This window comes from Bradyrhizobium sp. USDA 4341, assembly GCF_054063755.1.
This window is the reverse complement of the sequence record NZ_JBSSGO010000002.1, coordinates 4,946,824-5,002,801: the sequence shown is the minus strand read 5'-3', so window position 1 is coordinate 5,002,801 and position 55,978 is coordinate 4,946,824. Positions and strand designations below refer to the sequence as shown.

Sequence of the window (55,978 nt, the reverse complement as noted above, 5' to 3'; positions counted from 1 at the left end):
CCGTGGCCGGCGGACTCGTTCTGGCCGTGGCTCGTGGTCGGCGCGCTCAGCCAGATCGTCGGCACCGGCTTCATGCTGCTGGCGATGAACGACCGCTCCTTCGTAGTGACCACGGCCTATATGAAGACCGAGGCGATCCAGACCGCAATCTTCGGCTTCATCTTCCTCGGCGACCATCTCACGACCATCAAGGTGATCGCGATCGTGATCGCCACCATCGGCGTCGTCGTCACCGCGCTCAGGCGGGGCGGGCAGAAGAGTTTTGCCGATCTGCGTCCGACCGTGCTCGGCCTCGGCGCCGCTGCGGTGTTCGCGATCTCGGCGGTGAGCTTTCGCGGCGCGATCATTGCCGTGCCCGGCGTCTCGTTTGTGACGGCAGCCTCCTACACGCTGATGTGGAGCCTGTTCGTCCAGACGCTGATCCTGTCGGTCTATCTCTTGCTGCGCGCGCCCGACGTGCTGCGAAAAATCCTCGGCCTGTGGCGGCCGTCGATGTTCGCGGGCTTCATGGGCGCATTCTCCTCGCAGTTCTGGTTCCTGGCGTTCGCGCTCACCGCCGCCGCCAACGTGCGTACGCTGGCGCTGATCGAGGTCCTGTTCGCGCAGGGCGTGGCGTATTTCTCACTCAAGCAGCCGTTCTCGCTGCGTGAGCTTTTCGGCATCGTCCTGATCGTGGTTGGCGTCGCCCTATTGATCGTCGCGTAGATCAGCCCTTCACCGCGATCAGCACCGCGCCGGCAGAGATCAGCGCGATCCCGATCCAGCCATAGGCCGACGGGCGTTCGCCGAGGAACACGGCGCCGAACAGCGCCACCAGCACCACGCTGAGCTTGTCGATCGGCGCGACCAGTGTGGCGGGCCCGAGCTTGAGCGCGCGGAAATAGCAGATCCACGACGCGCCGGTGCCGAGCCCGGACAGCAGCAGGAACAGCCAGCTCTTCCCCGAGATCGGCCCGGCCTGGGTGAATTGTCCGGTCGCGAACAGGATGGCCGACAGCGTGATCAGCACGACCACGGTGCGGATCAGGGTGGCGAGATCGGAGTTGATGCCCTCGACGCCGACCTTGGCGAAGATCGCGGTCAGCGCCGCGAAAACCGCGGAGAGAAACGCCCAGGCCTGCCAGGAAGAGATTGTCTCGGGGGGCATCAGGGGCGCTCGGCCGGTTTGGCCCCACCCGTCATTGCGAGCGAAGCGAAGCAATCCATGGTGCAACGAGTCCGAAGCTGGATTGCTTCGTCGCTTCGCTCCTCGCAATGACGAGGATGGAAGCGGTTCGCTCTAGTTCCGGTCTTCCGGCAGCGTCGGCAGTGGCGAGACCTCGACGCCTTCGTCGATCAGCGCGCGCGCTTCTTCGGGCGAGGCCTCGCCATAGATCGGCCGATGCTCGATATCGCCGTAATGCATCTTGCGCGCCTCGTTCGGGAAGCGCTCGCCGACATTGTCGGCGTTCTTCACGATGTGGTCGCGCAGTTCCTTCAGCTTGCTGCGCAGCTCGCGCTCCTGCGCCATCATCAGCGACGTCGATTCGGAAGGCGTCGCCGCCTCGACGGGGGCGGCCGGCGCCGGCCGGGCCGGTTCGCGGCCCTTCTTGCTGACGATTTGCGGCGCCATGATCGCGCGCTCGATCTTGCTTGAGCCGCAGGACGGGCAATCGATCAGGTGACGCCGCTCCTGCGATTCATAGGCCGATGAGCTCTGGAACCAGCTCTCGAACTGATGGCCGCGCTCGCAGCGCAGCGTGTAGCGGATCATGCCGAACCCCGGACGAGGTGCAGATGCTCCGGGCCGGCCTTGGGGTCGGCGATGCCGAAACGCCTGCCGTGCTGAAGTGAAGGGATGGTCTTGCGCGCGGTTTCGACCTTGGAGGGATCGATCTCGGCCAGGAACACGCCGGGCTCGACGCCGCCCTCGGCGAGGATCTCGCCCCAGGGGTCGATGATCAGTGAATGCCCGAAGGTCTCGCGCTTGTTCTCATGCAGGCCGGCCTGGGCCGCTGCGAACACGAAGCAGCCGGTCTCGATGGCGCGGGCGCGCAGCAGCGTGTGCCAATGCGCTTCGCCGGTCTTGCGGGTGAAGGCGGAGGGCACCGTGAGGAACGACGCGCCGGCCTCGGCAAGCGCGCGATAGAGCGCCGGGAAACGCACGTCGTAGCAGATCGTCAGTCCGATCCGGCCCCAGGGCAGGTCGGAGATCACGGCGGTCTCGCCGGGCTGGTAGTTGGCCGATTCGCGATAGCTCTCGCCGCCCGGCAGGTCGATGTCGAACATATGGATCTTGTCGTAGCTCGCGAGCACATTGCCCTCGGGCCCGATCAGGAACGAGCGGTTGACCGCCTTCTCCGGCGAGTAGCGCAGTGCCAGCGAGCCGATATGCAGATGGATCTTCAGTTCGGCGGCCAGCGCGCGATAGGCCTGCAGCGACTTGTCGTCCTCTTCGCTGGCCAGATGCTCGAACAGCGCCTTGCGGTTCAGCTGCATCATGTTGCTGACCTCGGGGGTCAGCACGTATTTGGCGCCCTGCGCCGCCGCTTCGCGGATCAGCCGCGTGCCCTGCTCGAGGCTCGGCTCGGGCAGCAATCCGGTGCGCATCTGCACCATGGCGGCAGTGAAAATGTTGTCCGTACTCATCAGGCGCCGCCTCCGTTGCTGAGCAGGCCGTCGAGCTTGCCCTCGCGGTCGAGCGCGTAGAGCTCGTCGCAGCCGCCGACATGGGTCTTGCCGATGAAGATCTGCGGGAAGGTCGCCCCGGTGCCGGCGCGGTCGTACATCTCGTCGCGGAAGGCTGGGTTGCTGGCGACGCTCAATTCGGTGAACGCGGCGTTCTTGCGCGTCAAGAGCGATTTGGCCGCGGTGCAATAACCGCAGCCCGGGCGGGTATAGATTTCGATGGGAGCGGTCATGGTGTGCTCGGTTGAACCTGAATGACAGATTATATGGGAGCGCGGTGGGCATCGACAACCCGGGCAAACACCAGCACATCGACCTGCGCGGCCTTGGCGCGCAACAGCGCCCGCGCGCAGGCATCCACCGTGGCGCCCGAGGTCAGGACGTCGTCGACCAGGATCACGCGGCGACCCTGGATGTCAGCCTTGCGTTCATCGGCGACCCTGAATGCGCCCTGCACATTGCTGGCGCGGTCCTTGCGCGACAGCCCGATCTGCTGCTCGGTGGCGCGGGTGCGCCGCAGCGCCTCGGAGACCATTTTGACGCCGCTCTGGCGTGCGATCATCTTGGCGAGCGCGCCGGACTGGTTGTAGCGCCGGCTCCAGCCGCGCCGCCAATGCAGGGGAACCGGCACCAGCATGTCGGCATCCTGTAGCAATTCCTTCCCCGCGCGTGCCATCCAGCGGCCCATTGTTGGCGCCAGGTCGGTGCGATCCTGGTATTTCAATGCGTGCACCAGGGTGCGTGCGACGTCGTCATAGCGCACCGCGGCGCGGGCGCGCTGGTAGGCCGGCGGATTGGCGATTGCCTCCATCGACAGCAGCTCCGGCCCGGGATCGTAGACAAAGGGAATACCGAGCCGCGGGCAGAACGGCGGCGCGATGAACGACAATTTGGCCCAGCAGGCCGCGCAGACGCCCTCGCCATCGACCGGCTCGCGGCAGGACACGCACAGCGTCGGCAGCGCGATATCGAGCGCCAGCCGTGCGGTGCGCAGCCACGCGCCCCCGACCGTGCCGAGCGCACGCTGGATGTGACCGGAAATGGAGCGTGTCGGTGATGCCTCGGCGTCCATGGCTGATGAGGCTAGCGTTTGAGCCGCACGGGCTCAAGGCGCATTGCCTGCGACCGCCGTCCGGCGTAACCAGCGCGGATGGTAACGACCCCGGCCACGGCCCCGATCCTGTTCGATCGCGCATTGCTTGGCGCGCGACTTGCCCGCGCGGGGCGCGAAGGGGCGGCGACGTTCCTGCTTGAGCGGGCCACAGAAGACATAGCCGACCGCTTGCAGGCGGTGTCGCGCAGCTTTTCTTCCGCGGCCGACGTTTGGACGCCGGGGGATGGGCTCGCGGACGCCCTGCGTGGGCGAGTCGGATCGGTCGATACGATCGGTTTCGCTGAGACGGAAGCGCTCGGCTTGCCGCCCGAGTCGCTCGATCTCGTGGTCTCCGCGCTCGCCTTCCAGTTCGTCAACGATCTGCCGGGCGTGCTGGCGCAGCTTCGCCGCGCGCTGAAGCCGGAAGGGCTGCTACTCGCTTCAATGCTCGGCGGCGACACGCTGACCGAGCTCAGGCAAAGCTTTGCCGCGGCGGAGGCGGAGTGCGAGGGCGGCGTGTCGCCGCGCGTCGCGCCATTCGCCGATTTGCGCGACATCGGCGCGCTGTTGCAGCGGGCCGGCTTTGCGCTGCCGGTCACCGACGTCGACCGCGTCGTGGTGCGCTACGCCAGCGCGTTCGCATTGATGGCCGATCTCAGGCGCATGGGCGCCACCAATGTGCTGCGCGAGCGCCGCCACACCCCGACCCGCCGTGCCACCATGCTGCGCATGGCGCAGATCTACGGCGAGCGCTTCGCCGATGCCGACGGCCGCATCCGCGCCACCTTCGACATCGTCTGGCTGTCGGGCTGGGCGCCGCACGAAAGCCAGCCGAAGCCGCTGAAGCCCGGCTCGGCGAAGGCGAGTCTGGAAGCGGCGGTGAAGCAGGTGAAGCGTTAGGCGCGCACGGTGCCAGGGCTCCCTCTCCCCTTGCGGGAGAGGGTTGGGGAGAGGGGTGGCCCCGAGCGACATGCTAGTGTGATCATCGCTTTCGCAATTTGCACTCGTCTTCGAGATGCATGCTGAGAGAGCGCGCCGCGTGGCACCCCTCTCCCCACCCTCCCCCGCAAGGGGGGAGGGAGCCCGTCCATCGTGCGTCCCTTACGGTGGTTTGCTGATCGCGCGCCGGCGAAATCTTTGCTTCGGCGTCTCGTAGAGACTGCCGCCGAAGGCGGCCGACGCTTCCCCGCAAGCGGGGAGGAGGGTGCCTGCAAAATTTCGGAATATTGGAAAAATACCCCTGAGTTGCCCGACGTGTCAAGCAGCCCGGTCGAACGCCGGCCACCGCCGGCTCCTTTGCATGGGGTTGTTTTCGATATTTTGGGTAGCCGCGCATCCCTCGCAAGCGAGGGAGGCGAAGAAGATCACAGCAGCAGATCCATCAGATGCGGCAGCAGCGGAAGGTCCGCCGGCGGCATCGGGTAGTCGCGCAGCTTGCTGGCGCGGACCCAGGCGAGGTTCTGGCCCTCGCGCGCCAGCGCCATGCCCTCCCAGCGCCGGCAGATGTAGAGCGGCATCAGCAAATGGAAGGTCTCGTAGGCATGGCTGGCGAAAGTCAGCGGCGCGAGGCACGGCTCGCTCACGGTGATGCCGATCTCCTCGTGCAACTCGCGGATCAGGGTCTGTTCCGGCCGCTCGCCGGGCTCGATCTTGCCGCCGGGGAATTCCCACAGCCCCGCCAACGCCTTGCCTTCGGGACGCTGCGCCAGCAGCACGCGCTTGTCGGCATCGACCAGCGCGCAGGCGACGACGAGGGTCAGCTTGATGTCAGCCATGCTGCACGAATGTTCCTTCTGATGTTGCAAGCTTTCATTAACCAGCAACGCGCCGCCAGCCAAACGATTTGTGCCGGCGCGCTTTTTCCGCATTCGCGATAAGTCGGCCTTAATGCGCGGTCGGCAAGGTGAAGGCCCTGATTTATCAGCCCATCATTTTCTCTGCCGATATAACCCATGCGCACCTTGCTCCGGACCGTCAGCCGTTTCCGCCGCGATCGCTCCGGCAACATCGCGATGATCTTCGGCCTCGCCCTGCTGCCGCTCATGGTCGCGGTCGGATGTGCGGTCGACTATTCCCGCGCCAACCAGATCCGCAGCAAGCTGATTTCCGCTGCCGACGCGGCGAGCGTCGGATCGGTCGCCAAGGCATCGCCCGGCTTCATCGCGGCCGGCGCCATGACCTCGGACGGCGAGATTTCGGCCGGCGAGGCCGACGCGAGGAAGATCTTCAACGGCAACGTCTTCAACCAGAACGGCTTCACGCTGACCAGCGTGACGCCGACCATGACCAAGAGCGGCGGCACCATCACCTCGACGGTCCAATTCACCGCCGATGTCCCGACCATGTTCCTCGGCGTGTTGGGGCGGAGCAAGGTGTCGGTGTCGGGCACCTCGACCTCGACCGCGAACATGCCGCTCTATATCGATTTCTATCTGCTGCTCGACAATTCGCCGTCGATGGGGGTCGGCGCCACGCCGACGGACGTCGCCAAGCTGGTCACGGCCACCACCGGCAACAGCTTCAAACCGAACGACCAGTGCGCCTTCGCCTGCCACGACTACAACGACCCCAACAACTACTATAACCTGGCGAAATCGCTTGGCGTCACGACGCGGATCGACGTGCTTCGCAGCGCGACCCAGCAATTGATGGACACCGCGGCGGCGACCCAGACCTATTCGAGCCAGTTTCGCATGGCGATCTATGACTTCGGCGCGTCCTCGAAGACCTATGGCCTGCGAAGCCTGTTCTCGCTGTCGTCGAGCCTGTCGAGCGCGAAGTCGGCGGCCGGCAACATCGATCTGATGGGCGTCTACGGCAACAACGATGCCTACACCGCGGACAAGGACAGCCAGTTCACCGCGATTTTTCCCCAGATCAACAACACGATCGCAAACCCGGGCGCGGGCACGTCGTCGGCGCCGCTCAAATATCTGTTCTTCGTATCCGACGGGGTCGCCGACGAGCCGAATACAAGCTGCCTGAAGCCGATCACCGGCAGCAATCGCTGCCAGTCGCCGATCAATCCGGCGCTCTGCGATGCGATCAAGAAGCGCAACATCAAGATCGCGGTGCTCTACACCACCTATCTGCAACTGCCGACCAACAACTGGTACATGACCTGGATCGATCCGTTCAATCAGGGCCCGTTCGGCCCGTCGCCGAACAGCCAGATCGCGCAGAACATGCAGGCCTGTGCGTCGCCGGGCTTCTATTTCGAGGTCAGCCCGACCCAGGGCATCGCGGACGCGATGAACGCGCTGTTCAAGAAGGCAGTCGCCGACGCGCGGATATCGAGCTAGCGAAGGCTCACGCTCTCTCTCACCGTCACCCTGAGGAGGCCGCGAAGCGGCCGTCTCGAAGGGTCGACGGCCCGGCACTCTCCGTGCCTACGCATCGTGGCCGTGCATCCTTCGAGACGCGCTACGCGCTCCTCAGGATGACGGAAGAATGTCTCACGACCTGTAATCGCCATTGATCGCGACATATTCCTTGGTGAGGTCGCAGGTCAGCACGCGGTCTTTGGCCTTGCCGAGGCCGAGCGCGACCTTGATCTGGATCTTCGGCGCCTTCATCGCCTCCGACACCTCTTTCTCATCGTAGGACGGATCGCGCGCGCCGCTCTTGGCGACGCGGATGCCGTTGAAGGAGATCGAGAGCTTGTCGCGGTTGGCGGGTTCGCCGGCCTTGCCGACCGCCATCACCACGCGGCCCCAATTGGCGTCCTCGCCGGCGATCGCGGTCTTCACCAGCGGCGAATTGGCGATCGACATCGCGATTCTGCGCGCCGACGGTTTTGTCGTCGCGCCCTCGACCACGACCTCGACCAGTTTGCGCGCGCCTTCGCCGTCGCGCGCCACCTGCTCGGACAGATTGGCGAGGATCTGCTGGAACGCCTTGGTGAAGGCCTTCAGGCGCGGGTCGCTGGCGCGCGAAATCTTCGGCGCGCCATTGGCGGCCGCAGCCCCGGTCGCAAACGCGAGCAGGGTGTCCGAGGTCGAGGTGTCGCCGTCGATGGTCAGCGCATTGAAGGTGTCCTCGACGCCGGCCTTGAGCAGGGATTGCAGCACGGATGCCGACAGGGGCGCGTCGGTGAAGACGAAGGACAGCATGGTCGCCATGTCGGGCATGATCATGCCGGCGCCCTTGGCCATGCCGTTGATCGTCACCTTGGCCTTGCCGAGCTTCACGGTAGCGGTGGCGACCTTCGGGAAGGTGTCGGTGGTCATGATCGCCTTGGCGGCGTCCATCCACAGATCGGGGGCCGCGGTCTCCGCGAGCTGCGCCAGCACGCCGTCGAACTTGGTGGCGTCGAGCGGCTCGCCGATCACGCCGGTGGAGGCAAGGAAGACGTCCGACGTCGAACAGCCGACCGCCTTCGCCGCGATCTGCGCGGTCAGCGCGGTGGACGCCTTGCCGGTCTTGCCGGTGAAGGCGTTGGCGTTGCCGGAATTGACCACCAGCGCGCGCGCAGCCCCGCCCTTCAGCTTGGCGCGGCACCATTCGACCGGCGCCGACGGGCACTTCGACTTGGTGAAGACGCCGGCCACCGTGGTGCCCTTGTCCATCAGCGCGAGCAGCACGTCGGTGCGTCCCTTGTAGCGGATGCCGGCGGCAGCGGTCGCAAGCCGCACACCCGCGATCACGGGCATCTCGGGAACGTCGGGCGGGGCGAGGGGGGAGACGGCGGTGGACATGGGAGGCTTCCGGCTACGGGGAGGGAAGCGCTGCATAACATCTCGCCGACTGAAGCGGGAGAGGGCTGCGATGGTGTCATCAATTGTTCAAGGAAGCCGTAGCCCGGATGAAGCGCAGCGAAATCCGGGACCGCTGTCGCCGCGGATGGTCTGCCCGGGATTGCGCTTCGCTGCATCCGGGCTACGCAATCCAACCTCCCCTTGAAAAGGGGAGGTCGCTTTGCTCGTCAGAGCAAAGCGGGTGGGGATCCGATCTCTCCGCGAGCAGCGTCGCCTGTGGCTGACCCCCATCCCGACCTTCCCCCTTTCAGGGGGCAGGAGAAGACCCGTAGCCCGGATGAAGCGCAGCGTAATCCGGGACCGCTGTCGCCGCGGATCGCCCCGCCCCGGATTTCGCTGCGCTGCATCCGGGCTACGAGGGCACCTCGAAACGCAAATGGCCGGGACATGCCCGGCCATCGCAACTGCAACAACGTTCGCGAAGCTTACTTCTTCGCCGGCGCCATCTTGTTGTCGGCGGGCTTCGGCGCGTCCTTGGCGGCATCCGCCGGCGCCGTCGCGTCCTTGGCCGTCTCGGCCGGCTTGTCCAGGCGCTCGACCTTGGCGGCCTCGCGCAGCTTGGCGACATAGTCGGCCTGCGCCTTGCGGGTCACATAGGTCTCGATCTGGGCCTTCACCTGCTCGAAGTCGGGCGCCTTGCGGTTGCGCTTTTCCTCGACCTTGATGATGTGCCAGCCGAATTGCGACTTGACCGGATCGGAGATCTTGCCCGGCTCAAGCGTGAAGGCGACCGCGGAGAATTCCGGCACCATCTGCTCCTTGGTGAAGAAGCCGAGGTCGCCGCCGTCGGAGGCGCCAGGATCCTTGGACTTCTTCTTGGCGAGCTCGGCGAAGTCCGCGCCCTTGTCGAGCTCGGCCTTGATCGCCTTGGCCTCATCCTCGGTCTCGACCAGGATGTGGCGGGCGCGCACCTCCTGCTCGCCGGTGATCTGCTTGGAGGCCTCTTCATAGACCTTCTTCATGGCGTCGTCGGTGGTCGCGGCCTTGCCCTCGCTGGCAAGCAGGCTGTCCATCAACAGGCGGTTGCGGGTAAAGGCGAGCCGCTTCTTGAAGTCGTCATTGTTCTCGATCTTCTTGTCCTCGGCGGCCTTGGACACGATCTTCATGTCGATCAGGAAGGACAGCACGTTGTCCTTCTTGGTCGCGGGGTCCATCTGGGCCAGGCTCGGGCCGAGTTCCTCCTCGGCGAGCGCCACGTCGCTGGCGTGGATCTCGGAACCGTTCACCTTCGCCAACACCGGGTCGGATTCCGCGGCGCGGACCGGGAGGCCGGCAGCCAGCACTGCGACAAGACAGCCCGTGGCGGCCAGGGTGGCGAGGCCGAGGCGCAGGCCGGTTTTGGTTTCCGGAGGCGAGGTGGTCATGCAAAATCCTTGTCTCAAAGGGGGGAAGCTCGAGCGGGGCGGACACTCGCCCAATCGTGTTACATTGGCAACGCGAAAGTCTTGTCAAAATGATGAATTCCTTGACATCTTGGCAGCGTTGACAACCCCCCGACCGGGCCATATCTCTGGCCGACCGTGTCAGCGGTGAGAGCGCTTATTTTGCTGCGTTTTTCGCCGTTGAACCCAGGATGGCCTGTTTCCCACTCAATTGGCGGAGGAGCTCCGGGTCGGGGCTCGAACCGTAGCGCGTCACGGTGAGTTGATAGGCAATCCGGCGGACCATCTCAGGCTGTATTCCAAGACTGAAATTCAAGACTGAAATTCAAAACCGAACCAAGACCGAACTCGAGACCGAAGAACAGGAATTTCGCATGATCGGCGCGCTCGCCCGCAAGTTTTTCGGCTCCGCCAACGACCGTCGGGTCAAGGGGTATCAGTCCCGCGTCAGCGCCATCAACGCCCTGGAGGGCGAACTCGTCAAACTGACGGACGACGAGCTCAAGGCCCGCACCGCTGAGTTCAAGCAGCAGCTCGCCGGCGGCAAGACGCTCGACGACCTCCTGGTTCCGGCCTTCGCCACGGTGCGCGAGGCGGCCAAGCGGACGCTCGGCCAGCGCCATTTCGACGTCCAGCTGATCGGCGGCATGGTGCTGCACGAGGGCGACATCGCCGAGATGAAGACCGGCGAAGGCAAGACGCTGGTTGCGACGCTCGCGGTCTACCTCAACGCGCTCGCCGGCAAGGGCGTCCACGTCGTCACCGTCAACGACTACCTCGCCCGCCGCGACTCCGGCTGGATGGGCCAGATCTATTCGTTCCTGGGGCTGACCACCGGCGTGATCGTGCACGGCCTCGACGACGCCGAACGCAAGGCCGCCTATGCCTGCGACATCACCTACGGCACCAACAACGAATATGGCTTCGACTATCTGCGCGACAACATGAAGTACCGCCTGGAAGACATGGTCCAGCGCGAGCATTTCTACGCGATCGTCGACGAAGTGGACTCCATCCTGATCGACGAAGCGCGCACGCCGCTGATCATCTCCGGCCCGCTCGACGACCGTTCGGATTTCTACAACACCATCGACACCTTCATGCCGAAGCTCGCCAAGAAGGACGACTTCGAGGTCGACGAGAAGCAGCGCACGGTGACGCTGACCGAAGGCGGCATGGAGAAGCTCGAGAACCTGCTGCGCGACGCCGGCCAGCTCAAGGGTGAGTCGCTGTACGACGTCGAGAACGTCTCCGTCGTGCATCACGTCAACCAGGCGCTGCGCGCGCACACGCTGTTCACGCGCGACAAGGATTACATCGTCCGCGACGACGAGGTCATCATCATCGACGAGTTCACCGGACGCATGATGCAGGGCCGGCGCTATTCGGAAGGCCTGCACCAGGCGCTGGAGGCCAAGGAGCACGTCACGGTCCAGCCCGAGAACCAGACGCTGGCCTCGATCACCTTCCAGAACTATTTCCGGATGTACCAGAAGCTGTCCGGCATGACCGGTACGGCGCTGACCGAAGCCGACGAACTGTTCGACATCTACAAGCTCGAGGTCGTGGAAATCCCGACCAACCTGCCGGTGGCGCGCCTCGACGAGGACGACGAGGTCTATCGGACCCAGAACGAAAAATACGCCGCGATCCTTGCCGAGATCGAGCGCGCCAACAAGCGGCTGCAGCCGGTGCTGGTCGGCACGGCGTCGATCGAGAAATCGGAAGTGCTGGCCGAGTACCTCAAGAAGCACGGCTACAAGCAGATCGATTTCGGCGCCGAGTCCGGCATGGACAAGCTTTATGCGGCGGCCCGCGCGGGCAAGCCGGCAAAACTGTTCGCGGTGCTGAACGCGCGCTTCCACGAGCAGGAAGCCTATATCGTCGCGGAAGCCGGCGTGCCGGGCGCGATCACGATCGCGACCAACATGGCCGGCCGCGGTACCGACATCAAGCTCGGCGGATCGCTCGAGATGCGGATCCAGCAGGAGACCGCCGCGATCACCGACGAAGCCGAGAAGGCCAAGAAGATCGAGCTGATCAAGGCCGACATCGAGCGCTTCCGCGAACTGGTGCTGAAGGCGGAAGAGGATTTCGAGGTCGAGCCCGCCAAGGGCAACAAGCCCGCCAAGACCGTGAAGAAGCCGGGCGGCCTCTACATCATCGGCTCCGAGCGCCACGAATCCCGCCGTATCGACAACCAGCTGCGCGGCCGTTCCGGCCGTCAGGGCGACCCCGGACGCTCCAAATTCTTCCTGTCGCTGGAAGACGATCTGATGCGCATCTTCGGCTCCGACCGGCTCGACAGCATGCTGCAGCGGCTCGGCCTGCAGGAAGGCGAAGCCATCATCCATCCCTGGATCAACAAGGCGCTCGAGAAGGCGCAGCAGAAGGTCGAGGCGCGCAACTTCGACATCCGCAAGAACCTCTTGAAATTCGACAACGTCCAGAACGACCAGCGCAAGGTGATCTTCGACCAGCGCATCGACCTGATGAAGGACGACAGCGTCGTCGAGACCGTGACCGACATGCGCCACGCCTTCGTCGAGGACGTCGTCGCCAAGCACATCCCCGAGCACGCCTATGCCGAGCAGTGGGACACCGCGGGCCTCAAGGAAGAGCTGAAGCGCGTGCTCGACGTCGACCTGCCGGTCGACGAATGGGCCAAGGAAGAGGGCATCGCCGACGAGGAGCTGCTCAACCGCATCGAGAATCACGTCGACGAGCGCATGGCGGCGAAGGTCGCGCAGTGGGGCCCCGACGTGATGCGTTACGTCGAGAAGACCATCCTGTTGCAGACGCTTGACCATCTCTGGCGCGAGCACCTGATCATGCTGGACCATCTGCGCCAGGTGATCGGCCTGCGCGGCTACGGCCAGCGCGATCCGTTGCAGGAGTACAAGACCGAGGCCTTCAATCTCTTCCAGGAGATGAGCGCGCATCTGCGCGAGGCCGTCACCGCGCAGCTGATGCGGGTCGAGATCGTGCCGCCGGATGAGCCTGCGATGCCACTGCCGCCGATGGAAGCGCACAAGCTCGATCCCCACACCGGCGAGGACGAGTTCGCCCAGGCCCGCCTGACCGAGGCCACCTACGCCCAGGCCTCGCTGGCGCCGGGGATGCCCGCCGCCGACCGCAATCCGAACGACCCGGCAAGCTGGGGCAAGGTCGGCCGCAACGAGGACTGCCCCTGCGGGTCAGGCAAGAAGTACAAGCACTGCCACGGCCGCTACGCGTAAGCCGCCGCAAGCCCTGACGCGGCGGGCGCCTGGCCCGCCGTCGAAGCTGCATCGCCGTCAGCCGGCGAACGCCTTGTCGAGATCGGCGATGATGATCTTCTGCATCTTCAGCATCGCCTGCATCGCGCGATCGGCCGCCTTGCGGTCGGGATCGCCGAGATAGCGGCTCAGCGCCGTCGGAATCACCTGCCAGGACAGGCCGAAGCGGTCCTTGAGCCAGCCGCAGCGCGATTCCTGGCCGCCGTCGGTGAGCTTCTCCCAGAAGTAATCCACCTGCTCCTGGGTCTCGACGCTGAGGAAGAACGACACCGCCTCGTTGAACTTGTGCTGCGGCCCACCATTGAGTGCGTAGAACCGCTGCCCCTCGAGCTCGAAGCTCGCCATGAAGTCGCTGACGGTCTCGATCTCGGCGTTCGGAAACACCGATTTGTAGAAGGTGACGGCGTCGCGGACGTTGTTGTCGAGCCAGAGGAACGGCGTGATCGAAGTCATGACGGGGGAATCCTTGTGATCGATGAGGAGAATGAGCCGGAACCGCGCGCGCAGTGATAGCGCATCCGGAGGACGAGCCCGCGTTCGGCACTCCGACATGTTGACCGGACTTTTTGTTGGAGCCTCCCGGCATGGCTGTCTGTCGGTAAGGCGGTATTTTCGCGATTTTGGGTTCCCTGGTAACCCCGCGCTAAGCCCGCCGACGGTCCGGCCACTACCCAAAGTCGGAGTTGGCTCGTCCAATCAATCACTTGTTAGTGCTCTGTGCTTCAATATTGCTGGGCGCGTTGGGCGAGCCGCCAACCGCATCAAAGCGTCTCTTTGATCAAGGCTCGATCAGGAGGCCGCGCCTTGCAGACCGCGACGACGATGCCCGGCCGCTACTATCCGGCGATCTTCGTGCTGGCGTCGGCCACGCTGGCCTATCAGATCCTCATCACCCGCTTCTTCAGCGTGATGGTGCATTACCACTTCGCTTTCGGGGCCATCGCCCTTGCGATGTTCGGGCTGACGCGCGGTGCAATGAAGGTTTATGAGGATTCCACGCGTTATGCGCCGGAGCGTGTGGCGCCGGAATTTGCCCGTCACGCCGCGCGGTTCGCGATCAGCTGCGTCGCCGTCATGTGCGCCTTTCTATATGCGCCGCTGGTCGTGCCCGACGCATATGCCATGTCTGCGCTCGCCGTGGTGGCGCTGGCTTTCACCATTCCGTTTGCCGAGGGCGGCATCTGCATCACGCTTCTCCTGACCCGGCTGCCCTATGTCGGGGGCTGGCTTTACGCTGCCGATCTGGTCGGCGCCGCGGTCGGATGCCTCGGCATCATCTTCGTGCTGCTCGTGATCGATCCGGTCAGCGCGACGCTGTGGATCGGCGCCTGCTCCGCGGCCGTCGGCTGGTTCGTGGTCGGTCACGGCGAAGGCCGAAGCGATGTGCGCCTGAGCCGCAACACCGCGCTTGGTCTCGCCGCGCTCGCCGCGGTTCACACCGCGCTTGCCGCAACCGGCAGCAGCCATCTTGGCGTGATCTGGGCCAAGGGCACCCAGCAGACCGGAACGTTGTTCGAGCGCTGGAACACCTATTCGCGCATCCGCGTGACCGATCTCGGGCTCACGATTCCGTTCGGCTGGTCCTTCTCGCGCACCCCGGATACCAGGATCGAGCAGCTCTATCTCGACATCGATGCCGACGCGGCGACGCCGATCACCCGCTTCTCCGGCGATCTGACCAAGGTTTCCTATCTCAAGGACGACGTCATCAACGCGCCCTATCTGGTGCAGCAACGGCCGGGCGACGTGGCCGTGGTTGGCGTCGGCGGCGGCCGCGACATCCTCTCCGGCCTCTATTTCGGCGCGCAGCGAATTCACGGCATCGAAATCAATCCCGCGATCTTCGAAGTGCTGACCGACAAGTTCGCCGATTATTCGGGCCATCTCCATCGTCAGCCCGGCGTGTCGCTGGTCAATGCCGAAGCGCGCAGTTACATCAACCACTCGCCCGATCGCTACGACCTGATCCAGATCTCGCTGATCGACACATGGGCCGCTACCGCAGCCGGCGGGCTGACGCTGACCGAGAACAGGCTCTACACCGTGGAGGCGTGGGACGATTTCTTCCGCGCATTGAAGCCGGGCGGCATGCTCTCGGTGTCGCGCTGGTACGAACCGACGGTCTATCGCGGCGAGTTCTATCGCCTGATTGCGATCGCGGCCGAGGCGCTGCAGCATCAGGGCGTGCCGATGACCGAACTGTCGCAGCATGTGATTGCGGCGAATGTCGGCAGCATCGTCACGGTCATGACCCGGCCCGAGGCGTTCACGGCGGCGCAATGGCGGGGCGCGCGCGACCGGCTGGTAGCACAGGGATTCAAGCTGCTGCTCGGGCCGGATATCGCGTATGACAGTGTCACCTCGACCCTTCTATCGGGCAAGGCCGACCAGAGCTTCCTTGATTCATTACCGGAAAACATCGCGGCCTCGACCGACGACAAGCCATTCTTCTTCTATACCGCGCGACTTGCCGATCTGTTCCTCAAGAACGGCTTCGAGGCGCAGAACAACGCAGCGCTCGGCATCATCAAATGGGTGCTCGTCTTCCAGCTCGGCATCTGCATCTACTACATCGGCATTCCCTTCACGCGCCTGATGCGGCGGATGCCGGTGGCCACACTGGTGCCGCCGGTGGCCTATTTCGCCGCGATCGGCATGGGCTTCATGCTGATCGAGATTTCGCAGATGCAACGGCTGATGGTGTTCCTCGGCCACCCGGTCTACGGGCTCAGCGTCGTGCTGTTCACGATCCTGCTGTTCGGCGGCATCGGCAGCGCCACGGTGGGTGCCGCGCCTTCGCGGCCGGCCATGTTGATCGCTCGCCTCGTGGCGCTGGGCGCAACGCTGGTGGCCGCGGGCCTGCTGACGCCGGCCGTCACCGCCTGGGCGCGCTCCGCGCCGACCGACATCCGCATCCTGGTGTCGGTCGCGCTGCTGGCACCGCCGGCTTTCTGCATGGGCATGATGTTCCCGCTGGGCCTCGGCATCTGGCGCCGGCATGACGGGCTGCTACCTTTCTTCTGGAGCACCAACGGCATCACCTCGATGCTTGCTTCCGTGCTCGGCATGGCGCTGTCGATCCAGTTCGGCATCACCACGACATTTGCACTCGGCGTCTGCTGCTATGTGGTGTGCGCGATCATGATCGTCGGCAACCGGCTGGCCCATCCGGTCGCTGATACCGCCCTCAAGCCGGTGCGGGCGGCCGGCCTGGTGGCGCAGGACGAGGTGGCGTCGTAGCGGAGGCTGTTGCCTCAGTTCGCGCTGCCGATCAGGCTTTCCAGCAGCCGCTTGAGCTCGGTGGTCGACTTGTCGCCATAGCTCTCGACAATGTGCTCCTCCTGGCTCACCGCCAGCGAGTTCAGCCGGCGGCACAGCGCCTTGCCGCGGTCGGAGACGAACATCAGCACCTTGCGGCGATCCTTCGGATCCTGCACGCGATAGACCAGCGCGTCCGACACCATGCGGTCGATCATCTTGGTCAGCGTCGGATGGTTGAGCAGCACCGCGTCGGCAAGCTCGCCCATCGAGTGGCCGTTGCCGTCGGACAGCACTTTCAGGATGCGCCACTGCTCGACCGGCACGCCTTCCTTGGCCAGCCGCGTCTCCAACTGCCGGTTGATCTCCCGGTTGGCTTGCGCGAGCAGGTAGGTGAGGTGTTCGGTGATCGGGGAATTTTCTTTCGGCGGTTTAGCCACGGCGTGAGACCTGGTTCCTGACCCGGTGAATGAATGTCCGGCAACTGATGCCATTTCTATATGCACTTCAATTGTTGAATATTCAATATTTTCCCCTAGGATATTCCCCCAACCAAAGGGCGGATGCCGCGACCGCCCGCTGGCTGCGTTGCGTACTGCTTCCCAGACAGGAGTTGGCGTGCTCTCGACGGTCTCCTTCCAGGCGTATGGCGGCATGCCCGTCGCGCCGCCGCACCTGTTTCGAAATCCGTCGTCCTGCGCGGCCGATCTCGCTTTGACCGTCAAGCCGGGCTCCTCGCGCCGCGGCGGCACCGACGGCAAGCTTAGGATCGGCAATTTCATCACCTTCTCCGGCGCGCCCGGGATCTGGGGGCCGATCTCGGCCAACAGCGTCATGCTGGCGGTCGCCGAGATCAACCGGCGCGGCGGCATCCGCGGCCGCGAGGTCGAATTGTCGATGTACGACGCCGGCGGGCCGATCGAGGAAGTGGTGCGCCGCGCCGAGCGGGCGATCGCCTTCGACGAGATCGACGTGATCATGGGATCGCATATCTCGGCGGTCCGCCTCGCGCTGCGCAAGGTCACGGCCGGCCGCATCCCCTATGTCTACACGCCGGTCTATGAGGGCGGCGAGCGGACGCCCGGCGTGATGGCGATCGGCGAGACGCCGCGCGCCGAAAGCCGTCCGGCGATCCACTGGCTCACCGAGGTCAAGAAGGCGCAGCGCTGGTACCTGATCGGCAGCGACTATGTCTGGCCCTGGCAGTCGCATCGCGCGGTGAAGCGCTACATCAAGGAGGCCGGCGGCCAGGTGGTCGGCGAGGAATTTGTTCCGCTCGGCGAGGACGATCACGAGCCGCATCTGGCGCGGATTCGCGCAACCCAGCCCGATGTCGTGCTGATCACCCTGATCGGGACCGACAGCATCACCTTCAACCGCGCCTTCGCCGACGCAGGACTCGCCGCCACCACGCTGCGCTATGCCGGCGCGATGGACGAGACCGTGCTGCTCGGCATCGGGCCAGACGCGACCGAGAACCTGTTCTGCGCCTCCGGCTATTTCGGCTGCGTCGATTCGCGCGCCAATGACGAGTTCCAGATCAGCTACCGCGCGATGTTCGGGGCGCACGCGCCGCCGATCGGCTCGGTCGGACAGTCGAACTACGAGGGGATGCGCTTTCTCGAAGCGGCGGCCAACCGCGCCCGCTCGCTGTCGACGGGGCCGTTGTCCGCGGCGGCGCGCAACCTCGTCTACAGCGGCGCCCGCGGCACCGTGACCGTTCGCGACGGCCGCGCCGAAATGCCGATCTATCTTGCCGAGGCCGACGGTCTCGACTTCAATGTGATCAGGACGATCTAGCGTGGCACCGTCGCCCGCGAGGGCGATGCCGTGAGCGGCGTGTCGGTGCCGGACAGGAGTAGGTGTGCAGTCGACGCCCAACGTCATGGCAAGAAACCTCCCGTTCCCGCCATCCCTGCTGTTCAGGAACCTGGCGTCGGCGGCGTCGGATCGCCTGCTTGCGCCGGTGGATCGTGGCGGGTTCGGTCCGCGCGGGGCGCGCAACCGGCTGCGGATCGGCGGCTTCGTCTGTTGCTCCGGTTCGCCCGGGATGTGGGGGCCGGCCGCGACCTCGACCGCGCAGCTCGCCGTCGCCGAGATCAACCGGCGTGGCGGCATCCTCGGCCGCGAGATCGAGTTCTCGGTGTACGACGCCGGCGGCCCGCTCGACGAGGTGGTCGACCGCGCCGAGCAGGCGATCGCCTCCGACGAGGTCGATCTCATCATGGGCATGCACACCAGCGCGGTGCGTGTCGCACTGCGTCACCTCATCACCCGCAGCAAGATCCCCTACATCTACACGCCGGTCTATGAGGGCGGCGAGCGGACGCCGGGCGTCATTGCGATCGGCGAGACGCCGCGTTGGCAGAACCGGCCGTCGATCCACTGGCTGGCCGAGGCGAAGCGCGCCAGGCGCTGGTACCTGATCGGCAGCGATTATGTCTGGCCCTGGCAGTCGCACCGCGCGGTGAAGCGCTACATCAAGGAGACCGGGGGCCTCGTGGTCGGCGAGGAGTTCGTGCCGGTCGGCGAGGACGATCACGAGGCACATCTGGAGCGGATCCGTGCGGCGAAGCCCGATGTCGTGCTGATCTCGCTGATCGGCACCGACGGCGTGACCTTCAACCGCGCCTTCGCCGATGCCGGGCTCGCCGCTACCACGTTGCGCTTTGCCGGCTGTTTCGACGAAACGGCGCTGCTCGGCGTCGGCGCCGACAAGACCGAGAACCTGTTCTGCGCCTCCGGCTATTTCCCCTCTGTCGGCTCGCAGGCCGGCGACGATTTCAGGGACCGCTATCGCGCGATGTTCGGTCCGTTCGCGCCGCCGGTCGGATCGTGCGGCGAGTCCGCCTATGAAGGTTTCTGCCTGTTAGAGGCTGCCGCCAACCGTGCCGGCACGCTCGATCTGCGGCCGCTGCTCGCGGCAGCGGACAATCTCGTCTATCGCGGCCCGCGCGGTCCGGTCACGGTGCGCAGCGGCCACGCCAGGATGCCGATGTATCTGGCCGAGGCCGATGGCCTCGACTTCAGGGTGATCAAGGCGATCTGATTCTTCCTTCGCCTCTCCCGCTTGCGGGGGAGGACGCATTGCATTGAAGATGCAATGCGGGTGGGGGCTTTCTCCACCAAGCGACCTGCTGGAGATACCCCCACCCCGGCCCTCCCCCGCAAGCGGGAGAGGGAGTTTGCGAAATAATACTTGAAAAGGAAAATATTTCCGTTTTCAATACAACAACGGGGTGAGCGGTTCGCGCGGGGCAAACGCGCCGCCGCTGCTTCGTGCCCAAGGGATCCGATCCAGGAATCAAAGATCAAAAGCTTCAGGAGAGCGCCGTGACCGTCGTCCTTCCCACGCCAACGCAACTTCGTGCCGTCGCCGAGCAGTGCGGCCTGTCCCTGACCGATGAGGACGTGGCCTCGTTCCGCGGCCTGATGCAGGGCTCGGTCGATGCCTACAACCTCGTCGCCCAGATGCCGGACGAACTGCCCGAGGTGAAATATCCGCGCACGCCCGGCTATCGTCCGGCACCGGAAGACAACAAGCACAACGCCTGGTACCGCAAGTCGACGGTGAAGGGCGCGGCCTCCGGCAAGCTCAAGGGCAAGACGGTGGCGCTGAAGGACAACATCATGCTGGCCGGCGTGCCGATGACCAACGGCTCGTCGACGCTGGAAGGCTATATCCCCGATTTCGACGCCACCATCGTCACGCGCATGCTGGATGCCGGCGCCGAGATCGCCGGCAAGACGCACTGCGAGCATTTCTGCCTGTCCGGCGGCAGCCACACCGGCTCCTACGGGCCGGTGCACAATCCGCACAAGATGGGCTACTCGGCCGGCGGCTCGTCGTCGGGCTCCGGCGTCGTGGTCGCGCTCGGCGAGGTCGACATGGCGATCGGCGGCGACCAGGGCGGCTCGATCCGCATGCCGTCCTCGTTCTGCGGCGCCTACGGCATGAAGCCGACCTGGGGCCTCGTGCCCTACACCGGCATCATGCCGATCGAGATCTATGTCGACCACACCGGCCCAATGACCGCGACCGTGGAAGACAACGCGCTGTTGCTTGAGGTGCTGGCCGGCGACGACGGCTATGATCCCCGCATCAAGGCGCCGAAGGTCGACGACTACACCAAGGCGCTCGGCAAAGGCGTCAAGGGCATGAAGATCGGCATCGTCAAGGAAGGTTTTGAGCAGCCGACGGCGGAGACCGCGGTGAATGAAAGCGTGCACGAGGCGGCGAAGCGCTTCAAGGATCTCGGCGCCAGTGTCGAGACGGTGTCGATCCCGATGCACATGCTCGGCGGCGCGATCTGGACTCCGATCGGCACCGAAGGCCTGACCCAGACCATGATGTTCGGCGACGGCTACGGCCTCAGCCGCGGCGATCTCTATTCGACCTCGCTGATGGATTTCCATCGCGGCTGGCGCCGTCAGGCGGATTCGCTTTCCGAGACCACGAAGCTGTTCATGATGCTCGGCACCTACATCAACAACACCTTCGGTCCGCGCTTCTACGGCAAGGCGCTCAACATCTCCCGCCGGCTGGCCGCGGCCTACGACAAGGCCTTCAAGGACTACGATCTGCTGCTGATGCCGACCACGCCGATGAAGGCGACGAAGTTGCCCGAGGCCAATGCCAGCCGCGAGGAGTATGTCGCCCGCGCGCTTGAGATGATCTCCAACACCGCGCCGTTCGATATCACCCACCATCCGGCGATGTCGCTGCCCTGCGGCATGGTCGATGGCTTGCCGGTCGGCCTGATGCTGGTCGGCCGGATGTTCGAGGAATCCACCATCTACCGCGCGGCGCACGCTTTCGAGCAGGCCGGCGACTGGAAGAAGATGTGAGGCGCCGTTTGTCGCAGAAACAGGCCGAACGGATCGGGCACCATGGCTAGCACCTTCGCCGCGGTGTTCGAGATCGTGAGCTTCGGCGCGATCATCGTGCTGGTCGTGCTCGGGCTCGGCATCATCGCCAGCATGATGGGCATCTTCAACTTCGCGCAGGGCGAATTCGTCCTGCTCGGGGCCTATGTCACCTATCTGGCCTACGCCCACGGTGCGCCGGTCTGGGTCGGCATGGTCGCCGCGCCCTTTGTGGTCGGCGCGCTCGGCTTCGTGCTGGAGGCGCTGATCATCAGGCGGTTCTATGCCGCGCCGATCGTGGCGATGCTCGGCACCTATGCGCTCGGGCTGATCATCCGCGAAAGCGTCCGCGGCCTGATCGGCGGCTTCTATCTCACGGTGCCGGAGCCGATCGGCGGTTCGATCGACCTCGGCTCCGTCCACATCTCGGCCTGGCGCTTCACCATCATCGTGATCACGCTCTTGGTGATGGGCGGCTGCTATCTGCTGCTGGCGCGCACGAGCTTCGGGCTTCGGGTCCGCGCCACGCTGGAGAATCCGGCGCTGGCGCGCGCGTCGGGCATCTCGACGCCGCTGATCTACGGCGCGACCTTTGCGTTCGGCGCGGCCTTGGCCGGGCTTGCCGGCGCGCTGATCGTGCCGGTGTTCAGCCTGTTTGCCGATCTCGGCATCCGATTCCTGATCCAGGGCTTCGTCGCCGTGATGGTCGGCGGGGTCGGCTCCTTCATCGGTCCGGTCGCCGGCGCAGGCGTGATCGGCACGCTCAGCGCGGCGCTGCCATGGGTCATGTCTCCCGTCGTCGCCGACGTCCTCGTCTTCGTGCTCGCCATCGCCTTCATCAAATTCCGGCCGCAAGGCCTCATTGCTGGGAAAGGGGTCTAATCACCATGTCGATTGAACGCATGAATCTCACGCGCCGCCGCTTCATGAGCAATTTTGCCTTCGCGACCGGCGCGCTCGCGACCGGCGTCGGCAGCTGGGTGGTGAGGCCGGATTGGGCCAACGCCGCCGAGGGCCCGATCAAGGTCGGCATCGCGACCGACCTGACCGGCCCGATCGCCTATGCCGGCAATGCCGACGCCAACGTCGCCAAGATGGTGATCAAGGAGATCAACGCCGGCGGCGGCCTGCTCGGCCGGCCGCTCGAGCTCTATATCGAGGACACCGCCTCGAACGAATCGGTCGCGGTCGGCAATGTCCGCAAGCTGATCCAGCGCGACAAGGTCGACATGGTGCTGGGCGGCATCACCTCGTCGATGCGCAACGCGATCAAGGACCCGATCGTGGCGCGCGGCAAGACGCTCTACATCTATCCGCAGCTCTACGAGGGCAAGGAGTGCACGCCCTATCTGTTCTGCACCGGACCGACGCCGGCGCAGCAATGCGACGAGTTCATTCCGTGGCTGATCAAGAACGGCGGCAAGAAGTTCGCGCTGCCGAGCGCCAACTATGTCTGGCCGCATACGCTCAACGTCTACGCCCGCAAGGTGATCGAGGATAATGGCGGCGAGGTCGTGTTCGAGGAGTACTACCCGCTCGACCAGGTCGACTTCTCGTCGACCGTCAACCGCATCATCTCCAACAAGGTCGACGTGGTCTTCAACACCGTGATCCCGCCGGGCGTTGGGCCGTTCTTCAAGCAGCTTTATGAAGCCGGCTTCCTCAAGAACGGCGGGCGGCTCGCCTGCGTCTACTATGACGAGAACACGCTCAACATCAATCAGGCCAGCGAGATCGAGGGGCTGGCGAGCTGCCTCGACTATTTCAAGGTGCTGACCAAGGAGGATCCGTTCAACGCCAAGATCCAGGCGGCCTATGAGAAGGATTTTCCGGGCAACTTCCTGTTCGCGGCCGGCAGCGCCGCCACTGGAACCTATCGCGGCCTCAAGCTGTGGGAAGCCGCGGTCAAGGAAGCCGGCAAGGTCGACCGGGACTCGGTTGCGGCCGCGCTCGACCACGCCAAGATTGCCGAAGGGCCCGGCGGACCCGCCGAAATGGTTCCCGGCAAGCGTCACTGCAAGATGAAGATGTACACCGCTGTTGCCAAAGGCGGGAACTATGAGATCGTGGCGCGCAGCGCCGGTCTCGTCGATCCCAAGGAATGCTGAGCAATCAATGGGTGGAGCAAGAGAGGCTGTCGCACGCATCGGTGAGGGACCGGATGTCGTGACGGGTGAAAGTGCACCGACCGCGAGCGCGCCGGCGGGACGGGCATCGGCAGGATGGAAGGTCCTGCCGATCGTGGAAGGGCTGGTGCTCTTGATCGCACTGGTCCTGCCATGGGTGCTGCAGGATTATCTCACGGTGTTCGCCACCCGCGTGGTGATCCTCGCGCTGTTCGCGCTGTCGTTCGACCTGGTGTGGGGCTATGCCGGCATCATGAGCTTCGGCCAGGCGTTGTTCTTCGGCGCCGCCGGCTACGGCGTGGCGCTGATGGCGCGCGACCTCAACGTCACCTCGATCCTTCTGATCCTGCCTGCCGGTATGCTGATCGGCCTCACCGCGGCGCTGCTGCTCGGCGGCTTCCTGCTGCTCGGGCGCTATCCCTCGAGCGTGATCTTCGTCTCGCTCGGCACCCTGACCGGCTCCTATGCGGCGGATCGGTTGGCGCGCGGCTGGTATTATCTCGGCGGCCAGAACGGCATCCCGTCGATCCCGCCGCTCACGCTCGGCAGCTACGAGTTCGAGGAGGGGCCGGTCTACTACTACATGGTGCTGGGCATCCTCGTGGTCGTCTATCTGATCTGCCGCTTCCTGGTCCGCTCGCAATTTGGCCTGGCGCTCGCCGGCCTGCGCGAGAACGAGCAGCGCATCGCCTTCTTCGGCTACAAGGCGCAGCATCTGAAGGCGATCATCTTCGCGGTCGGCGGCACCATCGCCGGCCTCGCCGGCAGCCTCTATGCCTTCCACGAAGGATTTGTCTGGCCCAACATGCTGGGCGTCGTGTTCTCGACCCAGGTCGTGCTCTACGTCTTGTTCGGCGGCTCCGGCACGCTGATCGGCGCCGTCATCGGCACCGTGATCATCGAGGGCGTCAGCTTCTGGCTGTCGGACAATTACCGCGATGTCTGGCCGATCATCCTTGGCGTGCTGCTGCTGCTCGTGATCATGTTCCGCCCGCTCGGGCTGGTCTCCTTCGTGCTCGGCGAGCGCGAGCGGGTCGGCAGCTTCGGCAAGGGACCAAACAAGAAGGGACCAAACAAGGCGCCAAAGCCCAAGGAGACCGGCAATGCCGCTCCTTGAGGCGTCAGGAATCAGCAAGGTGTACGGCAAGCTCACCGCGCTCGATGGTGCGGCGCTGACCGTCGGCGAGAATGAGTTTCATGGCCTGATCGGCCCCAACGGCTCGGGCAAGAGCACGCTGATGAAATGCGTCGCCGGCGCCGAGGTGCCGACCACGGGCAAGGTCGCGTTCGTCAACACCGACATCACGGCATTCACGCCGACCGAGCGCGCCCGCGCCGGCATGAGCCTGAAATTCCAGATCACCTCGGTGCTGCCGACGCTGACGCTGTACGACAACATCCTGCTGGCGCTGCAGGCGCATTCGTCGCTGTTCGATCTCGTGCTCTCGCGCACCCGCAACAGGCTGCACGATCAGGTCATGACGATGCTGACCCAGTTCCGTCTCGCCGATCGCGCGTACGACGCCGCAGCGGCGTTGTCGCACGGCCAGCAGCAATGGCTCGAGATCGCGATGGCCCTCGCCGGCAAGCCGCGGCTGTTGCTGCTGGACGAGCCGACCGGCGGCATGAGCCTCGAGGAGCGCCGCGTCACCGGCGAGCTGCTGCAGCCGATCAAGCAGCATTGCTCGCTCGTCATCGTCGAACACGACCTCGATTTCATCCGCGACATCTGCGACCGCCTCACGGTGCTCGACCAGGGCAAGGTGCTGGCATCGGGTACGGTCGCGGAAATCCAGGCCAACAAGAGTGTCCAGGAGATTTATCTTCGCCGTGCCTGACCAGTCCTTCCTCGATATCCGGCATCTCGATGCCGGTTATGGCCGCAGCCAGGTCCTGTTCGATGTCAACATCGGCATTCCCTGGCGTGGCGGCGTCGCCGTGCTCGGCCGCAACGGCGCCGGCAAGACCACGCTGATGAAGACCATCGTCGGCGAGCTCGCGAGCTCGCAGGGCGAACTGTTCTTCGACGGCCGCGACATCACCCGTCGCCGCACCGAGGAGCGCGTGCGCTCCGGCATCGGCTATGTGCCGCAGGAGCATTCGGTGTTCGCCCGCCTGTCGGTGCGCGACAACCTCGCGGTCGGCTCGCTGACCAATTCCGATACGAGCGCGGTCGATCGCGTGCTCGAGATCTTCCCCAAGCTCGGCCAGCGCCTCGACCAGCCGGCCGGCACGCTGTCCGGCGGCGAGCGCAAGATGCTGGCGATCGGCCGCGCCATGCTCGGCAATCCCAAGCTGCTGCTGCTGGACGAGCCGACGGAAGGCGTCTGGATCGGCGTGATCGAGGAGATCACCGAGCGGCTGATCGAGCTCGCCAAGAGCATCTCGGTCGTGATCGTCGAGCAGCATCTCGACCTCGCGCTGCGCGTCGCGGACTATGCCTATGTGCTGGACCGCGGCCGCGTCGCGCTGCAGGGCGGCGCGAGCGAAGTGCGCAACGATCCGGAACTGCTGCGGTATCTCGCGCCGTAGCAGCCGCAGGCTCTGTATCGGAATGTCAATGCAGGATACGGTCGGTCCTGCGCCCAATGAGGCCCGTCTCCCGGCGTCCGCGTCGGACATGCCGCAGCCCCACCCAGCAAGAAGCGGATGACGCATTCGATCATTGCGCCTTGCTTCGCCGCGGATCGTCGCCCGGATAACCGGTCCACAAGCGCAGGAGCCGCTCAAGAACCGCTCCCAGCGCGAAGCCCGCGATCACGTCGCTGGTCCAGTGTGCGAGAACGGCAACACGCGTCAGTGAAAGACCGATCGCGACTGCCTGGATAGCGCGGCGCGTTCGGGCGGGCAGTGTTGCTGCCGCCGACGCCAGCGCGCCCATATGCAGCGCGTGGCCGGATGGAAAGGCGTCGTCGCGCTTGCCCGAGACCGAGATGCCGTGGACGTGACCAATGACGGTCAGGCGATCCGGGCGGGTCTGGTTGAACAGCAGCTTCAGGCCGTGCGGCAGCAGCGACGCCGCGACCGTCACCAGCAGCGCATGATTGCCGGCGCGCTCAAGAGAGGCGCCGCGCCCGCGCGAGGCGAGCCAGCCGGCGGCAGCGAGGACAAGCAGGACCTTTTCGTCGGCGCCCCACGTCAGCGCGCGGGCAATCTCTTCCGGAGCAGGCGCGGTGTTGCGGGCGATCGCACGCGCGATCATGGCGTCCGCCGCGGTCGGGCGAACTGCCATCGGAAAGATTGGCGCGCGTCGACGGCGGCGTGCTCGAAGTTCGGCTGCGGTACGCATGGTCCTCCAAAGCCGGGTTCCTTTCCAACGCGCCAACCGCGGCATAGGTCCTAATCGGTCGTGTGGGGGAGGTCCACGAAGGAGCCAACTGCAGTTCGATCCTTCAGCGCGCCTCGACCCGACCCTGTATCGGAGACCTTGCGCGTCAAGCGCGATCGACACGGAGCGCGACGATCGCCGTTAGGGAGAGGTGTCGATGACGGAGCCGGACATTCGCAAGTGGATGCCGCCCGTCCGACTGTCGCAGGATGAGTTCGAGCGGCGCTCCCGCAAGCGGTTTGCCGATCCGGTCTTTCAGCGCTGCCGTTGACCTGGCTCGTACCGGGCATCTGGAAGACCCCGGCAAGGGGCTTGAGGACCCGCAGCCGAAGTCGTGAGGAATCCGGGTTCCCTGGGAACGAAGAGCCCGGGCTGCCGTTGGGCCGCGGGAGGAATTCACCAATGCGTTATCTTTCGATCATAACCCTTTGTGCTGTTGCCGTGATGAGCAGCGGTGCCGCGCTGGCACAGCATTCCGGCACCAAGTCGGAGCAATCCGCGTGCTCGCGCGATGCACAGCGCTTCTGCCGCAAGGACCTCGGCAATGACGGCGCCGTGCAGAGCTGCCTTCAGATGAAGCGGGCCAGTCTGAGCTCAAGCTGCAAGAAGGTCTTTGAGAGCCACGGCATGTAATCAGCCGGTGCGGTCGCAGGTCTCGTCGTCAGCCTAGCGCGACGGCGTCTCGCCCACGCGCTCGACAAGATGCGCGCGCGACGGTGATGGCTCAAACCGGTCGGCGAAGTACTGCGTTTCGTGGACGACCAGCCCGTCACGAAATTCCATGATGCTCACCGTGTAGGACGGGATGCCGTCATAGGTCAGCACGAACTCGGTGAGCCAGAGATCGCCGCCGCCGATCATGCGCTGGATCGTGAAGCGTTTCTTGTTCGGCTGCACCGTCCGGCTCTGCTGAATGTTACGCCGGCCGCGGATTCGCTCGCCCGATTGCGGATAGTCGAGCACTGCATCCTCGCGGTAGATCTCATGCTCGCGCTCGAAATCGCTCGCGTCCGACGCCTCCCAATGGCGCTCCAGCGCCGCCCGCACGGTTCGATCATCCATCGCAATCTCCCGGCTGTGACCGCGTGCATCATCTGACGATTGTCCGCGCGCAATTGGCAAGAGGAATATGGTGGCAGAACATGTCGATGCGGGCTGACCGTCTGTCTCCTGTTGTCATTCCGGGGGCGCGAAGCGAGAGCCCGGAATCCATTGCGTCCCACTGGCCGAGCAACAAATTCGATGTGGTCCCGGCCTTGAGCCGGGACCCATAACCACGAATGCGAATTGCCTTGAAAAGCCGTGGCCACAGCGCGCTTCAACAACACGGCCCGGTGGCTATGGGTCCCTGCTTTCGCAGGGACGACACCTTGTGCTGTTCGAAGCGCTGATTGGAGACGACGAGCGCCGCGGCGCAAACCGCCCGCGCTTACTTCACCGCGGAGAAGCGGGTGTCGAACGAGTTGGTCTGCACGACAGGCGCGGAGCCGGCGAGCTGGGTCGACGATGCCGCGGGGGCCGGCGCGGCTGCGGCGGTGTTGGTGACCTGGGGCTTCGGCGCGGGCTTGGCGGCCTGCTTCGGCTCGGCCTTCGGGGCGACGCGAACCACCGATTGCGGCTTGCCCTCGGCGACCTTCGGCTTGGCCGGTGCGGCAGCGACAGGAGCCGGCGGCGGCGCGGTGGTCTTGCTGGCGTCGGCGGTGCCACCGATGCCGACCTTCTGGGCAAAGCTCGAGAAGAAACCTTCGGATTTGTCGGACGCGCTCGCCGAGGCAACGCGGGCGGTCGACGACGTCGTCGCGACGACCGGCTCGTCCTGCTGGACCGCGAGATTGGGTTTGGGCGGATTGACCGTGCCGGGGATCGTGCCGGGCGCGCGCGCCAGCGACATCGATTGCAGCGCCTGGCTGTCGCCGCCTTCGGACAGACCGGTGTTTCCTTCGGGAATCTTGGAGGCGAAGATCGCGTTCATGCCGCCGTCGATGCCGGTGTTGAGGCGCGCCACGGGCGTGCCCTTGGACACCAGCTTGGTGGTCTCGACGGCGTCCTGCTGCTCCTTCTCGCGCACGGCGCTCGCGATCTCCTCGGGGATCACATAGGCCGGGCACTTCGCGGAGGCGTCGAACACCGGATCGCGCGTTGCGTTAGGGGCTTTGACGGCGTCGAACACGTACTTCTTCTCGCAGAAGTCGACCCTCGGCTCCTGCTTCGTCACTTCGAAATGATCATAGCCTTCCTTGATCATTTTCCAGAAAGGCATGTTCGGATTGTTGCGGTGCTTGGCCATGTTCACCGGCGTCATCCGGAACGGATAGGCCTGCAGCTGGAACGCCTTCTGGCCGCCGAAGAACGACTCGCGGCCGAGCGAATAGATTTCCGCGATCTGCTCGTCGGTCATTGCGTAGCAGCCGCGCGAGGAACAGTCGCCATGCACCATCAGCTGCGAGCCGGTGCGGCCGAGCGCCTTGTCGAACCCGTTGGGATAGCCGGTGTTGAACGACAAATAATAGGCCGACTGCGGATTCATCTGGCTCGGGTTGATCGAGTAGAATCCTTCGGGGGCCTGGCGGTCGCCCTCACGGACCTTCGGGCCGAGATCGCCCGACCAGCGGCAGATCGGATAGGTCTTGAGCAGCGCGAACTGGCCGGAGCGGGTCTGCTTCCAGACTTCGAGCTCGGCCTCCTGCTTGAACAGCCGCACCAGGATCGGCGACTGCATGTCCATGTCCTTCTCGGTCATGGCAGCGACGAGCTTCGGCGGGACCGGCTGGTTGGCCTTGGCGTTCTGGGCGAGCGAGATCTGGTCGCTGTCACAGCCGGCGAGCATGACACCCGCGGCGAGGACCGCCGAAGTCAGAAGCGCGCGTACGAGCGTGCGATGAGTCAAGTCCGAGCTCCACACCCACCGGGCGATTTTCGCGACCCCAACACGGCGAATATGCCCTGAAGCCATTGTGTAAAATATTAGCCTTCGACGCCCCCTGCTCGCAACCTGAACGGAGGCTGACACCGCTCACGGTAGCAGGCATGGTTCAAGGAACGTTAAAGACCCGGCTCGGGGCCCAATTACGGCAAAATCGGCTGATTTGGTCGAAAAATCCGCCCGTTTGGGCGGCTCAGCCCAGCTTGCGGCCGATATCCAGGAACTTCTGGCGCCGCTGTTTGCGAATCGCGTCCGGATCAAGATTTCGTAGGTCGTTGAACGCCTGGGCGATGGCGTCGCCCAGGGTCGTGATCATCGCGGCGGGGTCGCGATGAGCGCCGCCGGAGGGTTCCTTCAGGATCTGGTCGATCACGCCGAAGCGCAGCATGTCCTGGGCGGTGATCTTCATGCTGTTGGCGGCTTCCTGCGCCTTGGTGCCGTCGCGCCACAGGATCGAGGACGCCGCCTCCGGCGAGATCACGCTGTAGATCGCGTGCTCCATCATCAGCACGCGGTTGGCGGTGGTGATGGCGATGGCGCCGCCCGACATGCCTTCGCCGGTGACGATCGCGACATTGGGCACACCGAGCGACAGGCAGGCGTCGATCGAGCGCGCGATCGCCTCGGCCTGGCCGCGCTCCTCGGCGCCGATGCCGGGATAGGCGCCGGCGGAATCGACGATCGACAGCACCGGGACGCCGAAGCGGTCGGCCATCTCCATCAGGCGCACCGCCTTGCGGTAGCCCTCGGGACGCGCCATGCCGAAATTGTGCTTGATGCGGGTGTCGGTGGTAGCGCCCTTCTCCTGGCCGACCACGCAGATGCTCTCGCCGCGGAAACGGCCGAAGCCGCCGATCAGGGCCTCGTCGTCGGCGAATTTGCGGTCGCCGGCCATTGGGGTGAATTCGGTGATCAGACCGCCAATGAAATCGGTGAAGTGCGGCCGCTGCGGATGCCGTGCCACCAGTGTCTTCTGCCACGGCGTGAGATTGGCATAGAGGTCGGTGAGGGCCTGCGCCGCCTTGTCCTCGATCCGCGCGACCTCGTCGCCGATGTCGCTGCCGCTCGCGGCAAGCGCACGCAACTCGTCGATCTTGGATTCAAGCTCGGCGACGGGTTTTTCGAAGTCGAGATAGCTGCGCATCGGGTCGGGCATCAACTCAATATAGGGAGGAACAATGCGAGGGGCGAAGCGGTTTTGGCGGTGGCAAGAGAAGTTTTGTAACTTCAATCGGTTAACGCGCATTCGGGCGGAATGCACGCTTCGGGATCGCAGGCAGGTGACGCTCTTTCTGCGGAGACGACGCGGAAGTCAAGGCGGATCAGGTGAAGGTATCGATGTCGCCGACGCTTGTAGCCCGGATGGAGCGAAGCGCAATCCGGGGCAAGTCGACCCGCGGACGGGATGTCCCCGGATTTCGCTGCGCTACATCCGGGCTACGGATACCTACGATTTCTCCGCCAGCGGATGCAGGTCGCGGACCAGGCTCTTCAGCCGCTCCTCGACCACATGGGTGTAGATCTGGGTGGTCGAGATGTCGGTATGGCCGAGCAGGGTCTGCACGATGCGCAGGTCCGCGCCATTGTGCAGCAGGTGGCTCGCGAAGGCGTGGCGCAGCACGTGCGGGGAGACCAGCCGCGGCGCGAGACCGGAGGCTGCCGCGAGCTCCTTCAGGTCGCGCGCGAAATGCTGCCGGGTCAGGTGGCCGCTCTCGCCGGAGGAGGGAAACAGCCATTTCGATGGCGCTGCTTTCTTCGCCTTCGGCTGCATCACCTCCAGCGCCGCGAGGTAATCCGCCATCGCCTGGCGCGAGGCGTCGTTGAGCGGCACCAGCCGCTCCTTGTTGCCCTTGCCGCGCACCACGATCATCCGCGCGTCGCGCCGCGCGGCCGAGACCGGCAGCGACACCAGCTCGGAGACGCGCAGCCCGGTGGCGTAGAGCACCTCGAGCAGGCAATACAGCCGCAGCGCGCGCAGCCGCTGGGCCGGCGAGACGTCGGTCTGGGTCAGCTCCTTGGCGCGGGTCAGCATCCGGTCGACGTCCGCAATCGACAGCACCTTGGGCAGGCCGCGGCCACGCTTCGGGCCGGACAGGATCGCGGCCGGGTCGTCGCCGCGGATCCGCTCGTTGAGCAGGAAGCGATAGAGATGCCGCATCGCCGACAGCCGCCGCGCCACGCTGGTCGATTTGAAGCCGCGCGTGTCCAGATCGGCGAGATAGCCGCGCAGCGCCTCGGTGTCGGCGCTGGTGAAATCGGCGCCGGCGTGGGCGAGGTAATCGGAGAAATCGGTGAGGTCGCGCCGGTAGGCGTCAAGCGTGTTGACGCCGGCGCCCTGCTCCGCGGCGAGCATGTCGAGGAACAACGCGGTCAGCTTGGCGTCGGAGGACCTGGCAGGGGTCCTGGCTTGGGTCTTGGCGGGTGTCTTCACAGGAGCTTTGGCAGCAGCGGGCATGCCAGAATCATAGCGCCTATTTCTTGAGGAACTTATCCGGCGGGATGGTCACGCTCATTTCCCGTGGTTTCGGGTGCACGAAATTGGCCAGCGCGAAGACGATGCCGTAGCCGATCCCGAAAATCACGGCGACGACCGTCAGGAAGCGGAACAGGCTGGGCATGGAGGCGACTCAGGCGGCGAATTAACCAATGAAATCATCCAACATGTTCCCCGCGCGGTTGCAAGAGTCGCTGGTAACGGTGTCGCCGGGGGTAGTATACGTGGCTCGAATTCTGAACAATTCGTCCGAATATCCGAGCTTTTTGATGTCCGACGCAGCCGTCCCGGCGCCCACCCACCCGACCCTGGAGGCCGATATCACGGCCGCCCTGGGGACGCGGTCGATCGTGCTGGTTGGCATGATGGGGGCCGGCAAGTCGACCATCGGCCGGCGGATGGCGGTACGGCTGCAATTGCCATTCACCGACGCCGACACCGAGATCGAGACGGCTCACCGGATGACGATTCCGGAAATCTTCCAGGAATACGGCGAGGCTTATTTCCGCGACGGCGAGGCGCGGGTGATCGCCCGCATCCTCGACAACGGCTCGGTCGTGCTGGCGACCGGTGGCGGCGCCTTCATGCGTGAGGAAACCCGCAACCGGATCCGCGACCGCGCCGTTTCAATCTGGCTCAAGGCCGACAGTGATATCATCATGCGCCGGGTCCGCCGCCGCGCCGATCGTCCGCTGCTGCAGACCGCCGATCCCGAGGCGACCGTCAACCGGCTGATCAGCGAGCGCGAGCCGGTCTACCAGAACGCCGATCTGACGATTGCCTCACGCGACGTGCCGCACGACCGCATCGTCGACGAATGCCTCGAGGCCCTGCATGCGCATCTGTGCGGCGTGCGTCCGGCCGGCGAGCCACCATCTGATGGATTGAACCCGACCTCATGACCGCGCCCTTGAAACACTCCGCCTCCGTTATCGTCGACGTCGCGCTCGGCGATCGCGCCTACGACATCGTCATCGGCCGCGACGTGCTGGCCTCGCTGGGCGATCGCGTCGCGGCGCTGCGGCCCGGCGTGCGGACTGCTGTTGTCACCGATCGCACCGTCGCAAAACACTGGCTGGAGCCGGCCGAGGCGTCGCTGGCCGCCGCGGGCGTGCCGACATCGCGGGTCGTTGTCGAGGAGGGCGAGGGCTCGAAGAGCTACGCCACGCTGACGCAGGTCAGCGAAGCGCTGATCGCGGCGAAGATCGAGCGCAACGATCTGGTGATCGCGCTCGGCGGCGGCGTGGTTGGCGACCTCGCCGGCTTCGCGGCTGCGATCCTGCGCCGCGGCGTCGATTTCGTGCAGGTGCCGACTTCGCTGCTGGCGCAGGTCGATTCCTCCGTCGGCGGCAAGACCGGCATCAACTCGCCGCAGGGCAAGAACCTGATCGGCGCGTTCCACCAGCCGGTGCTGGTGATTGCCGACACCTCGGTGCTCGACACGCTGTCGCCGCGCCAGTTCCGCGCCGGCTACGCCGAGGTCGCGAAATATGGCATCCTCGGTGACGAGGCCTTCTTCGCCTGGCTCGAAAAGAGCCACGCCGACATTTTCTCGGGCGGCGCGGGGCGCGAGCACGCGATTGCGACCTCCTGCCGCGCCAAGGCCGCCATCGTCTCCCGGGACGAGCGCGAGACCGGCGAGCGTGCGCTGCTCAATCTCGGTCACACCTTCGGCCATGCGCTCGAAGCCGCGACCGGCTTCTCCGACCGCCTGTTCCATGGCGAGGGCGTCTCGGTCGGCATGGTGCTCGCGGCGGAATTCTCCGCGCAGCTCGGCATGATTTCACCTGACGATGCGGCCCGCATCGCGCGTCATCTTTCCGCGGTAGGATTGCCGACGCGCCTGCAGGATATCGCAGGCTTCAAGCAGGAAGGGCTTGCCGATGCCGACGCTCTGTTGGCGCTGATGGCGCAGGACAAGAAGGTCAAGCGCGGCAAGCTCACCTTCATCCTGCTGGAGGCGGTCGGCCGCGCCGTGATTGCCAACAATGTCGAGCCTCAGCCGGTGCGCGACTTCCTGCAAGCCAAGCTGAAGGCCTAAACCACGGATCAAGCCAGTGGGCTGGTTAACCTTCTCGATCGTGCTGCTCTGTCTGCTCGTCTCCGCCTTCTTCTCGGCGAGTGAGACAGCGCTGACCGGCGCCTCGCGCGCCAGCATGTTGCGGCTGTCGAAGCAGGGCAACAGCGAGGCCACGGTGGTCTCGAGCCTGATCGCGATGCGCGAGCGGATGATCGGCGCGCTGCTGCTCGGCAACAATATCGCCAATATCGGCGCCTCCGCGCTCGCTACCGGCATCTTCACCGCCTGGTTCGGCGATGTCGGCGTGCTTTATGCCACCGGTGTGATGACGGTGCTGGTGGTGATCTTCGCAGAAGTGCTGCCCAAGACCGTCGCCATCAACGCGCCGGACCGGGTATCGCTGCTGGTGGCCCGGCCGATGCGGCTGACGGTGTTCGTGCTCGGGCCGCTTCTCACCATCATTGAAGGGATCGTCCGCGCCCTGATGCGGCTGCTCGGCATCAAGATCGGCGCGCACCAGGCCATCCTGTCGCCGACCGAACGCCTGCGCGGCGCGGTCGATCTGCTGCATCACGAAGGCAAGGTCGAGAAACAGGACCGCGACATGCTCGGCGGGTTGCTCGACCTCAGCGAGCTGCAGGTCTCCGACGTGATGGTCCATCGTACCGAGATGACCATGGTCAACGCCGACCTGCCGCCCGAGGAACTGGTGCGCGAGGTGCTGGCGAGCGAATACACCCGCATCCCGCTGTGGCGCGAGAAGCCGGAGAACATCGTCGGCGTGCTCCACGCCAAGGATCTGCTGCGCGCGATGCGCGCCAATGAGGGCGACATGTCCGCGATCGATGCCTCGGCGATCGCGCTGCCGCCCTGGTTCGTGCCGGAGATGCGCCCGGTCTCCGAGCAGCTGAAGGCGTTCCGCCGCCGCAAGACCCACTTCGCCCTGGTGGTCGACGAGTATGGCGAGGTCGAAGGCATGGTGACGCTGGAGGACATCCTGGAGGAGATCGTCGGCGACATCTCCGACGAGCACGATGTGGTGGTCGCCGGCGTGCGCGCCCAGCCGGACGGCTCGGTCGTGGTCGACGGCTCGGTGCCGATCCGCGACCTCAACCGCGCGATGGACTGGCGCCTGCCGGACGAGGAGGCGACCACGGTTGCCGGCCTCGTGATCCACGAGGCGCGGTCGATTCCCGATCGCGGCCAGAGCTTCACCTTCCACGGCTTCCGCTTCCGCGTGCTCCGCCGCGAGCGCAACCGCATCACCGCGCTGCGCATCGTCGCGGTCCCGCGCGAGGCCGCCGAGCTCGACGAGAAGAAGCCGAAGCGGGCAGGGACGGCGTTCTAGTCCTGGTAGGGCGAACGCAACCGTCACCCCCGCACAACGGCTTTGCCGTTGTCGCTGGAGGAGCCGCGAAGCGGCGTCTCGAAGGGTCGACGGCCACCGCCCGGGCCGTGCATCCTTCGAGGCTCGCAAGGGCTCGCGCCTCAGGATGACGGGTCTGGCGATTGTTCCGAATGCTACTCGATATCGATCGAGATGCCCGACAGCTTCCACGCGCCGTCGGAGGGGATGAAGCCGAGTTGATACTTCACCTGCTTGGGCGTGGTGTCGAAATGGCCCTTGAGCCGCAACACGCCCTTGTCGTCGATCTTGGCGTCCTCATCGAGGACGATCGGCTTGGCGACCACGGCGTCGAACACCGCATGCTTGTCGACCAGATCCTTGAAGATCGTCTTCAGCTTGTCCGGCGAAAACTGGTCGCGGAACGGCTTTGAGATCTTGGAGTGGAACACGGCGAAATTGTTCGCGGCCACCGCATCGTTGAGCGAGACCAGGATGCTCTTGATCAGCACCTCCTGGACGAACGGGCTCGGCATATCCAGCGCCGAGGCCGGGCGCATCGCGCAGATCAGGAGCAGGCCGGCGGCGGCGACAATCGACCGGAAACGTGGCCAGCAAGGGATCATCAATGGCCCCATATCAAGCGTGGCGATGCGGTCCGTCATTTGCCTGCTCAGACATGGAGCGGGTCCATCGCCGGGAGTCTTGTTCTCAATAACGGAAAACCACTGCTTCGTCTTGAGCCAAGCGCGAGCTACCGTGGCTTTTCCCCGGGGCCGTGGGCGTGGATCGCCAGCGCGTGCACCGAGCCGGCGAGTTCCTGCGCCAGCGTCGCATTTATCATGCGATGGCGTTCGATCCGGCTCTTCCCTTCGAAGGCCGGAGACACAATATATACCCTGAAATGCGTCTCGCCGCCTGGCCTGTGGCCGGCGTGGCCCTCATGCAGATGTGACTCGTCGACCACGTCGAGGCTTTCGGGCAAGAAAGCTTCACGCAACTTGTTTATGATAGCGTCTTTGGTGCTCATGGCGGCGGAGTTAGGTCCGCGACGGCTTTTCGTCAATGGTGCAAGCGGGAAACGAGGTCTGCGCAATGTCAAGACTTGAAGATTTGTGCATTGCGTAGTCAAAGAGAACATGCCGATCGATTCATCAAAATTCTTCGACTCCATTCGCATCAAGCCGACCAAGGTGAGTGCGAAGCGCCAGGCGCAGGCCGGCGAGCAGGCCGTCGCCTGCGAGTGGGCGGGTTGCCAGAACAAGGGCGCGCACCGCGCCCCGAAGGGCCGCGAGAATTCGCGCGAGTATTGGCACTTCTGTCTTGATCACGTCCGTGAGTACAACCAGTCCTACAATTTCTTCCAGGGCATGAATCCTGACGACGTCGCGCGCTACCAGAAGGACGCGCTGACCGGCCACCGTCCGACCTGGAAGATGGGCGCCAACAACGGCAAGAAGGAGAGCGGGCTCGACGCCGCCTCCGATCCGTTCCACGTGTTCTCCGAGCTCAACGGCCGCGGCCGCTGGCGTCCCGGACCGGGTGGCGCAGAGCCCAAGCCCGAGACCCGCAAGGTCATGAACGCCGAGCGCAAGGCGCTGCTGGTGATGGGGCTCGGCGCCGGCGCGACGCTCGAAGACGTCAAGTCGAAGTACAAGGCGCTGGTGAAGCAGCACCATCCCGACGCCAACGGCGGCGACCGCTCCACCGAGGATCGCCTGATCGAGATCATCAAGGCGTACAATTATCTGAAGACCGTGGTGCGCGAGGCCTGAAGTCTTGCCTCCGTCGCCCCGGCGAAAGCAGGGGCCCATAACCACCGGCGGTTATTGCGTTTACGAGATGTCTAACCCATCGCCCGATTGATAGGCCGCGGCGTATGGGTCCCTTGGGTTCACGACACAAGTGCAACACCTGCTAGGGTGTTGTGGCGATGGGACAATGTTATGGCCAGCTCAGCCTTGAAGAGCGCGTTGAGATTTACCGCCTGCATGCAGGCGGTAAATCTCAAAACGATATTGCGTCTGCGCTTGACCGCGCGACGTCGACGATAAGTCGGGAGCTGGAGCGCAACTCGCGGCCTACCAAGGTCTGGAAGGGCGGTTACGAACCTGTCCGGGCTCAACAATTGGCCGAACGTCGGCGACGGCAGGATGGCCGCTTCAAGCTGGCGCGCCAGCCGGCCCTGCGGGACTGCGTCGGCAAAAGCCTTGCGATGGGACATTCGCCGGAGCAGATCGCTGGTCGACTGGCGCGAGAACATGGTCGCGTCATGATCAGCCACGAGTCAATCTATCGTTTCATCTATCATCGTACGGCCCAGAAGGATTACTGGCACCGCCTGCTGCCGTGCCATAAACTCAGACGAGGGCGCCGGCGACGCCCAGGCGGCAGCCCTGCCAGCTTCATTAAACAACGGCGCTCGATCGATGAACGACCCTCCGAGGTCAAAGGCCGCGGGACGCCGGGTCATTGGGAAGCCGACTTCATGCTGTTCGCGCGATATGGCCAAGGATTGCTGGTTCTCCACGAGCGACAAACTCGCTTCAGCATCGTGCTGCATCCACTCGATCGGAAAGCTGTCCTCACCGCTCGGACCATCGCCCGTCAACTTGGCAAGCTTCCACAGGCGATCCGTAAAACCATCAGCTTCGACAACGGAACCGAGTTCGCCGAGCATCACAGGCTTCACAACGCCCTCGGCGTCCAAACCTTCTTCTGCGATCCCCATAGTCCCTGGCAAAAAGGCGGCGTGGAAAACTCCATCGGGCGCTTACGACGCTCTCTGCCACGCAAAACTGACCTCAAGTTCATCACGGCAGCCGCCCTCAGGCGCCTCGCTCAGCGCCTTAACGATACCCCACGCAAATGCCTGGACTTCAAGACACCCGCCGAGGCATTCTCCAAACTCAAATCAATCGTTGCACTTCAAACGTGACTCCATCTCCCTGCTTTCGCAGGGACGACGGCGGAATCTGTGGGTCCGCCATCGTCCGACGATGCAGTTTTGTAGCCCGGATGAAGCGAAGCGCAATCCGGGACCCCTCTATCCGCGGTCACGCCGTTCCCGGATTTCGCTGCGCTCCATCCGGGCTACGGTTTGTTCGCTTGTCACTTAACCCTTCGGCACTGCGCCGACATAGGACGAGCTCGGCCGGATCAACCGTCCGGTGCGCCGCTGCTCCAGCGCGTGCGCAGTCCAGCCGGCGGCGCGGGCCACCGCAAAGATCGGCGTGAACGCCTGCCGCGGGATTTCCAGCCCATCGAGCAGGATCGCGGTGAAGAACTCGACATTGGTCTCGAGCGGCCGCTCCGGGTTCTTCTTGCGCAGGGCTGCGCGGACATAGGCCTCGACCTCGCCGGCAAACGGCAGGTCGGCGCCGCTGGCCTCCAGGCGCTCGATCGCGACCTTCAGCACATCGGCGCGCGGGTCACGCACGCGATAGACGCGATGACCAAAGCCCATCAGCCGTTCGCCATGCGCCAGCGCGCCGTCGACCCAGGGCTTGATACGCTCGCGCGTGCCGATCGCATCCAGCATCTCCAGCACCGGCTCCGGCGCGCCGCCATGCAGCGGACCGGTCAGCGCGCAGTAGCCGCCGGTGATCGCCGCGAACAGATCGGCCTGGGTCGATGCGATCACCCGCGTGGTGAAGGTCGACGCATTCATGCCGTGGTCGCAGACGGTGACGAAATAGGCATCGAGGGCTGTGACCTCGCGCGGCTCGACTTTGCGCCCCCGCAGCATCCGCAGCGTGTCGGCGGCGTGGCTGGCGTTCGGGTCCGGCGCGATCGGGGCATGTCCCTTGGCGTGCTGCACCAGGGCGCCCGCGATCACCGGGAAGGCGCCGACGATGGTCGCCTCGTGCTCCAGCCCGTTCTCGCCGCGGAGGCCTGCGATCGCGGCCCGGAAGCCGTCGACGATCGACATGCCGCGCGTCGCCGGCAGCAGGTCCGGCAGCCGCGCAAAGGCGCGTTCGCGGGCGGCGCCGAGGCTGGCGCGGACATTGGCTTCGCTCAGCGACTTGCCGGTGGCGCCGTTCCACAGCCGCGCCGTGACGCCCTCGAAGCTCGACTTGTCCGCGAGGTTGGCGACGTGCTCGCCGGCGATGATCAACTCGCCGCGCTCGCCGTCGACATGGCTCAACACGGTCTCGGCGGCGGGAACGCCGTCCAGACCGATCTGGCTCTTGGTGAGAATCATGTTCATGGCCCGATCTCCTTGCTTCACACCTTGAAGGTCGGGCCTCTCGACGAGTTGATCAATCTTGATTATATAAATCAATATGAAAAAATCCGCCGAGCTTTACCTCTCCGCCCGCGAGGCCGCCGCGGAGCTCGCGATCTCGCCGGCGACGCTTTACGCCTATGTCAGCCGCGGCCTGATCCGCTCCGAGCCGTCGCCGGACTCGCGCAGCCACCGCTACCGCGCCGAGGACATCAGGGGGTTGAAGGAGCGCCGCGTGCCGTCACCGGAGCCGCGCGGCTTTCGCAATTTCGATGCCGACTTGCCCGTGATGGATTCGGCGATCGCGACCATCACCGAGCAGGGCCCGATCTATCGCGGCGTGAACTGCGTCGATCTCGCCCAGCGCGACACGCTGGAGCACACCGCGACGCTGCTGTGGGACGTCACCGGCGTCGATCCGTTCGCGTCGGACAATTGCCCGTATGTCTCGGATGAAATGCGCGCGATCGCCGAGGCCGCGCGCCGCGCCCAGCCGATCGACCGCACGGTCGCCGTGCTGGCGCTGGCGGCGAGTGCCGATCCCGGCGCCTTCACCCGCGCGCCCGATGGCCGCGCGATGGTCGGCGGGCGCATCCTGCGGCTGCTGGTTGCGACCATGCTGAACGCCGTGCCATCGGCCGAGCCGCTGCATGAGCAGGTGGCGCGGGTCTGGACACCGGACAACAAGCACGCGCCCGACCTGATTCGCCGCGCGCTGGTGCTGCTCGCGGATCACGAATTGAACGCCTCGACCTTCACGGCGCGCTGCGCGGCATCGACCGGGCTCAATCTGTACGACTCGGTGATTGCGGGTCTCGTCGCGCTGAAGGGGCCGATGCATGGCGGTGCCGGCGTGCTCGCCTCGCGCCTGGTCAAGACCATGATCGACAATGACGTTGCGCCTGTGGTCCGCGAGCGGGTTGCGCTCGGCGAGCGCTTCGCCGGCTTCGGGCACGGGGTCTACAAGAAGGGCGATCCGCGCGCGATCTCGCTGCTCGAGGCGCTGACGCGGGCCGGCGCGCCGCGCAAATTCACCAGGGAAGTGCCTGATAGGATCGCGGAAGCAACCGGCGAGTTCGTCAACATCGACTACGCGCTGGCGGTGCTGGTGCATGCGCTGCGAATGCCGGCGGGGAGCGAGCTCGCGCTGTTTGCGATGGCCCGCAGCGTCGGCTGGATCGCGCATGCCAGTGAGCAGCTTCAGCTCGGCAAGCTGATTCGGCCCCGCGCGCGTTATGTCGGGCCGGCGCCCGGGCGTGGCGGGACCACCAGCAGCCTCTAGCTATTTCGCCGGCTTGGCCGGTTCGATCAGTCCGCCGCCATGCCGGCGGCGGATGGTCCAGATCGCCAGCGACAGGATGACGGCGGCGCCCGCGACCGCGAACATCCACAGGTGCTTGCCGACATGTTGATGATGCGGCAGGCCGGCATAGTCGTGCAGCGCGGTGACGGCGAGCACGCCGGGCAACACATGCGCCGGTGCCCAGAGCAGGATCGCGGGGATGTTGATCGCGTAGAAGCGCGCCGGCGGCATGTCGAGCGCGCCGGCGGTGATCGGCACAAAGGCGCGAATCGGCGGCACGAAGCGGGCGAAGAACACCGCGAGCACGCCCCAGCGGTTGAAGAAGGCCTCGCTCTGCGCGACCACGCGCGGGTAATTGGAGAGCGGCCAGGCCGACAGGATCTCGCGCTGGCTGCGATGGCCGATCAGATAGGCCGTGCCGTCGCCGAGCATCGCGCCGGCGGCCGCGGCGGCGAGCACCGGCACGAGCTTCAATTCGCCGCCCGGGACCAGCGCGCTCAGCGCCAGGATGATGGTCGAGCCCGGCACCAGGGAGCCGACCACCGGGACAGCTTCCAGCAGGGCGGCCAGAAACAACGTCAGATAGGCGAGCCAAGCATGGGCCGAAACGAACGCGATCAATGGGTCGAGGAATGAAGTCACAGAATCCCTGGGTGCGGTGAAACAGGTCCGAGAGCTAACAACTCCCCGCCGGGCTGAAAAGTGCCTGCGGACAAGCCGCCGTGGCGCTGCGGCGAAAGTACGGCGGGATTTGCAGAGCAGCCTTCCAAAAACCGAGTTTCGCGCCTATCTTTATGATACAACAACGGAACTTTGATTTGCCCGTGGGCTTCTGCCGGCCGATGCTCTCTGCTAGGCTTGTGCGTAGCACCCCATCCGCAGCCAAATGACCTAAATCTGGTTTCGGGAATGCCCGGGACCTCGGAGGATGAATGACGACGGCCGTCCAGACCAAAGCGCAAGAACCCGTCGGGTTGCCCGACATGAAGGTGTCGGTTCGGCAGGTCTTCGGGATCGATAGCGATCTGGAAGTTCCCGCCTATTCCGCAGTCGATCCGCATGTGCCGGAAGTCGACAGCGACTATCGCTTCGACCGCGCCACCACGCTCGCGATCCTCGCCGGTTTTGCCAGGAACCGCCGCGTGATGGTCACCGGCTATCACGGCACCGGCAAATCGACTCACATCGAGCAGGTTGCGGCCCGCCTCAACTGGCCCTGCGTGCGCGTCAACCTCGACAGCCATATCAGCCGTATCGATCTCGTCGGCAAGGATGCCATCGTGGTCAAGGAGGGCAAGCAGGTCACGGAATTCCGCGACGGCATCCTGCCCTGGGCGCTGCAGCACAACATCGCGCTGGTGTTCGACGAATACGATGCCGGCCGTCCGGACGTGATGTTCGTGATTCAGCGCGTGCTGGAAGTCTCCGGCCGCCTGACGCTGCTCGACCAGAACAAGGTAATCAAGCCGCACCCGGCGTTCCGCCTGTTCTCGACCGCCAACACGGTCGGCCTCGGCGACACTTCGGGCCTCTATCACGGCACCCAGCAGATCAACCAGGGCCAGATGGACCGCTGGTCGATCGTCACCACGCTGAACTACCTCGCCCATGACGAGGAAGTGGAGATCGTGCTGGCGAAGGCGAAGCACTATCGCACCCAGGAGGGCCGCGACATCGTCAACAAGATGGTGCGGCTGGCGGATCTCACCCGCAACGCGTTCGCCAATGGCGACCTGTCGACGGTGATGAGCCCGCGCACGGTGATCACCTGGGCCGAGAACGCCGACATCTTCAACGACATCGGCTTCGCGTTCCGCGTCACCTTCCTCAACAAGTGTGACGAGCTGGAGCGGCCGCTGGTCGCCGAGTTCTACCAGCGCTGCTTCAACGTCGAGTTGCCGGAATCCTCGGTCAACGTGGCGCTCAGCTAGTCCATGCCGAAAATCTCCGTCGAGCGCACAGTCACACAGACGAAGAAAGCAGTGCTCGGCGGATTGCTCCGCTACAACCACGAGAAGATGGGGAAGCAGAAGTACAAGCGCTTCGCCATCTCGCTGCGGCAAGGCGACGAGATCGTCGGCGGCATCGTCGGCGAGGTCTGGACCGCGGTGTTGTTCATCCAGCTGTTCTGGATGGAGCAGAAGTTTCGCAACAAGGGCTTTGGCGCGAAGCTGATCAACGCGATCGAAGACGAGGCGCGGCGTTTCGGAGCGACGCGATCCTATCTGGATACGATGAGCTTCCAGGCGCCGGGCTTCTACCGCGCCAATGGATATAAAGAGTTCGGTTCGATTGAGGGGTATCCCGGCGGCGTCACGCGCCACTGGTTTACGAAATCGCTATGACAACCTCCAATATCAAATTCCGTCCCGGATCGAAGGAAGCGCCGACCGAGCCGTTCAAGCGCTCGGTGTCGGCGTGCCTGAAGGCGATCGCCAAGAAGCCGGAGCTCGAGGTCACCTTTGCCGCCGAGCGGCCGGGGCTTGCGCCCGGCAAGGCGCGGCTGCCGGAGCCGGCGCGCAAGATGACCAAGCGCGATGCGGCGATCGTGCGCGGCCACGCCGACTCGATCGCGCTCAAGATCGCCTGTCACGATCCCAAGGTGCATCGCAAGCTGATGCCGGGCAATCCGCAGGCGCGCGGCGTGTTCGAGGCGGTCGAGCAGGCGCGTGTCGAGGCGATCGGCTCGCGCCGGATGGCCGGCGTTGCAAAGAACCTCACCGCGATGCTCGACGATCATTTCCACCGCGGCAAGTATGACGAGATCACCGACCGCGCCGATGCGCCGCTGTCGGATGCGCTGGCGATGCTGGTGCGCGAACGCCTGACCGGCATGGCGCCGCCCGCGGCCGCCAAGAAGATGGTCGATCTCTGGCGTCCGACGCTGGAGGACAAGATCGGCTCGCGGCTCGACCAGCTCAGCCGTTTCACCGAGGACCAGGCGAGGTTCGGTGACATGGTCCATGATCTGCTGTCGGCGCTCGATCTCGGCGACGACCGCAACATGGATTCCGACGACGACGATGACCAGGACGAGAACCAGGACGGCGAGAACGATCAGTCCGGTGCCGAGGGTTCGCCCGATTCCGACGCCGCGCAGGAGATGAGCGCCGACCAGGCCCAGACGAGCGCGGAAGAGATGAGCGAAAGCGCGATGGAGAGCGCGCAGGCCTCCACGTCAGACACGTTCGACGACGGCGAGCTCGGCGACGACGAGACGCCGGGCGAGGCGACCCGGCCGAATTCGCGCGGCCAGAACGAGCCGCGTGGTCCGGAATATCACGCGTTTGCGCCGAAGTTCGACGAGGTGATCGCCGCGGAAGATCTCTGCGATCACGACGAGCTCGAGCGGCTGCGCTCCTATCTCGACAAGCAGCTCGCACATCTGCAGGGCATCGTGGCGCGGCTCGCCAACCGCCTGCAGCGCCGCCTGATGGCGCAGCAGAACCGCGCCTGGGATTTCGATCTCGAGGAAGGCATCCTCGATCCGGCGCGGCTGTCGCGCGTCGTCACCGATCCCTATCATCCGCTGTCCTTCATGCACGAGAAGGAGGCGACCTTCCGCGACACTGTGGTGACGCTGCTGCTGGACAACTCCGGCTCGATGCGCGGTCGTCCGATCACGGTTGCCGCCACCTGCGCCGACATCCTGGCGCGCACGCTGGAGCGCTGCGGCGTCAAGGTCGAGATCCTGGGCTTCACCACCCGCGCCTGGAAGGGCGGGCAGGCGCGCGAGGCGTGGCTTGCCGCAGGCAAGCCGGCTAATCCCGGCCGCCTCAACGATCTGCGCCACATCATCTACAAGTCGGCCGACGCACCGTGGCGTCGCGCGCGCAAGAATCTCGGCCTGATGATGCGCGAGGGCCTGCTCAAGGAGAACATCGACGGCGAGGCGCTCGACTGGGCGCACAAGCGCTTGCTCGCGCGTCCTGAGCAGCGCCGCATCCTGATGATGATTTCCGACGGCGCGCCGGTCGACGATTCCACGTTGTCGGTCAATCCCGGCAACTATCTCGAGCGGCACCTGCGCCACATCATCGAGGAGATCGAGACCCGCTCGCCGGTCGAGCTGATTGCGATCGGCATCGGTCATGACGTGACGCGTTATTATCGCCGCGCCGTCACCATCGTGGATGCAGAAGAGCTTGGCGGCGCCATCACCGAAAAGCTCGCCGAGCTGTTCAGCGAGACCCACGGCTCGGCACCCGCACCGGGCACGCGGCGCCGCCTCCACTCGTGAGACATGCGCTCACCCGTTAGCCGCCGCCATTTCCTGAGAGATGTGGCGGCGGGGCTGTCGGCCGCGGCATTGCCGCGCCTCGCGCAGGCACAAGGCGCGAGCCAGCCGGCGCTGACGCCGGGACCGCCCGGCAGGCCGGGCCGTCACCGCGTCGACGAACCCGCAGCGGTTGAGGTCAACGCACGGCCGCTGCCGTCGTTCGATATCCGCGATCGCGCGCGGGTGCGGTTTGGCGCGCTGGAATATCGCAGCGGCCTGATCCTGACCTCGTCATTCTCCGGCTTCGGCGGCCTGTCCGCGCTGCGGCTCGATGCCAAAGGCGAGCGCTTCATCGCGGTCAGCGACCAGGGCACCTGGTTCACCGGCCGCATCGTCTATCGCGGCCGGGAGATGGCCGGGCTCGACGATGTCGAGGCGGCGCCACTGCTCGACGCCCACGGCAAACCGATCACCGCCACCCGCGGCTGGTATGATTCGGAATCGCTCGCGCTCGACGGCTCCATTGCCTATGTCGGGCTCGAGCGGGTCAACCAGGTGCTGCGCTACGATTTCGCCAAGGGCTTCACCCGCGCGCGCGGCGAGGTGGTGCCGCTGCCCACGGCGGCGCGCAAGCTGCCCATCAACAAGGGGCTCGAGGCGCTCGTCTTCGTGCCTAAGGTCATGCCCAAAGCCACACCGGCGAGCCAGCCGCTGGCCGGTACGCTGATCGCGCTTTCCGAACGCGGGCTCGATGCCGGCGGCAACCTGATCGCCTTCCTGGTCGGCGGCAAGACGCCGGGCCAGTTCAGCGTCCGCCGCACCGAGAACTTCGACATCAGCGACGCGGTCCTGCTGCCGTCGGGCGATCTGCTGATCCTCGAGCGGAAATTCTCCTGGCTCGGCGGCGCCGGCATTCGCATCCGCCGCCTCGCTTTGTCTGATATCGCGCCCGGCGCCGTCGTCGATGGTCCGGCGATCTTCAATGCCGATCTCGGCAACGAGATCGACAACATGGAAGGCATCGACGCCCATGTCACGGCGGAGGGCGAGACCGTGCTGACCATGATCTCCGACGACAATTTCTCCCTGATCCAGCGCAATTTGCTGCTGCAATTCACGCTTGTGGACTGAGGCGCCGGCCTGCGGGCCACCGTTATCGCATTGCTGATCTGCCCCGGCCCGTTCGGCGACGGCGGCAGTTGGTGATCGCGGCGGCCGCCTCTATCTTATGGTGGCCCTTTCCCCGATCCCGGATACGCCTCGCATGAGCACCCTGTTTTCCCCGATCGAACTGCGCAGCCTCAAGCTCTCCAACCGGATCATGGTCTCGCCGATGTGCCAGTATTCGGCCATCGACGGCTCCGCCAATGATTGGCACTTCACCCACATCAACATGCTGGCGCTGTCGGGTGCCGCGATGTTCTGCATCGAGGCCACCCATGTCGAGGATATCGGGCGGATCACGCCGGGCTGCCTCGGTCTCTACAGCGATGCCAATGAGGCGGCGCTGAAGCCGATCCTGGCCTCGGTGCGCAAGCATTCGAAGGCGGCAGTCGCGATGCAACTCGCCCATGCCGGCCGCAAGGCTTCGAGCCAGCGTCCATGGGAGGGCGGGCAATTGATCCCGATCGCCGAAGGCGGCTGGCAGACGGTTGGGCCATCTGATGTCCCACACAAGGAGAGCGAGGCGCCGCCGCTGGCGCTCGATGACGCCGGCCTGAAGCGCATTCGCGAGGCCTTTGTCGCGTCAGCGAAGCGCGCCGACCGGCTCGGCATCGACGCGCTCGAGCTGCACGGCGCACATGGTTATCTGCTGCACCAGTTCCTGTCGCCGATCGCCAACAAGCGGACCGACCGCTATGGCGGTTCGCTCGAAAACCGCATGCGCTTCCCGCTGGAAGTGTTCGACGCGGTGCGCGCTGCATTCCCGGATTACAAGCCGATCGGCATGCGGGTGTCGGCGACCGACTGGGTCGAGGGTGCCTGGGATCTCGCGCAGACCATCGAATTTGCCAAGGAGCTGATGAAGCGTGGCGTCGACTGGATGGACGTCTCCTCCGGCGGCGTGTCGCCGCTGCAGAAGATTCCGCTCGGTCCGGGCTACCAGGTGCCGGCGGCGCAGGCGGTGAAGGAGGCGACCGGCGTCACCACTATGGCTGTCGGCCTGATCACCGAAGCGAAGCAGGCCGAGGAGATCGTTACCTCAGGCAAGGCCGACATGATCGCGCTCGCTCGCGGCATGCTCTACGACCCGCGCTGGGGCTGGCACGCCGCCGCCGAACTCGGCGGTGAGGTGAGCGCGCCGCCGCAATACTGGCGCTCGCAGCCCTCGACGCAGAAGGCGCTGTTCGGCAAGACCACGTTCGGGACGCGCTGACGCACCGTCTCGCCTGCGAGGTCAATGCGTGGCGGGTCCGAACCAGCGCGTCAGCGCGGCGTCGAGGCCCGCCAAGTCCTCGCCGTCGGCGGCCCAGGCGATGCAGGCATCGGGGCGGATCAGCAGCGACGGGCCGGCGCGCCTTGGTACGCATCGTACGAACATGTCCCAGCGAGCCGCGATTGCTGACGCGGTGCCGCCCGTTGCATCGACCAGCACGGCCCTGCCGTCTTCCATCTGATCGAACAGCGTTGTTTCCGCGCCGTCGTCGCCGAGCGCGAAATTGCCGGAGAGCCGGCCGACTGATGCATGATCGCTGCCGAGGTCGTAACGGATCTTGATGCCGCTGATCATCTCGCCGAAGTAGCGGGTGCCCTCGTCGCCGCTCATCAGGTCGGCGACGATATCGCGCAGGGCGTCCGTCATGACGTCAGGCCGCATCAGCGCAACCTGGGCGCGGGTGTTGGCGAGCACCTTGGCCGCGATCGGATGCCGCTCTGCCGTGTAGCTGTCGAGCAGGCTTTCCGGCACGCGATCGCAGACGACTGCTGCGAGCTTCCAGCCGAGATTGGCCGCATCGAGCAGGCCGAGATTAAGGCCTTGCCCGCCGAACGGCGAGTGCACATGCGCCGCGTCGCCCGCCAGCAGCACGCGGCCCCTGCGATAGCTGTCGGCCTGCCGCGCATTGTCGGTGAAGCGGGTGGCGGTCTTGACGGCGGTGACACGAACATCGACACCGCTGATCCGGCGCAGGGTGGTCTCGATCTCGTCGCGCGTCACGGGCGCGCTGCGATCGGCCGGCGGTCCGTCGAACTCGGCCATGAACACCCGGCCGGGAATCGGTCCATAGGCCATCATGCCGACGGGCGTCCGCCGCCAGCCGACCGGGAGCAGACGATCCGGATGATCGAGGTCGACGATGGCCTGGTGTCCGGTGAGGGTCGGTTCGGTGCCGGGGAAGTCGAAGCCCGCGCGCTTGCGCACCGCGCTGCGTCCGCCGTCGCAGCCGACAAGATACGCAGCGTGCAGCTCGACATCGCCGGACCCGCCCCTTGCCCTCGTCAGGACGCCGTCTCCGGTATCCTCGAAATCGGTCAGCTCGCAGCCGCGCTTGATCGCGATACCCAGTACCTGGGCGCGCTCGCCGAGCATTTTCTCCAGGGCCTGCTGGTTCACGCCGCGCAACCGCCGGTCCGGCTCGCGCTGACGCGTCTGGTCGATCCCGAAGATGCCGGAGAAGTGCCCGCCGAACTTCTTGAACGGCAGCTCCGACTTGCCGTCGGCACTCTTCATGAGCCTGGACATGCTGTCCGCCATGCTGCGCTCGACCGCATTCATCGCCTCGGCAAGGCCGCGGCGCTCCAGCGCCTCGCCCGCGAGGGCTCCGATCGCGCCGGCCTTGATGGTCTGGTCAGGCTCCGCCAGCCGCTCGATCACGATCACGTCGGCGCCGCCCAGGGTCAGTTCGATCGCCAGCAGCAATCCGGTCGGTCCGGCGCCGACCACAACCACATCCGTCCGTTCACGCGTCAAGTCGTCACCACAAATTGTACTCAGTATAATATTTTGTATGGTACAAATTCTTCCATGTCAAATCGAGACGGATTGCGGGAGCGGAAGAAGGAAGCGACGCGCCAGGCGATCTCGGACGTCGCCACCGAGCTGTTCGTGGCGCGCGGCTTCGACAATGTCTCGGTGGCCGAAATTGCCGAGGCCGCCGAGGTCTCCCGGATGACGGTGTTCAATTACTTTCCGCGCAAGGAAGATCTGTTCTTCGACCGTGAGGAGGAAAGCCGCCAGATTCTGAAGGCCGCCTTTGCCGAGCGACCGCCCGGCGAAGCGCCGCTGATGACGCTGCACAAGCTGGTGCAGAGTCTGGCGGACCGGGCGCATCCGTTCGCGAAATTCACCGATGCAACGGGAAAATTCTGGCGCACCGTCGCCGAGAGTCCCGCGCTCTCGGCGCGGGCGCGCGAGATGCGCGACGAGTTGATCGATGATCTTGCAACAGTGCTGGCGGGCGCCATCAAGCGGCCGCTCGCCGATGCCGATGCCCGGCTCGCCGCGTCGATGGTGGTCACCGCCGTGACCGTCGCCTATGCGGAAGGGCTTCGCGAGCACAAGGCGCGCCGATCGGCGGCCTCGACACGCGAGGCCTTCCTGCGGATCATGGAGCGCGGCTTTTCGGGTATCGCGATCATGCTGAAGGGGACGCCTTACGCGTAATTCCCGGCCGGGCGGCATGCGACAAAGCCATTGTTCTGCCGTAGCCGGGGCAGGTACTCTCCGGAGCGCGTGCGGAAGACATGCATCGAACAAAGAGAGGAAACCCATGGAACTCGGATACTTCGCGATGCCGTCGCATCCGCCGGAGTGCGGACTGAAGGAGGGCCACGACTGGGACCTGCAGGTGCTGCGGTGGCTGGACGAGCTCGGCTATCAGGAAGCCTGGATCGGCGAGCACCACACCGCGCCCTGGGAGCCGCATCCTTCGCCGGATCTGCTGATCGCGCAGGCGCTGCTGCAGACCAAGAATATCCGCATCGGACCCGGCGGCTTCCTCTTGCCGTATCATCATCCGGCTGAACTCGCGAACCGCGTCGCGATGCTCGATCACCTCTCGAACGGACGATTGAATTTCGGCGTCGCCGCCTCCGGCCTGCCGAGCGACTGGGCAATGTTCAATGTCGACGGCATGTCGGGCCAGAACCGCGACATGACCCGCGAGGCGCTCGAAATCATCCTGAAGATGTGGACCGAGCCGGCTCCGTGGACCCACAAGGGCAAGTTCTGGACGGTGACCAAGCCGGACACGATGTTCGATTTCCTCAAACCGCACATCAAGCCGCAGCAAGCACCGCATCCGCCGATCGGCGTCGCGGGCCTGTCGAAGAATTCGGATACGCTCAAGCTCGCAGGCGAGCGTGGCTTCATCCCGATGAGCCTGAACCTCAACCCCGCCTATGTCGGCAGTCACTGGGACTCGGTGGAAGCCGGCGCGGCCAAGACCGGCCGCAAGCCGAGCCGCAGGGATTGGCGGATGGTGCGCGAAGTCTTCGTCGCCGACACCGACGAGGAGGCATGGAAGCTCTCGACCGGCGATATGATGGGCCGGATGATGGGCGAGTATTTCCTGCCGCTGCTCGGCCACTTTGGCTTCAAGGATTATTTGAAAGCGTCGCCCGACGTGCCCGACAGCGACGTCACGGTCGAGTATTGCGCCCGCAACAACTGGATCGTCGGCTCGCCCGCGACCGTCACCGAGAAGATCGAGAAGATCTATCAGGAGGTCGGCGGCTTCGGCGTGCTGCTGGTGTTCGGTTTCGACTACAAGCACAAGCCCGAAGCCTGGCACAATTCGCTGCGGCTGCTGAAGCAGGAGGTCTTGCCGAAGCTGAAGCACCTCGACGCCTCGGTCGGCCGCGCGGCGTAGGCTTCACGGTGAGGACAATACGGGGCAGCGTTACCGCTGCCCCGTATGTCATGACGGATCGCCGGCCTCAGGGCGTGCCGAGCCAGAACCGGGTTTCGATTTGCGCCCAGCCCTTGCCGATGCGGCTGCTCAGCCACGTGTCGCTGCGCTTCAGACCCTTGTCCTTCTGGCCTTCCGGCGTGTTGCGCCAGGCCTGCCAGCGATACTGGCCGTAGATGCTGACGATGCGCGCGGCGTAGGTCAGCGCCAGCTGTGAGTCGCCTCTGATGATGACGAGGTTGTCGTCGTTCTTGGTGCTGGCGCGGTCGGAGAAATTGTGCGAGCCGGTCATGACCACCGGGTTCTTGCCGGCCGGGTCCAGCACGATCACCTTGCTGTGCACGGCGATCATGAATTTTCCGGTGTTCTTGATCTGGTGCTGCCACCAGTCGGCGGTCTTGTCGATGCCGGCGGGCCGGATCACGTCGGCAATCTGCTTGCCCTTGAAGACCTGTTGCTGGCCGCTGCCGGCCAGCAGTTGCAGTTGATCCTTCGGACTGTCCTTGCCCTGCGCCGGGAAATTGTTGAGCACCCCGCGTACATAGAGATTCTTGTCCTGCGCCTTCTGCAGGATCGGGCCGAGCAGGCCCTTGTTGCCGGGATTGAGCATCAGGCACACCGCGCCATGCTCGGCGTCCTCGATCATCTTGGTCGCTTCCTTGAGATCGCCGCTCTTGGTGGTCGGCGTGAACCAGACGCTGACGTTCGAGTTGCCGATCGTGAATGGCCATTCGTGATCGCCGGCGACGGCCAGCGCCTTCGGCGACTTGCTGCCGTCGGCGTAGATCGCCTTCCAATGCTCGTGATAGGCCGCCGCGATCTTGTCGTCGGTGATCTCGAGCCCATTGTTGTTCTGGGTGCATAATCCGGTCCGGGTCCAGTTGGTGCTGCCGGTCCAGACCACTTTCGGTGTCTGCACGCCGTCGCAGAACACCGCGAACTTGTTGTGGGCGTAGCGGCTCGGTGCGATCTTGCGGCGGACGATGTCGACGCCCGCCTTCTTCAGCACGCCGGCGTTCTTCTCGGTCTCCTTTGCGGTGGCGTCGGACTTGCCGGTGCTGTTGCCGAGCACGACGTGGGCCTTGCCCTTCAGCGCAGTCAGCGCGGCGATCAATTCGGGATCGTTGAGCTCGTAAAGCGCGACATAGACGTCGACTTTATCCTTCTTGGCCCCGGCCAGCAGGGCAAGGAGGCGCGCGCCAAGCTCGCCCTTGAGGAAGTCGCGGATCTTGTTGCCCTTGGTGGAGATCGCCTTCTCCAGCGTCTGGGAGGCTTTCGGCGTAGTACCGATCGCGCGCGACAGCCATTGTGCCGAGATCGTGCCGCGGTTGAACCATGGCTTGAGCGGGCCCGACGGCGTGGCCGAGACGTAGTCGGTCCATGTCGCCGGTGCACTGTAGGCGGGCTTCACCTTGGTCGCGCCGTCCTTGAGAACCGGAACGACGCCATAGCGGACCGGCGCATCGGCCGGGGCCAGGAAATCGGTCCAGTTCGTCTTCTGCACCGGCCATTCGGTGCTCGGACGATGATCTCCCGCCTTGTGGCCCTGCACCTGATCCTCGAACCCGACCCAGGTGTCGACGACGGTCGCGCTCTTGCCCTGCTGCTGACGATAGAGCGCAAAGCCGAGGCAGTCCGGGATCATTGCCGCGACTTCCCAAACCACGAAGATGCCGTCGGTGGTTGGAAACGCCTGAATTGTGGAAATCATGGTGATGCCTCCAAATCACTGATGAGAAATATCCGCTCGATATGAACCTGGCGCGTCAGCGCCGCAGGAGATCCGAGGTGTCGCATCGGATCGTTCCGGGCGCCTGGCGGCTCGTCTAGCAGGAGGAGTATGTATAAAATATGCAACCGAAACTATCGGCTGGATCACAGATGGATCACGCCGTGCGGACCGGTCCGCCGCGGTTGCAGCTTGCCTAAAGCAACTTCACCGTGACCTTCGCCGTGCCCTTGTGATCGCCGTAGAACCATTTGTAGATCCAGGGCAGGCCGATGACGGCCTGGTTGACGTAGAGGAAGATCTCGCCGCTGCGATCGGCGGTGAACCTCGCCTTGTAGACCTGCGGGTCGGTGTTCGGCGCCGGCAAAGGATCGAGGAAATACTCGTCGACGCCGGTCTCTCCGACCCGTGCGATCAGCCTGAACCATGGCCGGAACAGGATGCGCCGCAGGAAGATCGTGGCATATCCGCGCCAGCGTTTTGCACCCTCGATGGTCGAGGTCCGGTATCCGATCGGCGTGACCGCGCGTCCGGCGTCCTCCCATGGCTCCGACATCGTGATCGCGATCTCGTACTTGAAGCCGGTGCGGACCTTGAGCCCGGTCGGCGCACAGATCGCGCCGGTGTCAAAGTCGGCCGCATCCTGCGGGATGCCCTTGTCGACGGCGACAAGCTTGTCGGCCGCGGTCCCGGTGCAGAAGGCGCCCGCCGAATCGAAAGCGTTGAGCAGGAAATGGCTCAGCAGCGTCGCGCCGAACCAGACCAGCAAGGCCGTGAGCAGGAATGGCACGACATGCCGCTTCCCGACATTGAGGATCCACTGATAGACCGCGCTGGTACGGAATCGATAGATCGCATCGTGCATGAACCCCGAGAGCGGCGTCGGGTTCGCGCGGTTGCGCCAGATGATCCGCATCCTGTCGCTGATCGCTGCGCTGAGCGAACTGCCCGCACCCATCAGCACGAAAACGGCGACGATGCCGCCGGCGAACCATTCCGGGTTGCCGGCGTACCAATCGGTCCACCAATGAAACGAAGCGGGCAGGAACGATTCGACGAAGCGCACCAGCTCCGAAATCATCCTGACATGGGAGCTGAATTCGTGCTCCTTGTGCTGGTTGTGGAACAGCCAGAACGCCGCCAAATGCAGCGACGCCGCCAAGGTGGCGAAGTAGGCGATCCGCCGCATCCAGACGAAATTCCATAGCTTCTCCTGCGCGGCATGACGTGCCGGCGCCCCGGTGGGCGTTTCAAACGTAGTGGAGCCCAGCGGTGTCACCTGGCCGCTGCGGGAGACCACCACATAGTTTGGTGGAAGTCCGATCGGGGCATAGGCGTTGGCGCCGCTGCCGATCCGCTCGAACACGCTTTCGTGGATCTTCGGCATCGGCACGCTGACGCCGGAATAGGGATCGTTGCAGAGGTCGGCGACCTTGCGGGGGCCATATCGGTAATAGGAGCCAAGGCCGGCCCGCGAATCGTAGAGGCGGCCATCCTTGTCCTCGGAAGACTTGATCGCCTTGATCGCATCGGGGTCGGCGATCGGCGCGTGCTTGAACACGAGCCCGCGCTTGACGGCTTCGTCGACCAGCCAGGCCAGCGGCACGAAGGCGACGGCATCGTCCGGATAGCCGCCGCCGACATTGGCATGCATGCCGACGAACCACACCTGGACGAGATGCTCGTCATCGATCGTTGCCGGCACGGCCGGTGCGGGCTGTCCCGGCTCCTGCTCCGTCCAGAGCACCGGATGAAAGGTCGTGCGCTCGTCGTCGAGCGCCAGCGCGTGCCGTGCCCACTTGACCTTCGGGCTGAGAATTCGGTTCGGCAGCTCGAGCGGCCACACCCAGTTGGAGATGCCGCGTGTCATCTCGTCGATCGGCAAGCCATAGGCCGCGACGGTGTCCCAGATGCCGATGAACTCGATCGCTGGCACCGGCTTCCGTGCGATCTCCGCATAAGGCTTGTTGCGCTGAAGGCGGTCCAGCACCGGCACAAGAATGTAGTCGCGTAGCGCGCGGAACAGAACCTCGATGCGCCAGATCGAGTGGTAGCCCGCGGCCCGGTACGCGCGATAGGCCTTCGCCGCGCCGTCGTGCAGTTCGGCTTCGGTGCCGGCGACGATCAGGCCTTGATCGAGGATGAGTGCGGCGAGTGTGCGCACGGTGAATGCGCCGCGGCTGAATCCGAACAGGTAGATCTGCGAATCGTTCTGGTGGTCGTAGTTGCGGCAGATGAATTTGTAGGCATCCAGGATATCGCGCTTGAGGCCGTAGCCGAAGGCGCCGCCGAGCAGCGCAAGCGGAACGAAGGACGACGTTCCGACGCCGTCATCATACTTGGCGGCCTGCGTGTTGCCCTGCAAATCCAGCGACTGGAAAATCCGCCAGACATTGGTGCGCCAGACGCTGGAGGCGGCGTTGCCGGTGCCGTCGGACAGGATAATGATCTTCGGGCTCGGCATTGAAAGACGCTCGCTGAAGTGATTGAAGCGGACGGCGCAGCGTAGCAGGGGCCGGATCGAATGCTACCTTGGATCGATCATTAATGACTCCGTGCCGCGTTAGGTGTGAACTGGCGCACAAAAGCGTCACGAGGTCGCGGCCATGTGAGGCGAGACGACTTTCGCGGCGTAACGAAAAGGCCTAGCCTGACCAGCGGTGCAATTCATTGATGAGGCAAAGCAATGCGCAGCCGCGTCAGAAAATTTGCCCATATCCTGGAGCGCTTCGGCCTCGCCTTGGCGGGAGCAGCCAGCGGTCTGTTCGTCGCCATCCATGTCGGCTCGAGCGTCTCGGCGCTGACGTCGCAGGCGTTCCTGCTGATCATGATGCTGGGCGGCGCGATCGGATTCTATGTCGGCATCGACACGCCGCCAAAGCTGTTCCATCCGAAAGACGGGACCTCGACGCGCAAGATCGACACGGCAGAATTGCTGAGCGCGATCGGCACCTTCCTCGCGACCATGGTCGCGTTCTTCTCGGTTGGTGTCGTCGTGCTGCGCAGCGAGCCGGACATCGCCTGGACCGCGGTGATCATGGCGGGCTGGGTGCTCGGCGTCGCCATGCAGATCGTCGCCGGCACGATCGCCCGGACCCGGGTCTGACGCGTTG

52 protein-coding genes (1 of these 52 cut by a window edge) are annotated in these 55,978 nt (G+C 65.0%); 28 read left to right on the top strand and 24 right to left on the bottom strand.

Translation table 11 applies throughout. From position 1 onward, the window contains the following. A protein-coding gene (locus ACVIGB_RS29715) for an EamA family transporter (protein WP_456719979.1) crosses the window boundary here: on the top strand, positions 1–705 show its 3' portion. Its footprint begins 195 nt before the window's first position; only the last 705 of its 900 coding nucleotides appear in the window; its start codon lies beyond the left edge, outside the window; its stop codon occupies positions 703–705. A 1-nt stretch (position 706) separates the two neighbouring features. On the opposite strand, the gene ACVIGB_RS29710 is transcribed toward ACVIGB_RS29715, so the two are convergent. The 5 genes from ACVIGB_RS29710 to ACVIGB_RS29690 form a co-directional block, all read right to left on the bottom strand. Then, positions 707–1,147, bottom strand: a complete 441-nt coding sequence (locus ACVIGB_RS29710) for an EamA family transporter (protein WP_456719980.1) — start codon at positions 1,145–1,147, stop codon at positions 707–709. A gap of 132 nt (positions 1,148–1,279) precedes the next feature. Next, positions 1,280–1,753: a DUF1178 family protein gene (locus ACVIGB_RS29705; protein ID WP_456719981.1), complete on the bottom strand. Its 474-nt coding sequence runs from the start codon at positions 1,751–1,753 to the stop codon at positions 1,280–1,282. Then, complete coding sequence (locus ACVIGB_RS29700) at positions 1,750–2,628, bottom strand: carbon-nitrogen hydrolase family protein (RefSeq protein ID WP_092120177.1); 879 nt, start codon at positions 2,626–2,628, stop codon at positions 1,750–1,752. The genes ACVIGB_RS29705 and ACVIGB_RS29700 overlap by 4 nt, the downstream gene beginning before the upstream one ends. Continuing rightward, entirely contained in the window at positions 2,628–2,900 is a 273-nt protein-coding gene (gene grxC, locus ACVIGB_RS29695; RefSeq protein WP_456719982.1) for a glutaredoxin 3, read from the bottom strand. Before grxC ends, ACVIGB_RS29700 begins: the two co-directional genes overlap by 1 nt. Before the next feature lie 29 nt (positions 2,901–2,929). Beyond that, a complete protein-coding gene (locus ACVIGB_RS29690) occupies positions 2,930–3,739 on the bottom strand; it encodes a ComF family protein (RefSeq protein ID WP_456719983.1) in 810 nt (269 codons plus the stop codon). Between the two features lie 78 nt (positions 3,740–3,817). Between ACVIGB_RS29690 and ACVIGB_RS29685 the strand changes: the two genes are divergently transcribed. Next, complete coding sequence (locus ACVIGB_RS29685; protein WP_456719984.1) at positions 3,818–4,660, top strand: methyltransferase domain-containing protein; 843 nt, start codon at positions 3,818–3,820, stop codon at positions 4,658–4,660. A gap of 464 nt (positions 4,661–5,124) precedes the next feature. Here the strand turns inward: ACVIGB_RS29685 and ACVIGB_RS29680 are convergent, their stop codons facing one another. After that, entirely contained in the window at positions 5,125–5,535 is a 411-nt protein-coding gene (locus ACVIGB_RS29680) for a (deoxy)nucleoside triphosphate pyrophosphohydrolase (protein WP_456719985.1), read from the bottom strand. Continuing rightward, positions 5,517–5,714, bottom strand: coding sequence for a hypothetical protein (locus tag ACVIGB_RS29675; protein ID WP_456719986.1), 198 nt, complete (start codon positions 5,712–5,714; stop codon positions 5,517–5,519). The genes ACVIGB_RS29680 and ACVIGB_RS29675 overlap by 19 nt, the downstream gene beginning before the upstream one ends. Here ACVIGB_RS29675 and ACVIGB_RS29670 point away from each other — a divergent pair. Beyond that, positions 5,713–7,062, top strand: a complete 1,350-nt coding sequence (locus tag ACVIGB_RS29670; protein ID WP_456719987.1) for a TadE/TadG family type IV pilus assembly protein — start codon at positions 5,713–5,715, stop codon at positions 7,060–7,062. The genes ACVIGB_RS29675 and ACVIGB_RS29670 overlap by 2 nt on opposite strands. Positions 7,063–7,215: 153 nt before the next feature. Here the strand turns inward: ACVIGB_RS29670 and argJ are convergent, their stop codons facing one another. Together argJ and ACVIGB_RS29660 are read right to left on the bottom strand one after the other, a co-directional pair. Beyond that, positions 7,216–8,457, bottom strand: coding sequence for a bifunctional glutamate N-acetyltransferase/amino-acid acetyltransferase ArgJ (gene argJ, locus ACVIGB_RS29665; protein ID WP_456719988.1), 1,242 nt, complete (start codon positions 8,455–8,457; stop codon positions 7,216–7,218). A 485-nt stretch (positions 8,458–8,942) separates the two neighbouring features. Then, positions 8,943–9,881: a peptidylprolyl isomerase gene (locus tag ACVIGB_RS29660; protein WP_176396250.1), complete on the bottom strand. Its 939-nt coding sequence runs from the start codon at positions 9,879–9,881 to the stop codon at positions 8,943–8,945. 392 nt (positions 9,882–10,273) lie between these two features. Here ACVIGB_RS29660 and secA point away from each other — a divergent pair, with 392 nt between their 5' ends. Further along, the gene (secA, locus tag ACVIGB_RS29655; protein WP_092120154.1) at positions 10,274–13,138 is read left to right on the top strand and encodes a preprotein translocase subunit SecA; all 2,865 of its coding nucleotides are present in this window, start codon (positions 10,274–10,276) and stop codon (positions 13,136–13,138) included. A gap of 57 nt (positions 13,139–13,195) precedes the next feature. On the opposite strand, the gene ACVIGB_RS29650 is transcribed toward secA, so the two are convergent. Further along, on the bottom strand, positions 13,196–13,630 hold the full coding sequence (locus ACVIGB_RS29650) for a VOC family protein (protein ID WP_456719989.1): 435 nt from the start codon (positions 13,628–13,630) through the stop codon (positions 13,196–13,198). A gap of 351 nt (positions 13,631–13,981) precedes the next feature. Here ACVIGB_RS29650 and ACVIGB_RS29645 point away from each other — a divergent pair, with 351 nt between their 5' ends. Then, the gene (locus ACVIGB_RS29645; protein WP_456719990.1) at positions 13,982–16,417 is read left to right on the top strand and encodes a hypothetical protein; all 2,436 of its coding nucleotides are present in this window, start codon (positions 13,982–13,984) and stop codon (positions 16,415–16,417) included. Between the two features lie 14 nt (positions 16,418–16,431). Here ACVIGB_RS29645 and ACVIGB_RS29640 read toward each other — a convergent pair whose 3' ends face one another. After that, entirely contained in the window at positions 16,432–16,875 is a 444-nt protein-coding gene (locus ACVIGB_RS29640; protein ID WP_038387042.1) for a MarR family winged helix-turn-helix transcriptional regulator, read from the bottom strand. A 178-nt stretch (positions 16,876–17,053) separates the two neighbouring features. Here ACVIGB_RS29640 and ACVIGB_RS29635 point away from each other — a divergent pair, with 178 nt between their 5' ends. The 8 genes from ACVIGB_RS29635 (at position 17,054) to ACVIGB_RS29600 (ending at position 25,959) form a co-directional block, all read left to right on the top strand. Beyond that, positions 17,054–18,235, top strand: a complete 1,182-nt coding sequence (locus tag ACVIGB_RS29635; RefSeq protein WP_456719991.1) for a substrate-binding domain-containing protein — start codon at positions 17,054–17,056, stop codon at positions 18,233–18,235. Between the two features lie 64 nt (positions 18,236–18,299). After that, positions 18,300–19,484 (top strand): substrate-binding domain-containing protein, encoded by a 1,185-nt coding sequence (locus ACVIGB_RS29630; protein WP_456719992.1) that lies wholly within the window; start codon positions 18,300–18,302, stop codon positions 19,482–19,484. 284 nt (positions 19,485–19,768) lie between these two features. Then, positions 19,769–21,283, top strand: coding sequence for an amidase (locus ACVIGB_RS29625; RefSeq protein ID WP_456719993.1), 1,515 nt, complete (start codon positions 19,769–19,771; stop codon positions 21,281–21,283). Positions 21,284–21,325: 42 nt separating this feature from the next. Continuing rightward, entirely contained in the window at positions 21,326–22,183 is an 858-nt protein-coding gene (locus tag ACVIGB_RS29620) for a branched-chain amino acid ABC transporter permease (protein WP_092120142.1), read from the top strand. Between the two features lie 5 nt (positions 22,184–22,188). Beyond that, positions 22,189–23,409, top strand: coding sequence for a substrate-binding protein (locus tag ACVIGB_RS29615; protein ID WP_212311940.1), 1,221 nt, complete (start codon positions 22,189–22,191; stop codon positions 23,407–23,409). A 7-nt stretch (positions 23,410–23,416) separates the two neighbouring features. Further along, positions 23,417–24,544 carry a branched-chain amino acid ABC transporter permease gene (locus ACVIGB_RS29610; protein ID WP_456719994.1) on the top strand — a complete coding sequence of 376 codons (1,128 nt, stop codon included), beginning with the start codon at positions 23,417–23,419 and terminating at the stop codon, positions 24,542–24,544. Then, a complete protein-coding gene (locus ACVIGB_RS29605; protein WP_456719995.1) occupies positions 24,531–25,265 on the top strand; it encodes an ABC transporter ATP-binding protein in 735 nt (244 codons plus the stop codon). The genes ACVIGB_RS29610 and ACVIGB_RS29605 overlap by 14 nt, the downstream gene beginning before the upstream one ends. Next, the gene (locus tag ACVIGB_RS29600) at positions 25,258–25,959 is read left to right on the top strand and encodes a branched-chain amino acid ABC transporter ATP-binding protein (RefSeq protein WP_092120131.1); all 702 of its coding nucleotides are present in this window, start codon (positions 25,258–25,260) and stop codon (positions 25,957–25,959) included. The genes ACVIGB_RS29605 and ACVIGB_RS29600 overlap by 8 nt, the downstream gene beginning before the upstream one ends. Positions 25,960–26,089: 130 nt before the next feature. Here the strand turns inward: ACVIGB_RS29600 and ACVIGB_RS29595 are convergent, their stop codons facing one another. Next, positions 26,090–26,659, bottom strand: a complete 570-nt coding sequence (locus ACVIGB_RS29595) for a phosphatase PAP2 family protein (RefSeq protein WP_456719996.1) — start codon at positions 26,657–26,659, stop codon at positions 26,090–26,092. Positions 26,660–27,157: 498 nt separating this feature from the next. On the opposite strand from ACVIGB_RS29595, the gene ACVIGB_RS29590 reads away from it, so the two are divergent. After that, a complete protein-coding gene (locus ACVIGB_RS29590; protein WP_420968173.1) occupies positions 27,158–27,388 on the top strand; it encodes a hypothetical protein in 231 nt (76 codons plus the stop codon). Positions 27,389–27,421: 33 nt separating this feature from the next. Here the strand turns inward: ACVIGB_RS29590 and ACVIGB_RS29585 are convergent, their stop codons facing one another. From ACVIGB_RS29585 to ACVIGB_RS29565, 5 genes are all read right to left on the bottom strand, one after another. Then, complete coding sequence (locus ACVIGB_RS29585; protein ID WP_456719997.1) at positions 27,422–27,817, bottom strand: nuclear transport factor 2 family protein; 396 nt, start codon at positions 27,815–27,817, stop codon at positions 27,422–27,424. Positions 27,818–28,184: 367 nt separating this feature from the next. Next, on the bottom strand, positions 28,185–29,642 hold the full coding sequence (locus tag ACVIGB_RS29580; RefSeq protein WP_456719998.1) for a L,D-transpeptidase family protein: 1,458 nt from the start codon (positions 29,640–29,642) through the stop codon (positions 28,185–28,187). A gap of 229 nt (positions 29,643–29,871) precedes the next feature. After that, the gene (locus ACVIGB_RS29575) at positions 29,872–30,834 is read right to left on the bottom strand and encodes an acetyl-CoA carboxylase carboxyltransferase subunit alpha (RefSeq protein ID WP_092120116.1); all 963 of its coding nucleotides are present in this window, start codon (positions 30,832–30,834) and stop codon (positions 29,872–29,874) included. A 291-nt stretch (positions 30,835–31,125) separates the two neighbouring features. Then, the gene (xerD, locus tag ACVIGB_RS29570) at positions 31,126–32,133 is read right to left on the bottom strand and encodes a site-specific tyrosine recombinase XerD (protein WP_456719999.1); all 1,008 of its coding nucleotides are present in this window, start codon (positions 32,131–32,133) and stop codon (positions 31,126–31,128) included. Positions 32,134–32,149: 16 nt separating this feature from the next. Continuing rightward, the gene (locus ACVIGB_RS29565) at positions 32,150–32,296 is read right to left on the bottom strand and encodes a hypothetical protein (RefSeq protein ID WP_050405944.1); all 147 of its coding nucleotides are present in this window, start codon (positions 32,294–32,296) and stop codon (positions 32,150–32,152) included. A 145-nt stretch (positions 32,297–32,441) separates the two neighbouring features. Between ACVIGB_RS29565 and ACVIGB_RS29560 the strand changes: the two genes are divergently transcribed. Genes ACVIGB_RS29560 through ACVIGB_RS29550 form a run of 3 tightly spaced genes read left to right on the top strand, consistent with a single transcriptional unit; the run spans position 32,442 to position 35,540 of the window. Next, a complete protein-coding gene (locus ACVIGB_RS29560; protein WP_456720000.1) occupies positions 32,442–33,074 on the top strand; it encodes a shikimate kinase in 633 nt (210 codons plus the stop codon). Then, on the top strand, positions 33,071–34,213 hold the full coding sequence (gene aroB, locus ACVIGB_RS29555) for a 3-dehydroquinate synthase (protein WP_456720001.1): 1,143 nt from the start codon (positions 33,071–33,073) through the stop codon (positions 34,211–34,213). The genes ACVIGB_RS29560 and aroB overlap by 4 nt, the downstream gene beginning before the upstream one ends. A gap of 16 nt (positions 34,214–34,229) precedes the next feature. Further along, positions 34,230–35,540 carry an HlyC/CorC family transporter gene (locus ACVIGB_RS29550; protein WP_092120105.1) on the top strand — a complete coding sequence of 437 codons (1,311 nt, stop codon included), beginning with the start codon at positions 34,230–34,232 and terminating at the stop codon, positions 35,538–35,540. A gap of 173 nt (positions 35,541–35,713) precedes the next feature. Here ACVIGB_RS29550 and ACVIGB_RS29545 read toward each other — a convergent pair whose 3' ends face one another. Together ACVIGB_RS29545 and ACVIGB_RS29540 are read right to left on the bottom strand one after the other, a co-directional pair. Then, positions 35,714–36,202 (bottom strand): hypothetical protein, encoded by a 489-nt coding sequence (locus ACVIGB_RS29545; protein ID WP_456720002.1) that lies wholly within the window; start codon positions 36,200–36,202, stop codon positions 35,714–35,716. Positions 36,203–36,291: 89 nt separating this feature from the next. Continuing rightward, on the bottom strand, positions 36,292–36,567 hold the full coding sequence (locus tag ACVIGB_RS29540) for a BolA family protein (RefSeq protein WP_028338206.1): 276 nt from the start codon (positions 36,565–36,567) through the stop codon (positions 36,292–36,294). 109 nt (positions 36,568–36,676) lie between these two features. Between ACVIGB_RS29540 and ACVIGB_RS29535 the strand changes: the two genes are divergently transcribed. Beyond that, the gene (locus tag ACVIGB_RS29535; RefSeq protein WP_092120102.1) at positions 36,677–37,312 is read left to right on the top strand and encodes a J domain-containing protein; all 636 of its coding nucleotides are present in this window, start codon (positions 36,677–36,679) and stop codon (positions 37,310–37,312) included. Positions 37,313–37,470: 158 nt separating this feature from the next. Next, on the top strand, positions 37,471–38,475 hold the full coding sequence (locus tag ACVIGB_RS29530) for an IS30 family transposase (protein ID WP_456720003.1): 1,005 nt from the start codon (positions 37,471–37,473) through the stop codon (positions 38,473–38,475). A gap of 177 nt (positions 38,476–38,652) precedes the next feature. Here ACVIGB_RS29530 and ACVIGB_RS29525 read toward each other — a convergent pair whose 3' ends face one another. Then, positions 38,653–39,747 (bottom strand): citrate synthase/methylcitrate synthase, encoded by a 1,095-nt coding sequence (locus ACVIGB_RS29525; protein WP_456720004.1) that lies wholly within the window; start codon positions 39,745–39,747, stop codon positions 38,653–38,655. Between the two features lie 76 nt (positions 39,748–39,823). Here ACVIGB_RS29525 and ACVIGB_RS29520 point away from each other — a divergent pair, with 76 nt between their 5' ends. After that, complete coding sequence (locus tag ACVIGB_RS29520; RefSeq protein ID WP_456720005.1) at positions 39,824–41,047, top strand: citrate/2-methylcitrate synthase; 1,224 nt, start codon at positions 39,824–39,826, stop codon at positions 41,045–41,047. On the opposite strand, the gene ACVIGB_RS29515 is transcribed toward ACVIGB_RS29520, so the two are convergent. Further along, positions 41,048–41,710: a DedA family protein gene (locus tag ACVIGB_RS29515; protein ID WP_342725133.1), complete on the bottom strand. Its 663-nt coding sequence runs from the start codon at positions 41,708–41,710 to the stop codon at positions 41,048–41,050. 290 nt (positions 41,711–42,000) lie between these two features. Between ACVIGB_RS29515 and cobS the strand changes: the two genes are divergently transcribed. From cobS to ACVIGB_RS29490, 5 genes are all read left to right on the top strand, one after another. After that, entirely contained in the window at positions 42,001–42,999 is a 999-nt protein-coding gene (gene cobS / locus ACVIGB_RS29510) for a cobaltochelatase subunit CobS (protein ID WP_092120091.1), read from the top strand. A 3-nt stretch (positions 43,000–43,002) separates the two neighbouring features. Further along, positions 43,003–43,413, top strand: a complete 411-nt coding sequence (locus ACVIGB_RS29505; protein WP_456720006.1) for a GNAT family N-acetyltransferase — start codon at positions 43,003–43,005, stop codon at positions 43,411–43,413. Next, the gene (gene cobT, locus ACVIGB_RS29500) at positions 43,410–45,308 is read left to right on the top strand and encodes a cobaltochelatase subunit CobT (RefSeq protein ID WP_456720007.1); all 1,899 of its coding nucleotides are present in this window, start codon (positions 43,410–43,412) and stop codon (positions 45,306–45,308) included. The genes ACVIGB_RS29505 and cobT overlap by 4 nt, the downstream gene beginning before the upstream one ends. 3 nt (positions 45,309–45,311) lie before the next feature. Then, positions 45,312–46,418, top strand: a complete 1,107-nt coding sequence (locus ACVIGB_RS29495; RefSeq protein ID WP_456720008.1) for an esterase-like activity of phytase family protein — start codon at positions 45,312–45,314, stop codon at positions 46,416–46,418. A gap of 133 nt (positions 46,419–46,551) precedes the next feature. After that, positions 46,552–47,664, top strand: coding sequence for an NADH:flavin oxidoreductase/NADH oxidase (locus ACVIGB_RS29490; RefSeq protein ID WP_456720009.1), 1,113 nt, complete (start codon positions 46,552–46,554; stop codon positions 47,662–47,664). A 21-nt stretch (positions 47,665–47,685) separates the two neighbouring features. Here ACVIGB_RS29490 and ACVIGB_RS29485 read toward each other — a convergent pair whose 3' ends face one another. After that, a complete protein-coding gene (locus tag ACVIGB_RS29485; protein WP_456720010.1) occupies positions 47,686–49,197 on the bottom strand; it encodes an FAD-dependent oxidoreductase in 1,512 nt (503 codons plus the stop codon). Between the two features lie 54 nt (positions 49,198–49,251). Here ACVIGB_RS29485 and ACVIGB_RS29480 point away from each other — a divergent pair, with 54 nt between their 5' ends. Both ACVIGB_RS29480 and ACVIGB_RS29475 read left to right on the top strand, forming a co-directional pair. After that, entirely contained in the window at positions 49,252–49,890 is a 639-nt protein-coding gene (locus ACVIGB_RS29480) for a TetR/AcrR family transcriptional regulator (protein WP_456720011.1), read from the top strand. Between the two features lie 106 nt (positions 49,891–49,996). Further along, complete coding sequence (locus tag ACVIGB_RS29475; RefSeq protein WP_173640149.1) at positions 49,997–51,097, top strand: LLM class flavin-dependent oxidoreductase; 1,101 nt, start codon at positions 49,997–49,999, stop codon at positions 51,095–51,097. Positions 51,098–51,164: 67 nt separating this feature from the next. Here ACVIGB_RS29475 and ACVIGB_RS29470 read toward each other — a convergent pair whose 3' ends face one another. Next, positions 51,165–52,847, bottom strand: coding sequence for a phospholipase D-like domain-containing protein (locus ACVIGB_RS29470; protein WP_456720012.1), 1,683 nt, complete (start codon positions 52,845–52,847; stop codon positions 51,165–51,167). Positions 52,848–53,061: 214 nt separating this feature from the next. Continuing rightward, positions 53,062–55,329 (bottom strand): DUF2235 domain-containing protein, encoded by a 2,268-nt coding sequence (locus tag ACVIGB_RS29465; RefSeq protein ID WP_456720013.1) that lies wholly within the window; start codon positions 55,327–55,329, stop codon positions 53,062–53,064. Between the two features lie 222 nt (positions 55,330–55,551). Here ACVIGB_RS29465 and ACVIGB_RS29460 point away from each other — a divergent pair, with 222 nt between their 5' ends. Then, positions 55,552–55,971 (top strand): hypothetical protein, encoded by a 420-nt coding sequence (locus tag ACVIGB_RS29460; RefSeq protein ID WP_456749246.1) that lies wholly within the window; start codon positions 55,552–55,554, stop codon positions 55,969–55,971. Positions 55,972–55,978: the final 7 nt, after the last annotated feature.

Excerpts from the sequence above, each read along its gene's own strand:
- ACVIGB_RS29460 (WP_456749246.1), top strand. The coding sequence starts at position 55,552 with ATGCGCAGCCGCGTCAGAAAATTTGCCCATATCCTGGAGCGCTTCGGC.
- ACVIGB_RS29465 (WP_456720013.1), bottom strand. The coding sequence starts at position 55,329 with ATGCCGAGCCCGAAGATCATTATCCTGTCCGACGGCACCGGCAACGCC.
- ACVIGB_RS29495 (WP_456720008.1), top strand. The coding sequence starts at position 45,312 with ATGCGCTCACCCGTTAGCCGCCGCCATTTCCTGAGAGATGTGGCGGCG.
- ACVIGB_RS29475 (WP_173640149.1), top strand. The coding sequence starts at position 49,997 with ATGGAACTCGGATACTTCGCGATGCCGTCGCATCCGCCGGAGTGCGGA.
- ACVIGB_RS29525 (WP_456720004.1), bottom strand. The coding sequence starts at position 39,747 with ATGAACATGATTCTCACCAAGAGCCAGATCGGTCTGGACGGCGTTCCC.
- ACVIGB_RS29595 (WP_456719996.1), bottom strand. The coding sequence starts at position 26,659 with ATGGCAGTTCGCCCGACCGCGGCGGACGCCATGATCGCGCGTGCGATC.
- ACVIGB_RS29700 (WP_092120177.1), bottom strand. The coding sequence starts at position 2,628 with ATGAGTACGGACAACATTTTCACTGCCGCCATGGTGCAGATGCGCACC.
- ACVIGB_RS29690 (WP_456719983.1), bottom strand. The coding sequence starts at position 3,739 with ATGGACGCCGAGGCATCACCGACACGCTCCATTTCCGGTCACATCCAG.
- xerD (WP_456719999.1), bottom strand. The coding sequence starts at position 32,133 with ATGCCCGCTGCTGCCAAAGCTCCTGTGAAGACACCCGCCAAGACCCAA.
- ACVIGB_RS29660 (WP_176396250.1), bottom strand. The coding sequence starts at position 9,881 with ATGACCACCTCGCCTCCGGAAACCAAAACCGGCCTGCGCCTCGGCCTC.
- ACVIGB_RS29705 (WP_456719981.1), bottom strand. The coding sequence starts at position 1,753 with ATGATCCGCTACACGCTGCGCTGCGAGCGCGGCCATCAGTTCGAGAGC.
- ACVIGB_RS29490 (WP_456720009.1), top strand. The coding sequence starts at position 46,552 with ATGAGCACCCTGTTTTCCCCGATCGAACTGCGCAGCCTCAAGCTCTCC.
- ACVIGB_RS29610 (WP_456719994.1), top strand. The coding sequence starts at position 23,417 with ATGGGTGGAGCAAGAGAGGCTGTCGCACGCATCGGTGAGGGACCGGAT.
- ACVIGB_RS29575 (WP_092120116.1), bottom strand. The coding sequence starts at position 30,834 with ATGCCCGACCCGATGCGCAGCTATCTCGACTTCGAAAAACCCGTCGCC.
- ACVIGB_RS29650 (WP_456719989.1), bottom strand. The coding sequence starts at position 13,630 with ATGACTTCGATCACGCCGTTCCTCTGGCTCGACAACAACGTCCGCGAC.
- ACVIGB_RS29565 (WP_050405944.1), bottom strand. The coding sequence starts at position 32,296 with ATGCCCAGCCTGTTCCGCTTCCTGACGGTCGTCGCCGTGATTTTCGGG.
- ACVIGB_RS29535 (WP_092120102.1), top strand. The coding sequence starts at position 36,677 with ATGCCGATCGATTCATCAAAATTCTTCGACTCCATTCGCATCAAGCCG.
- ACVIGB_RS29615 (WP_212311940.1), top strand. The coding sequence starts at position 22,189 with ATGTCGATTGAACGCATGAATCTCACGCGCCGCCGCTTCATGAGCAAT.
- ACVIGB_RS29710 (WP_456719980.1), bottom strand. The coding sequence starts at position 1,147 with ATGCCCCCCGAGACAATCTCTTCCTGGCAGGCCTGGGCGTTTCTCTCC.
- secA (WP_092120154.1), top strand. The coding sequence starts at position 10,274 with ATGATCGGCGCGCTCGCCCGCAAGTTTTTCGGCTCCGCCAACGACCGT.
- ACVIGB_RS29685 (WP_456719984.1), top strand. The coding sequence starts at position 3,818 with ATGGTAACGACCCCGGCCACGGCCCCGATCCTGTTCGATCGCGCATTG.
- cobT (WP_456720007.1), top strand. The coding sequence starts at position 43,410 with ATGACAACCTCCAATATCAAATTCCGTCCCGGATCGAAGGAAGCGCCG.
- ACVIGB_RS29605 (WP_456719995.1), top strand. The coding sequence starts at position 24,531 with ATGCCGCTCCTTGAGGCGTCAGGAATCAGCAAGGTGTACGGCAAGCTC.
- ACVIGB_RS29680 (WP_456719985.1), bottom strand. The coding sequence starts at position 5,535 with ATGGCTGACATCAAGCTGACCCTCGTCGTCGCCTGCGCGCTGGTCGAT.
- argJ (WP_456719988.1), bottom strand. The coding sequence starts at position 8,457 with ATGTCCACCGCCGTCTCCCCCCTCGCCCCGCCCGACGTTCCCGAGATG.
- grxC (WP_456719982.1), bottom strand. The coding sequence starts at position 2,900 with ATGACCGCTCCCATCGAAATCTATACCCGCCCGGGCTGCGGTTATTGC.
- ACVIGB_RS29670 (WP_456719987.1), top strand. The coding sequence starts at position 5,713 with ATGCGCACCTTGCTCCGGACCGTCAGCCGTTTCCGCCGCGATCGCTCC.
- ACVIGB_RS29520 (WP_456720005.1), top strand. The coding sequence starts at position 39,824 with ATGAAAAAATCCGCCGAGCTTTACCTCTCCGCCCGCGAGGCCGCCGCG.
- ACVIGB_RS29675 (WP_456719986.1), bottom strand. The coding sequence starts at position 5,714 with ATGGGTTATATCGGCAGAGAAAATGATGGGCTGATAAATCAGGGCCTT.
- cobS (WP_092120091.1), top strand. The coding sequence starts at position 42,001 with ATGACGACGGCCGTCCAGACCAAAGCGCAAGAACCCGTCGGGTTGCCC.
- ACVIGB_RS29560 (WP_456720000.1), top strand. The coding sequence starts at position 32,442 with ATGTCCGACGCAGCCGTCCCGGCGCCCACCCACCCGACCCTGGAGGCC.
- ACVIGB_RS29505 (WP_456720006.1), top strand. The coding sequence starts at position 43,003 with ATGCCGAAAATCTCCGTCGAGCGCACAGTCACACAGACGAAGAAAGCA.
- ACVIGB_RS29470 (WP_456720012.1), bottom strand. The coding sequence starts at position 52,847 with ATGATTTCCACAATTCAGGCGTTTCCAACCACCGACGGCATCTTCGTG.
- ACVIGB_RS29530 (WP_456720003.1), top strand. The coding sequence starts at position 37,471 with ATGGGACAATGTTATGGCCAGCTCAGCCTTGAAGAGCGCGTTGAGATT.
- ACVIGB_RS29585 (WP_456719997.1), bottom strand. The coding sequence starts at position 27,817 with ATGGATGATCGAACCGTGCGGGCGGCGCTGGAGCGCCATTGGGAGGCG.
- ACVIGB_RS29540 (WP_028338206.1), bottom strand. The coding sequence starts at position 36,567 with ATGAGCACCAAAGACGCTATCATAAACAAGTTGCGTGAAGCTTTCTTG.
- ACVIGB_RS29620 (WP_092120142.1), top strand. The coding sequence starts at position 21,326 with ATGGCTAGCACCTTCGCCGCGGTGTTCGAGATCGTGAGCTTCGGCGCG.
- ACVIGB_RS29545 (WP_456720002.1), bottom strand. The coding sequence starts at position 36,202 with ATGACGGACCGCATCGCCACGCTTGATATGGGGCCATTGATGATCCCT.
- ACVIGB_RS29590 (WP_420968173.1), top strand. The coding sequence starts at position 27,158 with ATGCGTTATCTTTCGATCATAACCCTTTGTGCTGTTGCCGTGATGAGC.
- aroB (WP_456720001.1), top strand. The coding sequence starts at position 33,071 with ATGACCGCGCCCTTGAAACACTCCGCCTCCGTTATCGTCGACGTCGCG.
- ACVIGB_RS29480 (WP_456720011.1), top strand. The coding sequence starts at position 49,252 with ATGTCAAATCGAGACGGATTGCGGGAGCGGAAGAAGGAAGCGACGCGC.